41 protein-coding genes are annotated in these 55,498 nt (G+C 59.7%); 18 read left to right on the forward strand and 23 right to left on the reverse strand.

Features of this window, described 5'->3' with window-relative positions; genetic code table 11:
• Window positions 1–33 precede the first annotated feature (33 nt).
• The 6 genes from AC1D2P_RS14460 (at window position 34) to AC1D2P_RS14485 (ending at window position 5,885) form a co-directional block, all read left to right on the forward strand.
• Window positions 34–780, forward strand: coding sequence for an amino acid ABC transporter permease (locus AC1D2P_RS14460; protein ID WP_046026551.1), 747 nt, complete (start codon window positions 34–36; stop codon window positions 778–780).
• Window positions 780–1,451, forward strand: coding sequence for an amino acid ABC transporter permease (locus tag AC1D2P_RS14465; protein WP_046026552.1), 672 nt, complete (start codon window positions 780–782; stop codon window positions 1,449–1,451). The genes AC1D2P_RS14460 and AC1D2P_RS14465 overlap by 1 nt, the downstream gene beginning before the upstream one ends.
• Window positions 1,448–2,182 carry an amino acid ABC transporter ATP-binding protein gene (locus tag AC1D2P_RS14470; protein ID WP_046026553.1) on the forward strand — a complete coding sequence of 245 codons (735 nt, stop codon included), beginning with the start codon at window positions 1,448–1,450 and terminating at the stop codon, window positions 2,180–2,182. Before AC1D2P_RS14465 ends, AC1D2P_RS14470 begins: the two co-directional genes overlap by 4 nt.
• A 138-nt stretch (window positions 2,183–2,320) precedes the next feature.
• Complete coding sequence (aauS, locus tag AC1D2P_RS14475) at window positions 2,321–4,222, forward strand: two-component sensor histidine kinase AauS (RefSeq protein WP_477811479.1); 1,902 nt, start codon at window positions 2,321–2,323, stop codon at window positions 4,220–4,222.
• The gene (aauR, locus tag AC1D2P_RS14480; RefSeq protein WP_077431341.1) at window positions 4,219–5,547 is read left to right on the forward strand and encodes a two-component response regulator AauR; all 1,329 of its coding nucleotides are present in this window, start codon (window positions 4,219–4,221) and stop codon (window positions 5,545–5,547) included. The genes aauS and aauR overlap by 4 nt, the downstream gene beginning before the upstream one ends.
• An 8-nt stretch (window positions 5,548–5,555) precedes the next feature.
• Window positions 5,556–5,885: a GlpM family protein gene (locus AC1D2P_RS14485; RefSeq protein ID WP_223523547.1), complete on the forward strand. Its 330-nt coding sequence runs from the start codon at window positions 5,556–5,558 to the stop codon at window positions 5,883–5,885.
• A 10-nt stretch (window positions 5,886–5,895) separates the two neighbouring features.
• Here AC1D2P_RS14485 and AC1D2P_RS14490 read toward each other — a convergent pair whose 3' ends face one another.
• The 3 genes from AC1D2P_RS14490 to AC1D2P_RS14500 form a co-directional block, all read right to left on the reverse strand.
• A complete protein-coding gene (locus AC1D2P_RS14490; RefSeq protein ID WP_477758009.1) occupies window positions 5,896–6,837 on the reverse strand; it encodes a hypothetical protein in 942 nt (313 codons plus the stop codon).
• A complete protein-coding gene (locus AC1D2P_RS14495; protein ID WP_109785015.1) occupies window positions 6,834–7,529 on the reverse strand; it encodes a hypothetical protein in 696 nt (231 codons plus the stop codon). Before AC1D2P_RS14495 ends, AC1D2P_RS14490 begins: the two co-directional genes overlap by 4 nt.
• 95 nt (window positions 7,530–7,624) lie before the next feature.
• Window positions 7,625–8,290: a DsbA family oxidoreductase gene (locus AC1D2P_RS14500; protein ID WP_477811480.1), complete on the reverse strand. Its 666-nt coding sequence runs from the start codon at window positions 8,288–8,290 to the stop codon at window positions 7,625–7,627.
• A gap of 485 nt (window positions 8,291–8,775) precedes the next feature.
• Between AC1D2P_RS14500 and AC1D2P_RS14505 the strand changes: the two genes are divergently transcribed.
• Window positions 8,776–9,132 carry a DUF6124 family protein gene (locus tag AC1D2P_RS14505; RefSeq protein ID WP_477758008.1) on the forward strand — a complete coding sequence of 119 codons (357 nt, stop codon included), beginning with the start codon at window positions 8,776–8,778 and terminating at the stop codon, window positions 9,130–9,132.
• A 143-nt stretch (window positions 9,133–9,275) separates the two neighbouring features.
• Here the strand turns inward: AC1D2P_RS14505 and AC1D2P_RS14510 are convergent, their stop codons facing one another.
• Window positions 9,276–10,310 carry an alpha/beta fold hydrolase gene (locus AC1D2P_RS14510; protein WP_077431338.1) on the reverse strand — a complete coding sequence of 345 codons (1,035 nt, stop codon included), beginning with the start codon at window positions 10,308–10,310 and terminating at the stop codon, window positions 9,276–9,278.
• Between the two features lie 205 nt (window positions 10,311–10,515).
• Between AC1D2P_RS14510 and AC1D2P_RS14515 the strand changes: the two genes are divergently transcribed.
• Window positions 10,516–15,732 carry a dermonecrotic toxin domain-containing protein gene (locus tag AC1D2P_RS14515; RefSeq protein ID WP_477811481.1) on the forward strand — a complete coding sequence of 1,739 codons (5,217 nt, stop codon included), beginning with the start codon at window positions 10,516–10,518 and terminating at the stop codon, window positions 15,730–15,732.
• Window positions 15,733–15,775: 43 nt separating this feature from the next.
• Here the strand turns inward: AC1D2P_RS14515 and metE are convergent, their stop codons facing one another.
• Window positions 15,776–18,088 carry a 5-methyltetrahydropteroyltriglutamate--homocysteine S-methyltransferase gene (gene metE, locus AC1D2P_RS14520; protein ID WP_477758006.1) on the reverse strand — a complete coding sequence of 771 codons (2,313 nt, stop codon included), beginning with the start codon at window positions 18,086–18,088 and terminating at the stop codon, window positions 15,776–15,778.
• Between the two features lie 108 nt (window positions 18,089–18,196).
• On the opposite strand from metE, the gene metR reads away from it, so the two are divergent.
• Complete coding sequence (gene metR / locus AC1D2P_RS14525; RefSeq protein WP_109785011.1) at window positions 18,197–19,114, forward strand: transcriptional regulator MetR; 918 nt, start codon at window positions 18,197–18,199, stop codon at window positions 19,112–19,114.
• A 123-nt stretch (window positions 19,115–19,237) separates the two neighbouring features.
• Here the strand turns inward: metR and AC1D2P_RS14530 are convergent, their stop codons facing one another.
• From AC1D2P_RS14530 to AC1D2P_RS14550, 5 genes are all read right to left on the reverse strand, one after another.
• Window positions 19,238–19,735: an N-acetyltransferase family protein gene (locus tag AC1D2P_RS14530; RefSeq protein ID WP_477758005.1), complete on the reverse strand. Its 498-nt coding sequence runs from the start codon at window positions 19,733–19,735 to the stop codon at window positions 19,238–19,240.
• Window positions 19,736–19,737: 2 nt separating this feature from the next.
• Complete coding sequence (locus AC1D2P_RS14535) at window positions 19,738–20,376, reverse strand: LysE family translocator (RefSeq protein ID WP_046026567.1); 639 nt, start codon at window positions 20,374–20,376, stop codon at window positions 19,738–19,740.
• Between the two features lie 24 nt (window positions 20,377–20,400).
• Window positions 20,401–20,835: an NUDIX hydrolase gene (locus AC1D2P_RS14540; RefSeq protein WP_077431335.1), complete on the reverse strand. Its 435-nt coding sequence runs from the start codon at window positions 20,833–20,835 to the stop codon at window positions 20,401–20,403.
• Between the two features lie 144 nt (window positions 20,836–20,979).
• The gene (locus tag AC1D2P_RS14545; protein WP_077431334.1) at window positions 20,980–22,305 is read right to left on the reverse strand and encodes an APC family permease; all 1,326 of its coding nucleotides are present in this window, start codon (window positions 22,303–22,305) and stop codon (window positions 20,980–20,982) included.
• Between the two features lie 155 nt (window positions 22,306–22,460).
• Window positions 22,461–23,282, reverse strand: a complete 822-nt coding sequence (locus AC1D2P_RS14550; RefSeq protein WP_109785010.1) for a carbon-nitrogen hydrolase family protein — start codon at window positions 23,280–23,282, stop codon at window positions 22,461–22,463.
• 129 nt (window positions 23,283–23,411) lie between these two features.
• On the opposite strand from AC1D2P_RS14550, the gene AC1D2P_RS14555 reads away from it, so the two are divergent.
• Both AC1D2P_RS14555 and AC1D2P_RS14560 read left to right on the forward strand, forming a co-directional pair.
• On the forward strand, window positions 23,412–24,212 hold the full coding sequence (locus AC1D2P_RS14555) for a helix-turn-helix transcriptional regulator (RefSeq protein WP_027922800.1): 801 nt from the start codon (window positions 23,412–23,414) through the stop codon (window positions 24,210–24,212).
• 149 nt (window positions 24,213–24,361) lie between these two features.
• The gene (locus AC1D2P_RS14560) at window positions 24,362–25,981 is read left to right on the forward strand and encodes an FMN-binding glutamate synthase family protein (RefSeq protein WP_477758004.1); all 1,620 of its coding nucleotides are present in this window, start codon (window positions 24,362–24,364) and stop codon (window positions 25,979–25,981) included.
• A 145-nt stretch (window positions 25,982–26,126) separates the two neighbouring features.
• On the opposite strand, the gene AC1D2P_RS14565 is transcribed toward AC1D2P_RS14560, so the two are convergent.
• Window positions 26,127–26,501 (reverse strand): GtrA family protein, encoded by a 375-nt coding sequence (locus AC1D2P_RS14565; protein WP_477758003.1) that lies wholly within the window; start codon window positions 26,499–26,501, stop codon window positions 26,127–26,129.
• Between the two features lie 128 nt (window positions 26,502–26,629).
• The gene (locus tag AC1D2P_RS14570) at window positions 26,630–28,135 is read right to left on the reverse strand and encodes a glucosyltransferase domain-containing protein (protein WP_477758002.1); all 1,506 of its coding nucleotides are present in this window, start codon (window positions 28,133–28,135) and stop codon (window positions 26,630–26,632) included.
• Window positions 28,136–28,361: 226 nt separating this feature from the next.
• Between AC1D2P_RS14570 and AC1D2P_RS14575 the strand changes: the two genes are divergently transcribed.
• Window positions 28,362–29,486: an OpgC family protein gene (locus AC1D2P_RS14575; protein WP_477758001.1), complete on the forward strand. Its 1,125-nt coding sequence runs from the start codon at window positions 28,362–28,364 to the stop codon at window positions 29,484–29,486.
• 54 nt (window positions 29,487–29,540) lie between these two features.
• Here the strand turns inward: AC1D2P_RS14575 and AC1D2P_RS14580 are convergent, their stop codons facing one another.
• Entirely contained in the window at window positions 29,541–30,962 is a 1,422-nt protein-coding gene (locus tag AC1D2P_RS14580) for an amino acid permease (protein ID WP_109785005.1), read from the reverse strand.
• 631 nt (window positions 30,963–31,593) lie between these two features.
• Here AC1D2P_RS14580 and AC1D2P_RS14585 point away from each other — a divergent pair.
• Entirely contained in the window at window positions 31,594–34,710 is a 3,117-nt protein-coding gene (locus AC1D2P_RS14585; RefSeq protein WP_046026579.1) for a transglycosylase domain-containing protein, read from the forward strand.
• Window positions 34,711–34,863: 153 nt separating this feature from the next.
• A complete protein-coding gene (locus tag AC1D2P_RS14590; RefSeq protein WP_477758000.1) occupies window positions 34,864–39,894 on the forward strand; it encodes an NEL-type E3 ubiquitin ligase domain-containing protein in 5,031 nt (1,676 codons plus the stop codon).
• Between the two features lie 48 nt (window positions 39,895–39,942).
• Here AC1D2P_RS14590 and AC1D2P_RS14595 read toward each other — a convergent pair whose 3' ends face one another.
• The 7 genes from AC1D2P_RS14595 to AC1D2P_RS14625 form a co-directional block, all read right to left on the reverse strand.
• A complete protein-coding gene (locus AC1D2P_RS14595) occupies window positions 39,943–41,160 on the reverse strand; it encodes a hypothetical protein (RefSeq protein ID WP_477757999.1) in 1,218 nt (405 codons plus the stop codon).
• A gap of 39 nt (window positions 41,161–41,199) precedes the next feature.
• Entirely contained in the window at window positions 41,200–42,459 is a 1,260-nt protein-coding gene (locus AC1D2P_RS14600; protein ID WP_046026582.1) for a hypothetical protein, read from the reverse strand.
• Window positions 42,460–42,507: 48 nt separating this feature from the next.
• Window positions 42,508–43,776: a hypothetical protein gene (locus AC1D2P_RS14605; protein ID WP_223524109.1), complete on the reverse strand. Its 1,269-nt coding sequence runs from the start codon at window positions 43,774–43,776 to the stop codon at window positions 42,508–42,510.
• 10 nt (window positions 43,777–43,786) lie between these two features.
• Window positions 43,787–44,284, reverse strand: coding sequence for a CS1 type fimbrial major subunit (locus AC1D2P_RS14610; RefSeq protein WP_371916699.1), 498 nt, complete (start codon window positions 44,282–44,284; stop codon window positions 43,787–43,789).
• A 9-nt stretch (window positions 44,285–44,293) separates the two neighbouring features.
• Window positions 44,294–45,034, reverse strand: coding sequence for a molecular chaperone (locus tag AC1D2P_RS14615; protein WP_477811482.1), 741 nt, complete (start codon window positions 45,032–45,034; stop codon window positions 44,294–44,296).
• Window positions 45,035–45,074: 40 nt separating this feature from the next.
• Complete coding sequence (locus tag AC1D2P_RS14620) at window positions 45,075–47,597, reverse strand: TcfC E-set like domain-containing protein (RefSeq protein ID WP_109784999.1); 2,523 nt, start codon at window positions 47,595–47,597, stop codon at window positions 45,075–45,077.
• Between the two features lie 112 nt (window positions 47,598–47,709).
• A complete protein-coding gene (locus tag AC1D2P_RS14625; RefSeq protein ID WP_046026586.1) occupies window positions 47,710–48,195 on the reverse strand; it encodes a CS1 type fimbrial major subunit in 486 nt (161 codons plus the stop codon).
• A gap of 489 nt (window positions 48,196–48,684) precedes the next feature.
• Between AC1D2P_RS14625 and AC1D2P_RS14630 the strand changes: the two genes are divergently transcribed.
• Window positions 48,685–49,263, forward strand: coding sequence for a PadR family transcriptional regulator (locus tag AC1D2P_RS14630; RefSeq protein WP_046026587.1), 579 nt, complete (start codon window positions 48,685–48,687; stop codon window positions 49,261–49,263).
• On the forward strand, window positions 49,260–50,045 hold the full coding sequence (locus AC1D2P_RS14635) for a siderophore-interacting protein (RefSeq protein WP_477757998.1): 786 nt from the start codon (window positions 49,260–49,262) through the stop codon (window positions 50,043–50,045). The genes AC1D2P_RS14630 and AC1D2P_RS14635 overlap by 4 nt, the downstream gene beginning before the upstream one ends.
• 69 nt (window positions 50,046–50,114) lie before the next feature.
• Here AC1D2P_RS14635 and AC1D2P_RS14640 read toward each other — a convergent pair whose 3' ends face one another.
• The 3 genes from AC1D2P_RS14640 to AC1D2P_RS14650 all read right to left on the reverse strand — a co-directional run bounded on the left by AC1D2P_RS14640 (window position 50,115) and on the right by AC1D2P_RS14650 (window position 51,274).
• Window positions 50,115–50,789, reverse strand: a complete 675-nt coding sequence (locus AC1D2P_RS14640) for a Pr6Pr family membrane protein (protein ID WP_477757997.1) — start codon at window positions 50,787–50,789, stop codon at window positions 50,115–50,117.
• Window positions 50,790–50,791: 2 nt separating this feature from the next.
• Window positions 50,792–51,022: a VF530 family protein gene (locus AC1D2P_RS14645; RefSeq protein WP_046026590.1), complete on the reverse strand. Its 231-nt coding sequence runs from the start codon at window positions 51,020–51,022 to the stop codon at window positions 50,792–50,794.
• A 93-nt stretch (window positions 51,023–51,115) separates the two neighbouring features.
• On the reverse strand, window positions 51,116–51,274 hold the full coding sequence (locus tag AC1D2P_RS14650; protein WP_158283918.1) for a hypothetical protein: 159 nt from the start codon (window positions 51,272–51,274) through the stop codon (window positions 51,116–51,118).
• 39 nt (window positions 51,275–51,313) lie between these two features.
• On the opposite strand from AC1D2P_RS14650, the gene AC1D2P_RS14655 reads away from it, so the two are divergent.
• The gene (locus AC1D2P_RS14655; protein WP_477757996.1) at window positions 51,314–52,696 is read left to right on the forward strand and encodes a carbohydrate porin; all 1,383 of its coding nucleotides are present in this window, start codon (window positions 51,314–51,316) and stop codon (window positions 52,694–52,696) included.
• A gap of 234 nt (window positions 52,697–52,930) precedes the next feature.
• A complete protein-coding gene (locus tag AC1D2P_RS14660; RefSeq protein ID WP_477757995.1) occupies window positions 52,931–55,339 on the forward strand; it encodes a glucose/quinate/shikimate family membrane-bound PQQ-dependent dehydrogenase in 2,409 nt (802 codons plus the stop codon).
• The last annotated feature ends 159 nt before the right edge of the window (window positions 55,340–55,498 follow it).

Consider the following 55,498-nt stretch of genomic DNA (forward strand, 5'->3'; position numbering starts at 1 on the left):
CTTGTACATCGATCGATCTGAGGGGAGACCCTAATGAATTACAACTGGGACTGGGGCGTGTTCTTCAAGTCCACCGGCGTTGGYAGCGAGACTTATCTCGACTGGTACATCGCCGGTTTGGGCTGGACCATTGCCATCGCCATCGTGGCCTGGATCATTGCCCTGACGCTGGGCTCGATCCTGGGCGTCATGCGCACCGTGCCGAATCGCATCGTATCGGGCATCGCGACCTGCTACGTCGAACTCTTCCGTAACGTGCCGCTGCTGGTTCAGCTGTTCATCTGGTACTTCCTGGTGCCCGATCTGCTGCCTGCCGACCTGCAAGAGTGGTACAAGCAGGACCTCAACCCGACCACTTCGGCGTTCCTCAGCGTCGTCGTCTGCCTGGGCCTGTTCACCACCGCTCGCGTTTGCGAACAAGTGCGCACCGGCATCCAGGCCCTGCCAAAAGGCCAGGAATCCGCTGCTCGCGCCATGGGCTTCAAGCTGCCACAGATCTACTGGAACGTGCTGCTGCCCCAGGCCTACCGGATCATCATTCCGCCGCTTACCTCGGAATTCCTCAACGTGTTCAAGAACACGTCCGTGGCCTCGCTGATCGGCCTGATGGAATTGCTCGCGCAAACCAAACAGACCGCCGAGTTCTCCGCGAACCTGTTCGAAGCGTTCACCCTGGCAACGCTGATCTACTTCACCCTGAACATGAGCCTGATGTTGCTGATGCGCATGGTCGAGAAGAAAGTCGCCGTACCGGGCCTGATCTCCGTAGGGGGTAAATGATGGAATTCGACTTCTCGGGCATCATCCCGTCCCTGCCGGGTTTGTGGAACGGCATGGTCATGACCCTCAAGCTGATGGTCATGGGCGTGGTCGGCGGCATTGTCCTCGGCACCATTCTGGCGCTGTGCCGTCTGTCCCACAGCAAACTGCTGTCGAACCTTGCCGGCGCCTACGTTAACTATTTCCGCTCGATCCCGCTGCTGCTGGTCATCACCTGGTTCTACCTGGCGGTGCCGTTCGTATTGCGCTGGATCACCGGCGAAGACACCCCGATCGGCGCATTCGCCTCGTGCATCGTGGCCTTCATGATGTTTGAAGCCGCGTACTTCTGCGAAATCGTCCGGGCCGGTGTGCAATCGATTCCCAAAGGTCAGATGGGCGCCGCCCAGGCCCTGGGCATGTCGTACGGCCAGATGATGCGCTTGATCATCCTGCCGCAAGCGTTCCGCAAGATGACCCCGCTGTTGCTGCAGCAGAGCATCATCCTGTTTCAGGACACCTCGCTGGTCTACGCCGTCGGCCTGGTGGACTTCCTCAATGCTTCGCGCGCCAGTGGCGACATTATTGGCCGCTCCAATGAGTTCCTGATTTTCGCGGGTCTCGTGTACTTCATCATCAGCTTTGCCGCCTCGCAGCTGGTCAAGCGTCTGCAAAAAAGGTTCGCCGTATGATCTCTATCAAAAGCATCAACAAGTGGTATGGGGACTTCCAGGTACTGACTGATTGCAGCACCGAGGTCAAAAAAGGCGAAGTGATCGTAGTGTGCGGGCCATCCGGTTCCGGCAAATCGACCCTGATCAAATGCGTCAACGCCCTGGAGCCGTTCCAGAAAGGCGACATCGTGGTCGATGGCACGTCCATCGCCGACCCGAAGACCAACCTGCCGAAACTGCGTTCGCGCGTGGGCATGGTGTTCCAGCATTTCGAGCTGTTCCCGCACCTGACCATCACCGAAAACCTGACCATCGCGCAGATCAAGGTGTTGGGCCGCAGCAAGGAAGAGGCTACCAAGAAGGGCCTGCAACTGCTTGAGCGCGTAGGCCTGTCGGCTCACGCCCACAAACATCCGGGCCAACTGTCCGGTGGTCAGCAGCAGCGCGTGGCGATTGCCCGTGCACTGGCGATGGACCCGATCGTCATGCTGTTCGATGAACCGACCTCGGCGCTGGACCCGGAAATGGTCAACGAAGTGCTCGACGTGATGGTGCAACTGGCCCACGAAGGCATGACCATGATGTGCGTGACCCACGAAATGGGCTTCGCCCGTAAAGTGGCGGACCGGGTGATCTTCATGGACGCCGGCAAAATCATCGAAGACTGCCAGAAAGAAGAGTTCTTCGGTGACATCAGCGCCCGCGCCGAACGGACACAGCACTTCCTCAACAAGATTCTGCAGCACTAAAAAAAACACCGCTCTCCTGTAGGAGCACGGCTTGCCGGCGATGGCGTCATGGTGGATGTCATCACCGGCAAGCCGTGCTCCTACAGGGGCAGGTGATGATCCGAAGATTTGTGTTGTGGTTGACCCAAGGCATCTGTGATGAAATGCKACCCCACTCTCTATCGCGCCGCGCCGCCATCACTTGCCGTGAAACCCCGTCTGGTTCGCCATTTATTCCTGCCGCCGCTGATCATCGCCCTGATGATCGGATTGGGTTTTGCCGGCTTCTGGATCAGTGAACACTATGGCATTCGCAGCCTCAGCGAGAACGGCCAGCGTCAGCTCGAACTGCACGCCCGCGCCGTCGAGAGTGAAATCAGCAAATACACCTACCTGCCCAGCCTGCTGGAACTCGAAACCAGCGTACCCACGCTGCTGGCCGACCCGACGCCAGAACATCGGCAAACGGTTAATGAATACCTCGAAGGCCTGAACCGGCGCAGCCGCAGTCGGGCTATCTATGTGATGGACACCACTGGCCGCGTCATGGCCACCAGTAACTGGCGCGATGTCGACAGTTACCTGGGCGAAGACCTGTCCTTCCGTGCCTATTTCCAGAATGCCGTGCGCGGTCAGCCGGGGCGCTTCTATGGCATCGGCAGCACCAACGGCGAACCCGGCTATTACCTGGCCCATGGCCTGGAAGAACACGGCAAGATCATCGGCGTCGCGGTGGTCAAGGTCCGTCTCGAAGCCATGGAAGAACGCTGGCAACGGGCGCGCCTCGAAGCCTTCGTCAGCGACGAAAACGGCATCATCATCCTGTCCAGCGATCCAGCACGACGACTGAAGTCGGTGGTGCCGTTGAGCGATGAGACCAAGGAAAAACTCGCCCGCAGTCTCCAGTACTACTGGTTCCCATTGAACGAACTGCAACCGCTGGCCCGTGAAACCCTGGCCGAAGGCGTGGAAAAACTGACCTTCCCCGCCAACAGCGAAGTGGCGTCCGACGAAGAAAACATCAGCTACCTGGCTCAGACCCGGCCCTTGAGCGACACGCCGTGGAACTTCACCCTGCTCACGCCGCTTCAGGATTTGCGCCGCGAAGCGATCAATCAGGGGATTCTGGTGGCGGTGGCCTTCGCCCTCGTGGCGTTCCTGTTGATCGCCTGGAACGAGCGACGCAAAGTGATTGCCACCCGCCTCGCGGCCCGGGAAGCCTTGCAGGAAGCCAACAATCAACTGGAGCGTCGGATTACCGAACGCACTACCGACCTGCGCGCCAGCAACGAACGGCTCAAGGGCCAGATTCGCGAGCGCCGGCACGCCGAAGAGACGCTGCGCCGGGCTCAGGATGAACTGGTGCAGGCCGGTAAACTCGCGGCCATCGGCCAGATGTCGACCAGCATCGCCCACGAATTGAACCAGCCATTGGCCGCGCTGCGGACCTTGTCCGGCAACACCGTGCGCTTTCTGGAGCGCGGTCAGCTGGATATCGCCAGCACCAACCTCAAGACCATCAATGAACTGATCGACCGCATGGGTCGGATCACCGCCAGCCTGCGCTCCTTCGCGCGTCGCGGTGACGACAAAGGTCAGGCAAGCCTTGGCAAAGCCATTGACGCTGCCTTGCAACTGCTCGGCGGTCGGGTGGAAAGCGCGCACCTGCAATTGCACCGCGACTTCAGCGACGTGCAGGTGCAAATCGACCAGACCCGCCTCGAACAGATTCTGGTCAACCTGATCGGTAACGCCCTTGATGCCATGCAGGCTCAGCCGGTGCCGGAACTGTGGCTGGAAGGCGACGTGTTCGACGGCAAGTATCGCCTTCGTGTGCGCGACAACGGCCACGGCATTGATGCCGAAGCGCGCAAGCATCTGTTCGAGCCGTTCTTCACCACCAAACCCGGTGAACAAGGCCTGGGCCTTGGCCTGACCCTGTCCGCCAGCCTGGCCGCAGCCACCGGCGGGCAACTGGGTGTCGAACACCCGGCCAGCGGCGGTACCTCTTTTGTCCTCAGTTTACCGTTGGTAAGCCCTACTTCCGCCGAGCCAATATGAACAACGACCTTAGCGTGCTGATCGTCGAAGACGACCCCCATGTGCTGCTCGGCTGCCAACAGGCGCTGACCCTGGAAGACATTCCCTGCGTGGGCGTGGGCAGCGCCGAGGAAGCACTGGAACGCGTCGGCGACAACTTTGCCGGCATCGTCATCAGTGACATTCGCCTGCCCGGCATCGATGGCCTGGAACTGCTGAACCGGCTCAAGGCCCGTGATCGCAGCCTGCCGGTGGTGTTGATCACCGGCCACGGCGACATTTCCATGGCCGTCGGCGCGATGCAAAAAGGCGCCTATGACTTCATGGAGAAACCCTTCTCTCCCGAACGCCTGGTGGACGTTGCTCGTCGGGCCCTGGAACAACGCAGCCTCGCCCGTGAAGTCACTTCGTTGCGTCGACAACTGGCGGAACGCGACTCCCTCGAAGGCCGGATCATTGGCCGCTCGCCTGCCATGCAGAACCTGCGTGAGCTGATCGCCAACGTCGCCGACACCTCGGCCAACGTGTTGATCGAAGGCGAGACCGGCACCGGTAAAGAACTGGTCGCGCGCTGCCTGCATGACTTCAGTCGCCGCCACACCAAACAATTCGTCGCGCTGAACTGTGGCGGCTTGCCGGAAAACCTGTTCGAAAGCGAAATCTTTGGTCACGAGGCCAACGCTTTCACCGGCGCCGGCAAGCGGCGCATCGGCAAGATCGAACACGCCGATGGCGGCACGCTGTTCCTCGATGAAGTGGAAAGCATGCCGTTGCCGCTGCAAATCAAATTGCTGCGGGTATTGCAGGAACGCACCCTCGAACGCCTCGGTTCGAACCAGAGCGTGGCGGTGGATTGCCGGGTGATCGCGGCGACCAAGTCCGACCTGGTCCAGTCGAGCAAGGCCGGCGAATTCCGCAGCGACCTGTATTACCGCTTGAATGTCGTGACGCTGGAATTGCCGCCGCTGCGCGAACGTCGCGAAGACATCCTGCAATTGTTCGAACATTTTTTGCAGCAGTCGTCCCTGCGTTTCGACCGCATCGCACCGGAGCTGGATAACCAGACCGTGTCGAACCTGATGAGCCACGACTGGCCCGGCAACGTGCGCGAGTTGCGCAACGTCGCCGAACGCTTCGCCCTCGGCCTGCCCGCCTTCAAGAAGTCCGGCGCCAGTGGCAACAATCAAGGGTTGGCCTTTGCCGAAGCGGTCGAGGCCTTCGAACGCAACCTGCTCAGCGACGCCTTGCAGCGCAGCGGCGGCAACCTGACCCAGGCCAGCCTGGAACTGGGAATGGCCAAGACCACCCTGTTCGACAAAGTCAAAAAGTACGGGCTGAGCCACTGATGGATCTGATTCTGAAAGCCGCTTTGGGTGCGGCGGTGGTGCTGATTCTGGCGGCATTGGCCAAGACCAAAAACTATTACATCGCAGGCCTGGTGCCGTTGTTTCCGACCTTTGCGCTGATCGCGCATTTCATCGTCGGCAAGGGGCGCTCAATCGAGGACTTGAAGACCACCATCGTGTTTGGCATGTGGTCGATCATTCCCTACTTTGTTTACCTGGCGACGTTGTACGTGATGGTCGACCGGATGCGCCTGGAGGCTTCGCTGGCGGTGGCGGCAGTGGGCTGGTTGATCGCGGCCACCGTGCTCGTCAGTGTCTGGGTTCGCCTTCACAGCTGACGCAACGGCACTACGGGTGTGGGGAAAGGGGCAAGTCTCTTGGAGACTGCCCGTAAACCTTCTGCAACTGCGCTTGTGTCAACGCATCTTCAAACGGCACCGGCACCGATTTCACGGCCCCGTAGAGATTGCGATAACGCCAGTAGTTCCCGTTGTTGGCCAGTTGATAACCGCGCTCGACCACTCGCTGGCCATCAAGGTTATAACGCAAGGTTTCCTGGGCTGCCGCGGGTGGTGTCGGCTGCATCAGGTCGGTGGCCAGAACGCGCATCGATTCGTCGATACACTCGTCGAGCACAGCCGTGACCTTCACCAAATCGAGGCTGCCGTCGTCGATGCACTGCTTGCCACAGCGTCGAATCGGCTGGCTGACCACTTCGATCCGCATGCGATACAACGCCGAACCGGCAATGTCCTGGACCTGGACCTGATTGACCAGCACGAAACTGCCACGATCCGGGGTCAGCATCAGTTTGGGTTCAATCACCAGGTGCGCAGTGACTTGCCCCTCTCCTTGCTTGAACCCGGCCACTTGCGAAGCCTGTTGATAGCGCTTTTGCAGATGCTCCTGCAACGGAACGCCCGCCATCAAGTCGGCCATCGGTCGCGCCTCGTTGAGCGCGGTCTTTTCCGCATCGCGCTGCAAGCTGCCGCTGCCCATCTGGGTGTTGACCAGGCTGGCCACCAACAAGCCGGCAATCCCGGCACTGTTGCCCGAGCTGGCCACCAGATTCTGACTCGACGACGCGGCTTGCAAGGCTGCCTGGGAGTCAATCACGGTGCTGGCACCGACAAAGGATTGCGGCAACTGCACATCGACCTTAAGCCCGTGGGCCTGGACGTAAGGCAAGGCACTCTGATCCTTGAAACCGGCCTCAGGGGCCGGTTTCTGTGCGCACCCGGTCAGCATCAGCAGGACCAAGGCACCCGCCACTGTGGGCAGACGCATCATTGGGTGAAAGGCGTGATCATTTGCTGACGGCTACTGTCCATAGCCTGATAGAACGCGTTGGACAGGTTGGCGTAGGTCGGCTCGTCCCACTCACCCTGGGCGGCCTGAACAGCAACAAAGGGTTTGAACCACAACAGTTTGTTGTCGGCCAGATCGATCACCATGCCCTGTCCGCCCACCTGCGCCATTGGCACGCTGGTCGGCACGATGCTGTAGTAGCTGCGGGTGGCACCGGTGGCGTAGACATTCACCAACAGCAGACGATCAACGCCGTAGGAAGCCTTGACCGGCGTCATGTCCCGGGTCATGTAACCTTCGCGGAAACTGGTTTCCTTAAAAGCTGCAAGGTCGACCGGCTTGTCGATTCGCTTGGCTTTGTAACCCTTGGCCTGCAGCTTGGCGACAAGGACATCCGGCAAGGTGTTGAGGTCACTCACTTGCCACTTTTCGACGTTGTCACTGAGCTTGCTGTTAACGCCCTTGTTGATGGCGTAATCGAGCAGCCCCTGATTACCGGTCAGCGCCAGCACCGGCGCAGGCACCACAGTGATTGCCACACCAATAGTCGGCTCTTTGGCATCCCAGAATTGCTGGTCCAGCGGAACTGGCGGTTGTACGTGGGCACAACCAGTGAGGGTCAGGCAGGCGAGCAACGTCAGCGCTGCCCAGGTGCGTAGAGCGTGAAGAGTCATGGATCAAGTCCCTATGATTATTAGCAGTGCTGCTTATGTCGGCAGCACCGGTAAAAACCGTAGTGGCATATTGATATATTTTTGATCGGTAGTCGTCAGCTAACGGTGCCGCCCTTGGCCTCGCTCATGATCTGGCGAATCGCCCCGACAAACGTCTCCACCGGCTGCCCGCCAGTCACCGCGTACTGCCCGTTGAACACCACGGTCGGCACCGAACTCACACCACGCGACAGCCACAATTGCTCTTCCTCGCGCACCTCTTTGGCAAATTCATCCGACGCCAGAATCGCTTCGGCCCGCTGGCGATTGAGCCCCACGCCTTCGGCGATCTGCGCCAGTTGAGCGTGATCGGAAGGGTTGCCGCCCTCGGTGAAGTACGCCCGGAACAAGGCTTCTTTGAGATTGAACTGCAAGCCTTCCAGCCCCGCCCAATACAACAGGCGATGGGCATCAAAGGTGTTGTAGATGCGGCTGTCTTTACTGGTGCGAAATTCGAACCCGACCTCGGCGCCACGGGCGCGGATCATTTCGCGGTTCTTCTGCGATTGCTCAGGGGTCGAGCCATATTTTTCGGTGATGTGTTCGGTGATGTTCTGCCCTTCGGGGGACATTTTCGGGTTCAGTTCGAACGGCTGAAAACGGATCTCCGCCTGGACCTCGCCACCCAGAATGTCCAGCGCCCGGGTCAGGCCGTACAAGCCGACGACGCACCAGGGGCAGGACACGTCGCTGACGAAATCGATTTTCAGGGAGTTACTCATCGCACACCTCGCAGGCTGAATCGCGCTGGAAAGTTCGCACGATACACCTGACCGGGCCGCGTTGGCAGTCATCCCCCAATCCCTGTGGGAGCCGGGCTTGCCCGCGATGGCGGTGTGTCAGTCTGGGGTGTTTGSGGGGTGTGTTTAGTTCTGTTTAGGGTTACTTCCTGAAAGCTACAGTGCCTTGCGCCGCCGCCTACAACCACGTCAGAATCCGCCGGCTTGTGCGCCTGGAGGGCCGTCGGTAACTTGGTTCCGTCACTGATTTCCAGTGATCGGGTTTAGTAGCCCGGATTACCCCTCAAGACGGATGCATAAGCGTCATTCAGTCAGGTTTTCACCTGCACTTGATGGTGGCTGTGTGCATGGYACCCTCGGGTGCGCCGGGTTTGAGGGAGTTACCGGTCTACTAACTTGCGCACAGCTACCACCCCTACCGTTTAGTAGCGAGAGAGGTTGTAGCCCTACTAAAGGTAAATCCCTCAATGTTCAAAATTACTCCAAACCCACCGGAAACCGACGACGTTTCCCCCTACGAAGCCCCTGAGTCCAAAAAACTCAACAAGGCCGCCGACCGCGCCCTCGACTACTACCTCAAACCGGTCATCCCCAAAGACACGCCCCGCAAACCCAGCACGATCTACCTCGTCGCCCCCGACACCGACAACGAAACCTTGCTGGTCAACGCCTGTGAGACGTTGGCGTCAGCGAGTGTCATGTTGAGCAACTTCGCCGCAACGGTTGACGGCACCCAGCGCAACACCGTGCTCGGCATCCAGCAGTCCGTCATGCTCGGCGAACTGGCGGTAAACCGGATGCTGGATAACGTCGTCCCCACATAATTCTCAACCCGTAGAAGATCAAATGTGGGAACGGCGGTGCGACGATTCGACTTGCTCGCGAAGGCGGTGTGCCAGTCAAATCAGATGTCGACTGACACGACGCTTTCGCGAGCAAGCCCGCTCCTACAGTTTGATTTGGGGGATTACAAGAGATTCGGCGCAGGCACCGGATCAATCTGCGCCCAATGCGAAGTGTCTTCGCGATGCTCTTGCAAGTACGGCAACACCGCCGCCAGCAACGGCTCTTTAAAGGCTTCCTGGAAGCGATGCGCCAACCCCGGAATCAACTTCAACTGACTCCCGCGAATATGCGCCGCCAAATGCACGCCGTGCATCACCGGCAACAACGGATCAGCCGTGCCATGCACCACCAGCGTCGGCACGCGTAGCTGATTGAGCAGGTCCACGCGACTGCGCTCGGCGAGGATCGCCATGATCTGGCGCTTCACACCTTCCGGGTTGAACGCCCGGTCATAGGACTGCGCCGCCTGCTGCAACAAGGCCTGCCGATCATCTGTCACCGACGGGCTGCCCAACGCCGCGAGCAAGTCAGCTTGTTGCTCCAGCGCCACTTCGCGATTCGGCGCGCCACGACGCGACAACAATTGCACCAGCGCCGCACTCGGCGCCGGCAAGCCTTCGGCACCGGAGCTGGTCATGATCAAGGTCAGGCTTTCCACACGCTGCGGCGCCATCGCCGCCATGTGCTGGGCGATCATCCCGCCCATGCTCGCGCCCAATACGTGAAATTGCTCGACGTGCAGCGCGTCCATCAGGCCAAAGGCATCGTCGGCCATATCGGTCAGGGTGTACGGCGCCGACACCGGCAAGCCGAGTTTGTAGCGCAACGCTTCAAACGTCAGGTTGGCCTCGGCCGGGGTTTGCCGCCACGTGGAGAGGCCAACATCGCGGTTGTCGTAACGAATCACCCGAAAGCCCTGCTGACACAGCGCAACCACCACCTCGTCCGGCCAGTGAATCAATTGCCCACCCAGGCCCATCACCAGCAACAGCGCCGGGTCGGACGCACGGCCAATGCTCTGGTACGCCAGGCTCACCTGCGCCAGATCGACGTGTTCGGTTGGAACGTTGACATCACAACGAGAGGCCGCCAACGACGGCAGGCCAAATAGCAACGCGGCCAGAAAAATGGCTTTAGAAAAAAAAGACGCACTCATGAAAAAACACCAACACGCAGAACCCCAGTAGAGCGCGAGTCTGATGAAGTTTGTTCAAGCGCGCTGCCACAGTTGCGTGACAGTTTCGTGAATATCGCCCAATGGTCAATACGATAACTATGTAGTGCCACGCAGGGCCGTAAATTGCCTTCAATGACGCGCTCAAGAGCGGACACGCCGCTCTCCTGCACAGAGCTATGTCGTCATGAAAGAACGTGTGTTCAGCGCCTTGCCCGATTCCCCGCCGGTCGTGATGGCGGCCCATCCCCCCCTGAAAAACAACCCCGATGAAAGCCTGCTGCTGAGCGCCACGACACGCTGGCGCGAGAGCAGCCGGGCSTTGCAGGCGCTGTTCAGCGCCGCGCCGCACAGAGCACACCGTAACGAACCCTCGCTCAACGAACGCTGGAATGCCTATTGGGGCACCCGAGCCCCCGGTACGCCGTTATCGCGACGCGAGTGGGCCGGGCAGTTGTATCGCAACCATTTCGAGGCCTGTGCTCAAGTAGCCTTTGCCCGCAGAACCCTGAGTGCTGAACAGCTGAAGCCGTTGCAATTGATCATCGATCCGCCTGCCGAAGGGCTTTTTCTGGACAATCAGCCCGTGCGGAGTGAACGGCTGACGTTGATTCTGAGCGACAGCGGCACCCTGAAATTCCCCGCCGCCTGGGTCATCAGCGTCGGGGATGGGCCTGCCATCGCACAGTGGCTGTACCTGCCCGAGCGTCCCGTTCCCATTCAAGTCTTCCCTCAGCGCAGCGACATGGAAGCCTGGTTATCCGGGCAATCGCTCATCCCCCAAGGCCTGCCGGAGGATGACGTGCGCTTTGAATACACCGCCAACGCTCAGCCGCTGATATCAGGCATTACTGAACTGCTGCTCCACCCGCATCACACCAACACCGTGATTTTCGCCCTGCCGCCGGTCGTTGAAGTGACGGTGGTTGACGAAGATGATCCGCCGCTGTTTGGCAGCCTGTTCGCCGACATCCCCTGGTCCCTGCGCCAAGCCGCGTTGAACCGGCAGCGCGATGCCCTCGAAGCGCTGCTGGGCGATGCGTTTGAAAGTGACCGGCAACSACCCTTCGAGGCGGCAATGAAGGCGTTGGAGCAGGCAGAGCAGACCGCTGACACCGCCGCCCGCGCCCTGCTTTACCGGTCACGTACCCTCGACTTTACGACCATCAACCGCGCGTTCAGCGCGCTCTATCAGGCGCACCAGGATGGCTTGCGCGCAGAGGCCGACATTCAACGGGCCCTCAAGCAACTCGACAGCGATGAATTCAGCCTGCTCCAGGCCGTGCTGGACGCACCGCTCGCCGCCAATCGCGATACCGGCATCATCGCCGCCAGCCTGACGCTGTCGATGACCGACCCAACCGGCAACGTCACGACGCAGTTGCTCAATGGACCGTTCGTGATCACCCGAGCGCCGCTCGACGCCGCTTCATCCCACAGCCTTTTGCTGTACTGGCCCGGCAGCGGTGGCGGCTTGCAACGGTTCGCCAATCGCACCGAGCTGGAGCGGCAAGTGTTCAAGATTCAGGACCGGGATCCGGTGTTGGCCTTGCAGCTGAAAAAAATCGACACCGACCCGCTGCATGACAGCCTCGATCAACTCACCCGCCATTCCGAAGACAGCGCAGCGCACATCCGCCAGTCCACGCCCGACGCCGCTCAGGCGCTACTGCGTGCAGACGAACTGGAAAAACTGCGCAAACAAACGCTGGCCACCTTGCAGGTGCCGGTGCACGCCGCACGAAGCCTGGCGTTCTCGCACCAGTTGGAGCAAAGCCGCAGTGGCGCGCTCTTCTCCCTGCTGCCCGAGTGGCTCGCCACCTTGTCAGCGTCCGAGCGTGTTGAACTCAAGGCCCTGTTCGAGGCTTACCTCCTGGCGATGCGCCGCAGTCACCAACAGCTGGAAACCGCCTTGGCGCCGCGTGACGATTTCACCCGTCAGCAGGTGCAGGCCCGCCTGCGCCAGGACTTCGCGCTCGAAGGGCATTTTGAGGTGCAACTTGATCTGCCCGATTCGGTGACATTGCAAAAACAACTGGCAGAAGGAGCCGCCCCGGGAACCCCGCAAAAACTCGTCGCGGTCCCCAGTCAAACCCGCAACACAATGTCCCTCGAAGAACTCGCGCAACTGAACCTCGACAACACCCCCTCGATGCGATTGGAGCCTCTTTCACTGCGACTGGGCTTTATGCGGGTGGACGTTACGGCAACCGATCCCGCCGAACGTCAGGCATTGCTACGCGGCATCACCTTGCCCTGGCTACGCAACGTCTTGCCGGAACTTGATCTGCCCCAAGCCTACGAAACACTGATCCGCGATGCCTTCACCGGCTCGGCCAGCGAGGCCGTGTTTGTGCAGGCGCATCGTCGCGAATGCCTGATCGATCCGTGGCGCCTGATGCTGACGTTGCAGGGGACCTGCGCACGTCTGCAAAAACAGATCAATCAAGTCGAATGGCAGGTGCTGAAGATCGCCATTGAGGCCAACACCCCTGACGCCTGGAACGTGGACGGCCAACGCATCGTGATCCGGCCGGCGTACCTGAGCGCTGGCGGCAAGGACACGCCCAACGAGGGGCCCACAACCTTATCCGGGGTGACGTTCATTGAAGAGCAAGTCAGCCGGATGACCCTGCTGTATCTGCCGGATAGCCCCGATGGGCAGTYCCTGCGTCGCTACGACAACCTGGAAGCGGCTCGCGGGGCCTTGTTCAATCTTTGCCTGCGTCGCGAAATGGTTGACTACCTGGCAGGACGAGCGTTGCAAGGCCGGGGGCCAGCCCATGTCAGCCGCATCAATCAGGCCGTGCTTAAACATTTCGACGCCATGATCGGGGTCGGCGAGCCGTGGCCAAAAACCACGTCACTGGCGGCCCATCTGCTCGATGCCCATATGGGGCGCCTGATCGAAACCCATCGCGCAACGTCCCGTTCCAACGATGACCTGTACCTGGAGCGCTACGCGCTCAGCGGTCCGAGGGCGTTCAATTACATGAGAATGGCCTTGGGCGTGGTGCCCTTTGTCGGCTCGGCCATTGCCCTTTACGACGCCTGGAGCAGTGCCAACCGGGCTGTCGCGTCGCTGCTGCGCGGCGACGTGGGTGATGGTGTGACCGAGATTGAGTCGGTGCTGCTGTCACTGGTCGATGCCGCCATGGATATTCTTCCGGGGGTTGCCGCGAGGCCCCGATCAGCCAAAAGCGCTCGCGCGCTGGCGCGCCTTCGTCAGTTGGAGGCATCAGGCCGCCACGCCGGTGCGTTGCAAGCCAGGTCACAGCGCCAGGCGCGGCATGGCTTCAATCGCTTCGCTGGCTACGATTATGAACAGCCGATTTCCCTTGCCGGACTGCTGCCGGCTACCCACGGGATCTACCGCAACATTTACCGGCATGTGGACGGCGATTTCATCGTTCGCCAAGGGCGCATCTTTCAGGTTGAACGCAGCACCGACTCACGAAACTGGCGACTGACCGGCACCCGCCAGAAAACCTATAAGCAACCGGTTGGCCTGGATGAGGTGGGGTGTTGGGACACTTACTTCGGTGTCTATGGGGTGACGTTCGAGGGGGGCGGGCTGGGCGGCGGCAATCTGCTCGGGCACCTGGCGGACCGGCTCGACCCGATCTGGCCGGCCGCCATTCGCGAACGCCTGCCGCGCTGGTGGGCCGACCAGGCGTTTCGCCGTCAGAACGCGTTGACCGAAGCGGCAGACGATTTCGCCCCGCAACTCGACGCCCGGGTCAAGCACACCAATGCCCTGATTAAAACGTACAACACCAGCACGCTTGAGCAGCGTCCGGCATTGATACCGGCCACCGAAACCGCGTGTATCGGCGACATCGAACTCGCCAGCCGACACTATGAAACGCTGGCTGAGCTATTCCCCCTGACCCATGGCAACAAGCGGCGCGTGCTCAAGGACATGCAGAGCCATGACGCCCTGCTGATCACCGATCGGTACAGGCAACGGGTGTTCCTGGCCAATCATCGGGCCGATCCGTTGATGGACCGGATCGACGAGCTGGTCGCCCAACTGGATGCACTGCCGGGCGATGCGATCAGCGAACGCGTGCGGGTTCTGGAAGACACCCGAAAATTGCGCGTGCAGTTCATCCGCGAACTGGATCACATCGATGCCGGGATGCGCGATCTCAACCTCTGGTACGAACGTATTTCAGTCAGCAACCACAAGGCACAAATTACCGGCGAAGTCATGATGCTGAACGGGCGGCTCAACGAAGCCAACCTGCTCTACTTGAGAACCGGTCACCTGCTGGAAGTCGTCAAACGCTTTGATCATTCACGGGACGTCTCCTGGTTCTACCTGCAAGGCCAGACAGAAAATCTGCGGGTCAAAGTCGACCGGGCCTTGTTCACCCAGTTCAGCCTGACGGAAGTCATCGCCACCAAGGCCCAGCGCAATCAAATCTTGCAGGAATGTCTCGATCTTTATGGTGCCTTTCGCCGCGGGATGAACGCCTGGACCGCCAGTTATCCGCAACACTTTCATCAGGACGCCGTGGTGCCACTGCTGGAGGGCCTCGAAAAAATGGCCGAGCGCGCACGCAAGGGCATCGATCAACAGGCGCCCGCCTCTGTTGCCGGCAAGCGCAGCAAAAAAGTGTTCACCACCGAAGACGATCAATTGCTGATCGGAGTGGAGCGCTGGGAGCCGACAACGCAAAAGCGCCAATACACCCTGACCGGACAGGGCGGATTTGATGAAGTGTGGGAACAAGGTACAAACGGCAAGTTTCGCCTGCTGAACCCGCCCGAGCCAGCAACCCATACGCCTCAACGGGACCTTGGCGCGTTGGTCGAAGATGCTCGCAGCCGCCTGCAATCTCAGGAGGCTTACAAGATCAGGATTCAATCTTATGCGGCGCACGACATGCTGCCAGTGGACCTGGAGCACACGATGACCAGTGAGGCTGGCGAGTTGACCCGGCGCGCGCTGGCTATCCAGGACATTGCCCCGCGACACCCGCTCATCGAGCAACTGCGCAACAAGGCGACCGAGCTCGTTGCCAGCGGACGCCAGATGCGCACCCGCCAATCCTTGAGTACCCAACGACCGACCGATGGAATGCTGGATGACCTGATCAGTCACAACGCCGTGGAGATACGCAAGACAAGCCCGATCAAACACTTGGGCAAACGTTCTGACGGTCGAAGCGATCACCTGCAGGAATATGAAATATGGGACGTGACCGCGCAACCACCCAAACTGTTGTGGTACGCCCACTTCCACTACGCCAAGGCAGCCCCCGCGTTCGCCGAGTTCGAAAAGGCGCACCTGAAACTGCCGGAACACCGGTTTCTGACCCACGCCGACAACGCCGCGCTGCCTTACGCGGACATCGGCAAAAAGTCAGCCGCGCTCAGGCATTTTGATCAGGGCTAAAAAGTAAAACGGGAGCGGCTGGGCCGCTCCCGTTTCACTGTTTTCAAGCCAATTGGCTGCGCAACTGTCGGGCCGCCGCCACCATGTTCACCAGCGCCGCTTCAGTCTCTGGCCACGCCCGGGTCTTCAGACCGCAATCGGGGTTGACCCACAAGCGCTCGGCGGGAATGCGCTTCACGGCTTTGCTCATCAACTTGACCATCTCGGCGGTGTCCGGCACCCGTGGCGAGTGGATGTCGTACACACCCGGCCCGATGTCGTTCGGGTAGTCGAAGGCTTCGAAGGCCTCCAGCAGTTCCATGTCCGAACGCGAGGTTTCGATGGTGATCACGTCGGCGTCCATGTCGGCGATGGCCTTGATCACGTCATTGAATTCGCTGTAGCACATGTGAGTGTGGATCTGCGTTTCATCGCGCACACCCGATGCACTCAAGCGGAACGCTTCGACCGCCCAATCCAGGTAGTCCTGCCATTGCGCGCGGCGCAGGGGCAAGCCTTCACGGAACGCGGCTTCGTCGATCTGCACGATCTTGATGCCGGCGGTTTCCAGGTCCACCACTTCGTCCCGCAGGGCCAGCGCTAACTGCTGCGCCTGGACTTTGCGCGACACGTCTTCACGGGGGAACGACCACATCAACATGGTCACGGGACCGGTGAGCATGCCTTTCATGACCTTGTCGGTCAGGCTCTGTGCGTAGGTGATCCAGTCGACCGTCATCGCGTTCGGGCGGCTCAGGTCGCCGTAGATGATCGCCGGTTTGACGCAGCGCGAGCCGTAGCTCTGAACCCAGCCGAAGCGGGTGAACAGGTAGCCGTCCAGTTGCTCGGCGAAGTACTCGACCATGTCGTTGCGTTCGGCTTCACCGTGCACCAATACATCCAGGCCCAGGCGCTCCTGCACTTGCACCGCGTGGCGGATTTCGCTGTGCATCGCGTCGGTGTAATCGTTGGCCGACAGCCTGCCTTGCTTGAACGCCTGACGGGCCAGACGGATCGCGCTGGTCTGCGGGAACGAGCCRATGGTGGTGGTCGGGAATGTCGGTAGTTTCAGGCGAGCGCGTTGCTGTTCGACGCGTTGGGCAAACGGCGAATGGCGCTGGCTGTCCGCAACGCCAATGGCAGCGATACGCGCCTGCACGGCGGCTTTGTGGATACGCGGCGACTCGGCACGACTGGCCGCAATTGCGCGGCTCTGGGCCAGCGCCGCTTGCACGCTGGGCGATTGCGGGTCGTTGAGGGCATCACGCAGCACGGCGATTTCGCCACACTTCTGCACGGCAAACGCCAGCCAGCTTTTCAGTTCCGGGTCGAGTTTGTCTTCGCGGCGCAGATCCACCGGGCTGTGCAGCAACGAGCACGAACTGCTGACCCACAGGTTGTCGCCAAAACGCTCTTGCGCCGGTTGCAGCTGAGCCAGCGCCTGCTCCAGTTCGCAGCGCCAGACGTTGCGACCGTTGACCAGGCCGACCGAGAGAATCTTGTAGGTCGGCAGGCGATCCAGCACCTGGCCCAGTTGATCCGGCGCACGCACGGCGTCGATGTGCAGGCCTTGCACCGGCAGGCCGACGGCCAGGCCGAGGTTGTCTTCCAGGCCGCTGAAGTAGGTCGCCACGAGTTTTTTCAGCGGCGAATATTGAAGGATGTGGTAAGCGCGTTCGAACGCATTTTTCCAGGCTTGCGGCAGGTCGAGGGTCAGGATCGGCTCGTCGATCTGCACCCATTCCACACCTTGTGCGGCGAGGCGCCCGAGGATTTCGTTGTACACCGGCAGCAGGCGTTCCAGCAGGTCGAGTTTGTCGAAGTCATTGCCTTTGGCCTTGCCCAGCCATAGGTATGTCAACGGGCCGATGATCACCGGTTTGACGGTGTGACCGAGGGCCTTGGCTTCGTCCACTTCGTCGAACAACTGCTCCCAGCTCAGTTTGAATTGTTGGTCAGCGCTGAATTCCGGGACCAGGTAGTGGTAGTTGGTGTCGAACCATTTGGTCAGTTCCTGGGCGTATTGCGCGGTGCTGTGTTCGCCGCCGCAGCAACTGGCCGTGGCGCCACGGGCCATAGCGAACAAGGTGTCGAGGGTCGGCAGGCCGGCGGCATCCTTGGTGCTGTCGAAACGCTCGGGGATCACACCGAAGGTCAGCGAATGGGTCAGCACCTGGTCGTACCAGGCGAAATCGCCCACGGGCAGCAGGTCGATCCCGGCGCCTTTCTGCAATTGCCAGTGCATGGCACGCAATTGGCGGCCAACGCGGTCCAGGGCAGCCTGATCAATGTCGCCCTTCCAGTAGGATTCGAGGGCTTTTTTCAGTTCACGGTCCGCGCCGATGCGTGGGAAACCAAGTGTGTGGGCCAGAGCCATGATGTATTTCTCCCTGTAAAAGATGGCGCTATTGTCGACAGCCAACCCAACATGAGACAAACTCAACCTTTTCGTGTTGATCACAAGTTTTCCTCATGGAGCCATCCGGTGCTTGAAATCCGTCACCTGAAGACCCTGCACGCCTTGCGCGAAGCCGACAGCCTGGTCGATGCCGCCGACCGCCTGCACCTGACGCAGTCGGCCCTGTCCCACCAGTTCAAGGAACTGGAAGAGCGCATGGGCATGCAGTTGTTCGTGCGCAAGACCAAACCGGTGCGCTTCACCAGCGCCGGTTTGCGCCTGCTGCAACTGGCCGACGCCACCCTGCCGTTGCTGCGCGGTGCCGAACGCGATATCGCACGATTGGCCGGTGGCACGGCAGGCCGTTTGCACATGGCGATCGAGTGCCACAGTTGCTTCCAGTGGTTGATGCCGACCATCGACCAGTTCCGCGATGCGTGGCCAGAAGTCGAGTTGGATCTGGCGTCGGGGTTTGCCTTTGCGCCTTTGCCGGCGCTGGCGCGCGGTGACCTGGACCTGGTGGTGACCTCTGACCCACTGGACATCGCCGGGATTACCTACGTGCCGCTGTTCACCTATGAAGCCATGCTCGCGGTGGCCAACCAGCATCGGTTGGCGAGCAAGGCCTACATCGTTCCGGAAGATCTGCTGAGCGAAACCCTGATCACCTACCCGGTGGAGCGTGATCGGCTGGACATCTTCACCCGCTTCCTCGAACCGGCCGACATCGAACCGGCGCAGGTCCGCACCTCGGAACTGTCGGTGATGATGATGCAACTGGTGGCCAGCGGACGCGGCGTGTGCGGCATGCCGCACTGGGCGCTGCACGAATACAGCTCACGGGGTTACGTGAAGGCCAAGCGACTGGGCGAGAAAGGCTTGTTTGCGACGCTGTACGCAGGGATCCGCGCGGACATGCTGGATGCGCCGTACATGCGTGATTTCTTGCTGACGGCCAAGGACACGTCGTTCTCGACGCTGGATGGCGTCAGCGCCGTTCGCTAGGAACACATAGCCCTTGTAGGAGCCGGGCTTGCCCGCGATGGCGATTTTCCAGTCAATGTCTGCGGTGACTGACACACCGCCATCGCGGGCAAGCCCGGCTCCTACAAGGTCTATCGGTGGGGTTTAGAGCTCACGCCACATATGGATCTTGTCGAAGTAGTCCTCACCCACGCGCACGGCCATGGGTTCGAGGCCGAACTGGATGAAGCCGCAACGGCTGTACAAGTTGAACGCGGTGTCGTTGCCGGCGGTGACGGTCAGTTTGATCAGCCTCAAGCCCTGATGCTTGCCCGCCTCGGCCAACGCTGCCTGCACCAGTTGCTGCCCCACCCCGCGCTGGCGGACGGTGCCCGAGACGTACATGCCAAACAGCGTCGCCTTGTGCCGGGCCTTTTCCCGCGCCTCGAACGCCAGCCCGACGATGCCCGCCAGCCGCCCTTCTACAAACGCCCCGAGCACCACATCCAGTTTGCTGGTCAGGCGCCCTTCCCACCCACTCAGCGGCATCGCGGCGCGCTCGCGCACGCTGGAGGTGAACGCCTGCGGATGCCGGTCGTAGGCTTCGAGCATCAGTTCCCGATAGGCCAGGGCATGACTGGCGTCCAGCCGCTCAATCCACATGTTCAAACCGTCCTGCGTTGCTCAAGCATCAGCCGCACCGCCAGCGTCGCCAACACAAAACTCATGAAATAACGCTGCACCGCCAGCCAGGTCGGGTTGTTGACGAACCACGAGGCGATGCCGGCCGCGAACAACGCGATCAGCAGATTGACGCAGAAGCTGACACTGATCTGCGTCAGGCCAAGGATAAGGCTTTGGCTGAACACCGAGCCGTGTTCAGGGTTGATGAACTGTGGAAACACCGACAGGTAAAACACCGCAATCTTGGGGTTCAACGCGCTGGTGAGAAAACCCATGGTGACCAGTTTGCGTGACGAGTCCGGCGGCAACTGCTGCGCCTCGAACGGTGAACGCGCGCCGGGTTTGACCGCCTGCCAGGCCAGCCACACCAGGTACAACGCCCCGGCCCATTTCAAGACTTCGTAGGCCATCGGCACGGCCAGGAACACCGCGGTCAAACCGGCCGCGGCGGCGAACAAGTGGACAAAGAACCCCGCGACCACGCCCAACAATGACGTCACGCCCGCCTTGCGCCCCTGGCAGATTGAACGGGAAATCAGGTAGATCATGTTCGGCCCCGGTGTCAGCACCATCAGCAACGCGGCGGCGGCGAAAATCAGCAAATCTTGAAGCGGGATCATGGGCAGTCCTTCGTCCGTAATTGATCAGGCAGGTTCGGTCAGCGAAGCTCGATAAAACGGCAGGATCAGGTCGCGTGTCAATGGCGCCAGCGTGATATCACCGTCGGTGGTCGGGTCAATCCAGATCACTTCTTCGATTTCGGCTGCGGGGGTGACGTCCTCCTCGATGGCCAGCCGAAAAAGTTCGGCCTCTACGACAAAACCCGGCTCGTTGGCGGCCGGTGCCGAGAATTTCCCGAGGTAGCTGGCGTGCGACGGATCGATGACTAACCCCAGCTCTTCTTCCAGCTCGCGGGCCAAGGCGTGAACCGGCTGCTCATGGGCTTCGATCTTGCCGCCCGGTTGCATAAAGGCCTGGGTGCCGCGCTTGCGCACCAGCAATGTGCGGCCGTCGGGGCCGATCAACAGGGCGGCGGCGATGCGGATGATGCGTGGCGTATCAGCGGATGGACGGGTCATGGATCGGAATTGGCCTTGGGAAAAAGCCGCAAGGTTCACATAAGTGTCGGTGCTTCGTCACGGGGAAAAATATCTGCAACTCACTGCCGAACCTTTGTGGGAGCGAGCTCGCTCCCACAGGGTTCTGTACTGCAAGCCGATTGCTTATGTAGCTTCCTGGAAATCCATCTCCGGTGGCTGGCGACGGAAACCGCCGGTCAGCACCGCCAGGTACACCACGCCAATCGCCAGCCAGCTCAGGCCCAGGTAAATCGCCAGGTGGTCGAGGCTGACCATCAGCCACAAGTCCGCCACCAGACCGATGAACGGGAACACCAGGAACAGCACCAGCTCACGCGGGCCTTTTTTCTCGCCGCCGATCCAGTAGTGAAAAATCACCGACAGGTTGACCAGGCTGAAGGCGAGGAACGCGCCGAAGTTGATGAACGAGGTCGAGGTGGTGACGTCCAGTTTCAGCGCCAGCAAAGCAACGACCGCGCACAACAGGATGCTGTTGACCGGGGTGCCGAATCGTTCGTGCAAGGTGCCAAAGAACGATTTTGGCAGCACACCGTCACGGCCCATGGCGAACAACAGACGCGAGCCACTGGCCTGTGCCGAAAGGCCCGAGGCGAACTGGCCGACGATCAGGCCGATCAGGAAGATCGACACAAACAGGTCGCCGCCGATGTTGCGGGCAATCTCGTAGGCGGCCGAGTCAACGTTGTCGAACTGGAACGAGGGATGCGCGATCTGCACGAAGTACGAGACGCTGACGAAGATCAGCCCGCCGACCAGGGTAATCAGCATGATTGCCCGAGGGATGGTGCGGCGCGGGTCGCGGGTTTCTTCGGTCAGGGTGCTGACCGCGTCGAAGCCCAGGAACGAGTAACAGGCGATGGCTGCGCCGCTCATGATCAGCGGCATTTGCATGTCGCCGTTGAAGAACGGTTTGATCGACCACAACGGTGTGCTTGCATCGCCCCCCACGTAATGGATGCACAGCGCAACAAAGGCGATCAGTACCAGCGCCTGCACCAGCATCAGCAAGGCGTTGACGCCGTTGGCCAGTTTCAGGCCGACGATGTTGATCGCGCTGGTGATGCCGATGAACGCCAACACCCACAGCCATTGCGGCACTGCGGGGAAGGCAGAGTTGAGGTAGGCGGCGCCGATCAGCCAGATCGCCATTGGCAGGAACAGGTAATCGAGCAACACCGCCCAACCGGCGATGAAACCGAGCTTGGGGCTGATGGCTTTGCGTACGTAGCTATAAGCCGAGCCCGCGACAGGGAACGCCGAGGCCATTCGGCCGTAGCTCATGGCGGTGAAGAACATCGCCACCAAGGCCGCCAGGTACGCGGCCGGCACCATGCCTGCGGTGGATTGAGCGAGGATGCCAAAGGTGCCGAGCACAATGATCGGCGTCATGTAGGCAATGCCAAACAGCACCACCGACCCCAATGAAAGGGTGCGTTGCAAACGAGCCATGAGCGACTACTCCGAATTTATTAGATTTATGGCAGAGCCGAGTGATCGTTCCCACGCTCTGCGTGGGAATGCAGCCGGGGACGCTCCGCGTCCCAAAAGCGGACGCAGAGCGTCCGTTGATTCATTCCCACGCAGAGCGTGGGAACGATCGGTGGTCAGTTTTTAGGAATCAGCAGCTCCCGAATCCCGGAAGCGTGCTCAACCATCTCCCCCGGCAGTTTCAACCGCTGATCGTCCAGATACCGGTAGTCCTTGCGTGCCGCGTCCAACCGGTTGAAATCCAGCTCAACCGTAAACCGGCCTTCATCCCGTCCGGCCTCGAACAACAGCGTGCCCAGCGGATCCACCAGCGCACTGCCGCCCGCGAACATCAACCCGTCATCGCCCGCTTCCACCCGGTTGACCATCAGCGCAAACGCCTGGTTTTCCTGGGCGCGGGCCATGATCGCGGTGCGGTGCGTCGAGCCGTAGGGGTCCATGTTGCCGTTGGTGACGATCAGCAGTTCGGCGCCCAGTTGCGCGAGGGCGCGGGCGGTTTCCGGGAATTCGATGTCGTAGCAAATCAGCAGGCCGACCCGCACACCGTTCCACTCGCACGTGGCGTAACGGTCGCCCGGTTCGAACACACCGCGATCCGAGGCCCACAAATGCGTCTTGCGGTATTTCAACGCGATGCCTTCGGGGGTAATCAGCAGTGTGGTGTTGTAGAACCGGCCGTTGTCGTTCTCGGCCATGCCGATCACCACGGCGATGTTGCGTTCGCGGGCAGCGGTCAGCACGGCATTGACGGTCGGGCCGTTCAGCGGTTCAGCGGTGCGGGCCACGGTGTCGGCGGTCGGGAAGCCCATCAGGTGGGTTTCCGGGAAGACAATCAGTTGTGTGTCGGCGGCGCAGGCTGCAATCGCCGCCAAGGCGCGTTCGAGGTTATACGCTGTGCCGTTGTCACGGCCCGCCAACTGGGCGAGTTCGACTTTCATGGGTATTCCTTGTTCTGGAGTACGCCGGGCGGCAGAAAGATTGCCCGGTCGGTGACTGTGCGCCAGTATGCGCAGCAAGCCACCGGCCGGGGAATCACGCCGCTGGGGTAACCCGATAGGGGTAGAGGCATGACACTTTCGCTGGACGACATCGCGTGGCATCGCTCGGTCGGGCAACTGATCGACGCGCTGGACAAGCCTAATTTCTGGACGCAGCTGGTGCGGTTGCTGGATCAGTACGTGACCTTCGACAGCTGGGTGGCCCTGCTTTTCAGCGCCGACCAGCACCCGCAAGTATTCGCCGAATGCCCTGGCGAGGACGGCAGCCCTGACCAGTTGTTTCAGGATTACCTGCGCGGTTTGTACCTGCTCGACCCGTTCTACATCGCCTGCCGCGAGCAATCGCGCACCGGTCTCTATCGCTTGTCGGAAGTGGCGCCGGAGCACTTTGAGCTGACCGAGTATTACCAGCGCTACTTTCGTCTGAATGTGGTCGCCGATGAAATCCAGTTCAATTGCCAGCTCGAAGGCGACCGCACGTTGTGCCTGTCACTGGGCAGCAAGCAGCGCTTCAGCGGCCAGCAGATCGCCTTGCTGTCGCTGATCCAGCCGTGGGTGCTGGGCCTGTTGCGTCAGCGCCTGCCCTACGAAATCAACGAGGTCGTGGCCCTTGCGCCGTCGCCACCGCAACCTGACTGGCGCGTGCAACTGGAAGCGTCGGTGCAGCAGCTCAAAGGCGCGCAACTGACCGCGCGCGAGCTCGACGTCGGGCGTTTGATGCTCAGCGGTTGCTCCAGCAAAGAAATCGCCCGTAAGCTGGAAATCTCCGTCGAAACCGTGAAAGTCCATAAGAAACACATGTACAGCAAGCTGGGAATCAAGTCCCAGTCCGAGCTGTTTTCGATTTTTCTCCAGGCCCAAAACGCCTGACACACCGCAACCCTGTAGGAGCAAAGCTTGCTCGCGATGGCGGTCTTCCGGTCAAAAATTCCGTTGTCTGACACGACGTCATCGCGAGCAAGCTCGGCTCCTACAGGGATCTCTGTGGCCACAACCGAGTCCGAACCCAAGGAAACCGTATGAGCCTGTCACTCCTGAGCCGCTACGCCTTCTTTGCCGCTTGCGTGATCTTTACCCTCGCCAGCCTGCCCTTTCTGCAATACGACTGGCTCTGGCCGATCACCGCCGTCACCGGCGTGCTCAGCCTGATCGGCCTGTTCGATCTGCTGCAAAGCCCTCACGCGGTACGCCGCAACTACCCGATCCTGGGCAACATTCGTTATCTGGTGGAAGGCATTCGCCCGGAAATCCGCCAGTACCTGCTCGAATCCGACAGCGACGCCCTGCCCTTCTCCCGTGCCCAACGTTCGCTGGTCTATTCGCGGGCCAAAAATGAAAGCGCCGACAAACCCTTCGGCACGCTGATTGATGTGTACCAATCGGGCTTCGAATTCATCGGCCACTCGATGCGCCCAGCGCCGTTGAGTGATCCAGGCAGTTTTCGGGTGATGGTCGGCGGCCCGCAGTGCACCCAGCCGTACTCGGCCTCGGTGTTCAACATCTCGGCCATGAGCTTTGGCTCACTCAGCGCCAACGCGATTCGCGCGCTGAACCAGGGCGCCAAACTCGGTAACTTCGCCCATGACACGGGCGAAGGCAGCATCAGCGCGTACCACCGCGAAAACGGCGGCGACCTGACCTGGGAGCTCGGCAGCGGCTACTTCGGCTGCCGCACCGCCGACGGTCGTTTCGACCCGGAACGCTTCGCCGCCCAGGCACAAACGCCGCAAGTGCGCATGATCGAAATCAAGATGAGCCAGGGCGCCAAGCCCGGCCACGGCGGGATTCTGCCCAAGCACAAAGTCACCCAGGAAATCGCCGAAACCCGCGGCATCCTGATGGGCGAAGACTGCATCTCGCCGTCGCGGCACAGTGCGTTTTCCACACCGATTGAACTGATGCATTTCATCCAGCAACTGCGTGAGTTGTCAGGCGGCAAACCGGTGGGTTTCAAGTTCTGCCTCGGCCACCCGTGGGAATTCATGGGCATCGCCAAGGCCATGCTGGAAACCGGCATCCTCCCGGACTTCATCGTCGTCGACGGCAAGGAAGGGGGCACCGGTGCTGCGCCAGTGGAGTTCACCGACCACATCGGCGTGCCGATGCGCGAAGGCCTGCTGTTCGTGCACAACACGCTGGTGGGCCTGAACCTGCGGGACAAAATCAAACTGGGGGCCAGCGGCAAGATCGTCAGCGCCTTTGACATCGCCAGCGTGCTGGCCATCGGCGCCGACTGGGCCAACTCGGCACGCGGCTTCATGTTCGCCATCGGCTGCATCCAGTCGCAAAGCTGCCACACCAACAAATGCCCGACCGGCGTCGCCACCCAGGACACCTTGCGTCAACGCGCCCTCGTCGTTCCGGACAAAGCCCAGCGCGTGTTCAACTTCCACCGCAACACGCTCAAGGCCCTGGCTGAAATGCTCGCGGCGGCGGGCCTCGATCACCCTTCACAACTGTCAGCCAAACACTTGGTGCGGCGCATGTCGGCGACCGAGATCAAATTGTTCTCGCAGTTGCATGTGTTCTTGAAGCCTGGCGAGTTACTCACCGGTGAAGTGAATGGCGAGTTTTACTCGCGGATGTGGCAGATGGCGCGGGCGGACAGTTTTGAGCCGAATGAGGAAGTTGCGGCATAAACATCGGTTGAAAACAGCCACAGGAGGCGCCGGTCGAAGATTTCACACCAGACGGCCGGCGTGGTGATGGCGTGAAGTCTCGCGAATAACGCGACCGCCACCACCACATACAGCGCTGCGACCTCCCCAGAGCAGCGCGAAACCATCATGCTTCGCGCTCGCGGAACAAGATAAATCGCGAAAAGAAAAACCCGCAGAACAGACTCAACAGCGAGAACGATGCGACGGTTACCAAGCCGTGGAGTTTCCAGACATCGGCATAGTGCCCGACCACAAAACTCGCTACGCCCATGCAGCAGACATACGACAGATAACGACGTACCGACGCTCCGGCTTCAAATGTGTACAGCGCGTGCACATAAAAGGAGAACGTTGCCGCGACACAGAACGCCGTAACGTTGCTGGCGGCCTGACTCCATTCGGCGGCGGTGGAGAGGATGTAAAACAGCTGCCAATGAATCAGCGTATTGGCCACGCCAACTACCGCATAGGTGGAGAATTCTTTCCATAAAGCTTTCATGTCCATTCCGTGATCCGCTCTCGGTTTCAGAAGTGCTTCAACCTAATGTCAGGGCAGGTGTGCGTCTACTGTCAGAAATAGCAGGTACCGCGGTATTCCTGATTAACGGTCATGCCCAATGGCTTCATTCACCACTGAAGCGTTTTCACGGGCACCGGCTCTTTCATGACGATAAAGCCGTAATCCCCCAGCAGATAAATGCGATAGAACTGGCTGTCCACCAGCGGCGGATACCCCTGGTAACCGACTCGTGTCGCATTGCGCCGTTCCTTTTCCCTGACCACGTTGGTGATGCCGGTTTTCGGCAGGTTTTCCGCGAGCATGTAAAAGTCGGTGTTAAGCAAATAATGCAAAACCGGCATCTGTTTGAACGACCCGGCAGCGGCCACCAACCAGTGATCCGAATAACTCACCGACAGGTAAATGCGCTTGGCATCGCGCAATGCGGGGCGCGAGGCAATGTCGGCACTCAGGGCATACAACGCGTTGGTCGCGAAGGTTTTTTGCAGGGTCAGCACGCGCCCGTAGGCGAAGGACAGCGAGAGCATCGCCAGCAGCGGGATGAGCAACAGCAATGGCAGTTTTCCATGCCACGACGCCAGCGCCCGATGACTCAGGTAGAACAGCACCACCAGCACGACGCCAAAACCCATCAAGGTTCGGGCGCCTTCATTGAAGTCTCGAAAAAACAATGAAGCACCGGGCACCAGTAACATCAGGACCGGCAGCATCATCAGACACCTCAACCCTATCAGCGCCTTGTGCAGCCCCGTGTCCTGCCGCGCCAGCACACCCTGCCCCACGCACACACCTCCGGCGATGGCGCACAGCAACAGCGCGGCGAACACCCAGGTAAAGCCGCCATGAAACAACAGCACGATTTTTTCCAGCACCCGGCCCGCATTGATTTCAACTTGCAGCAGCGGTGCCGCCGCCCCCTTCAATATCGCGGTGCGGTTTTGACTCATGTAAGCAAAAGCCGTGGCGCCGTAGATCAATCCGGCCAACAGCACCTGCGCGACTTTCCAGCCGAGCAATCGGCACCACGCCGGCCACGATAATCGCTCGGTTGCCCCGCGCAGCAGCTCCAGGCAACAGAGCCCGAGAAACACATTGATGCTGACCTGATAAAGGCCGATGGCCAATGCAATCAGCACGGCCGGAACGATCAATCGCTGGACGCGCGAGGGGCTTTGAAACGTGATCGCGTAGATCACCGCCACCACACTCAGCGCCATGGTCGGACCGTCGTATTGGTACGACAGGTTTTGCAGGAAAAACGGGTTGTACCAAAGCGGCAGAACGACCAGGCAATGAGCAACCGTCGGTACGGGAAAGTAATGGAACGTCAGACGGGTCAGGGCCGCACTCATGGCCAGGGTGGCGATCAAAAGCGGCAACGGGAAGATATTGGGTGCGGCACCGCTGAAGGTCAGCAGGTTGTAGAACCATTGTGCGAAGAGACGGCCCTCCTGCGACCAGCCCATGCCGGCGGCCAGGCCACGCCAGTTGTCATCGATGTAGGGGAAATCCGCGAGGATAAACGGCAGGACATACAGCAGCGTCGCAAGCACAAACAGCAACCAGACCTGACGGCCTCCACGTTCTTTGTCGAGCCAATCGCTGATGCTCATGTCGGCGCCTCAAGGGAATTCCGCCTACAACCACTAAAGCTTTGAACCCGACGATAACCAGAGATCGCACCGCTGCCGGGCTTTTAGACAGGCGGTTGAGACATCTCGTAATACCCACACTTTGCAATTGCCGACGAATGCCTGCACCCTGCGCGCCGCCGATGTGCGGCGCACGACCTAGTGGCGCCGCCCGCCCCCTTCAACACCCGTTCAAGAGCCCGCAGCCATGACGACTGAACGCGATCACCGAATCGACTTTTTCCGTGGCCTGGCACTGATCTTCATTTTCTGGGATCACGTGCCCCACAACCCCCTGGGTCAAATCACCTTGCGCAACGTAGGCTTCAGCGATGCCGCGGAAATCTTTGTATTTCTGGCAGGCTACGCAGCGGTGCTGGCCTACGGCAAGATCCTTGCGCGTGACGGTTACCTGATTGCCTGTGTGAAAATCCTGCGCCGCGCCTGGGTGTTGTATGTGGTGCATATTTTCCTGCTGGCGATGCTGATGGGCATCGTGTTCTTCGCCAACAGCCATGTGGAAACCCGCGATCTGGTCGAGGAAATGGGCCTGCACCACTTCATCACCAACCCTCAACAAGCGTTGACCGATGAGTTGCTGCTGCGCTTCAAACCGAACCTGATGGACCCGTTGCCGCTGTACATCGTGCTACTGGCCGGGTTGCCCCTAGTGCTGCCGTTGCTGGTACGCAAGGCGTCGGCAGTGGTGGCGGTGTCGTTGACTGTTTACCTGTTGGCGCCGTCATTCGGCTGGAACCTGGCCGCGATCAAGGACGGCGTGTGGTATTTCAACCCGGTCACCTGGCAACTGCTGTTTGTGCTCGGTGGTGCGGCGGCGATTCACGGGCAAAGGTCACGACTGCCCGAGACGCGTGCGCTGTCGCGCCAGCCGTTATTTGTCTGTGCAGCCATTTACGTAATGTTTGCCGGGGTGATTACCGTTTCCTGGCGCTGGCCGCATATCCACGACGCGGTGATGCCAACCCTGTTGAGCAACTGGCTGTACCCGATCAGTAAGACCGACCTGTCGCCGGTGCGATTACTGCACTTTCTGGCACTGGCCTATGTCACGGCGAAACTGCTGCCAGACACGGGCTGGACACAAAACTGGCTGGCACAGCAATGCTGTCGCATGGGGCGCTATTCGCTGGAAGTGTTCTGCCTCGGCGTGTTGCTGGCGCCGCTGGCGGATATGGTCAACGCCATGACCGACGACGCGTTTGCCATGCAAATCTTCACCGCGCTGGTCGGGGCGGGGTTGATGGGGTTGTTGGGGGTCTGGCTGGAATTCAATAAGCGCCTGAACCGCTCACTGCACGTCGCGGCAGCCTGAAACGAAAAAGCCCCGGTCAATTGACCGGGGCTTTTGCATTTCAAGCGTTACGCCTTACGACGCCGAACGCACCGCACCTTGCGTTGCCTGGGTCGGTTGCAGCTTGAACACATAGAACAACACCGTCAGCAGCACCAGGAACGCAGGGCCGACATACAGTGCCACGCGGGTGTCCGGGAAGTAGGCCATCAGGCCGACCACCAACACCAGGAACGCCAGCGCCAGGTACGAACTGACCGGGTACAGCCACATCTTGTACGTGAGGCCGGCACACTCGCTGGCGCTCAGGCCTTTGCGGAACTTGAGCTGAGCCAACAGGATCATCACCCAGGTCCAGATCGCGCCGAAGGTGGCAATCGCGGTGACCCAGACGAAGACCTTCTCCGGCGCCACGTAGTTGAGCAACACGCCCAACAGCAACGCGCCCATCGATAACAGCAAGGCGCGGCGAGGTACGCCGTTGCTCGACGTCTTGGCGAAACCGGCCGGGGCCTGGCCATTCTGCGCCAGGCTGTAGAGCATGCGCCCGGTGCTGAAAATGCCGCCATTACAGGACGACAGCGCAGCGGTGATCACCACGAAATTGATGATACCGGCGGCGGTCTTGATGCCCAGGCGCTCGAACGTCATCACAAACGGGCTGCCCTGGGTGCCGATTTCGTTCCATGGGTAGATCGACAGGATCACGAACAGCGCGCCGACGTAGAACAGCAGAATCCGCCAGAACACCGAGCCAATGGCATCCGGGATGGTCTTGCGCGGGTTCTTGGCTTCACCGGCGGTCAGGCCGATCATCTCGACGCCCAGGTAGGCGAACATGACCATTTGCAGCGACATCAATACGCCTTGCACGCCATTGGGCATGAAGCCGCCGTGGGCCCAGAGATTGGAAATCCCCAGCGCGACGCCATCGTTGCCGAACCCGAAAGCGATGATGCCGATACCACCGACCACCATGGCAATGATGGTGACGATCTTGATCAGGGCGAACCAGAACTCGAACTCACCGAAGGCCTTGACCGCGATCAGGTTGATGGTGCCCATGCTGATCAACGCCGACAGCGCCCAGATCCAGCGCGGCACATCGGGGAACCAGACCCCCATGTACACCGCCACCGCCGTGATTTCCGCGACGCAGGTCACCAGCCACAAGAACCAATAGTTCCAGCCGGTAAGGAAGCCCGCCAAGGGGCCGAGATAGTCTTGGGCATAACGGCTGAACGAGCCGGCGACCGGGTTGTGCACGGCCATTTCGCCCAGGGCACGCATGATCACCAGGATCGCCAGACCGCCAATGATGTAGGACAGCATGATGGCGGGACCGGCCATTTCGATGGCCTTGGCCGACCCCAGGAACAGGCCGACGCCGATACAGGCACCGAGTGCCATCAAGCGAATATGCCGTTCGCCGAGTTCGCGTTTAAGCGGGCCGCCTTGAGCGGTCTCGCCGTTGGGCAGGTGATTGCCGACAGGCATAGGGGACATCCTCGTCTTGTTATTGGATTTAGCCACCGAGTGTCGAAGCGCTGACCGATAAGCCATTGCTTGCCTGAAACCGGTCTACTTCGTGAGCAGGACCGTCCTGTAGGACAAAACCTCCAGGATCAGCGGGACGTGCAGTATAAAAAGCATCGATCAGGTTTTTTCACTCTATAAATCACAATATGCAGCCATAAGTCTCGGCAAAATAGCGATTTATGGAGAGGTATTAACTGGCTAAAGGCGATTACACTCGCCCCTGAAACGGCGGCGAGTATTGCACAGCATTGGTGCATCGTCATGCACTTGCCTAAACCTTATTTACTGCTGAACAGCTCTAGATCAAGCCTCTTCAGCCACAACACCACCGCCCCCTGGTAGCAGCTGCCGAAGGCTGCGTTCGACTGCGCAGCAGTCGTAAATCAGACACCGCGGCTTTCCAGACAAATTGAAGTTGCAGGATTGGCGACTGCTGCGCAGTCGAACGCAGCCTTCGGCAGCTGCTACAGGGATTTGTGTGGATACAAAAAAATAGGCGATAACCTTGTCCACAATTTTTTCACCTTTGCCAACCACCGTCTAAGCTTCAGACAAGTCAGATCAATCTGCGTGAATGGATCAATCGGCTATGGGCGCTTTGTGGCAAACCGATACGAGTAAAACTGTGGTCCCGACTGAACGAGTGGATGAAGCGCCTTTACCTGAAAAACCCCGTACCAGTCGTGTCAAACACGGCTGGAAGGCGTTTTGGTTGTTGTTGCTGATCATTCTGATCGTCGTGGGCCTGGCCGCTGCCAAGGAAATGCGCACGTCGAAATTTCAGGCGCGGGAAGTCAGCAAATTCGCTGCGTCCCTGAGTTACACCCTGGAACCAGGCCCTAGCGATGCGATTCGTTACCCTGGCGCCGGGCCTTTTGATTTGCGTCTGGGCTATAGCTCTCTGAATGAGTTCCTGCCCCGGTTGCTCAAGCGCGACTACGTGATCTCGGCGCAGACCCGTTTTTCCAAAAAGTTGATGGACTACAGCGACAAGGGCCTGTTCGTGCCCTATTCGGAAAAAATCCAGGCCGGGCTGTCGATCACCGATTGCCGCGCGTTGCCGCTGTACCAGTTCAAGTATCCGCAGCAGCTTTATTCAAGCTTTGAATCGATCCCGCCGGTGGTGATCAACAGCCTGTTGTTCATCGAGAACCGTTTCCTGCTCGACCCCAAGCAACCCTTGGCCAACCCCGCCGTGGACTGGCCGCGCTTCGGCATGGCGGCGTGGTCGCAGGTAGCCAAATTGATTCACCTGCCGGGTCAATCGGCGGGCGGCAGTACCCTGGCGACACAGCTTGAGAAGTATCGGCATTCACCCGATGGCCTGACGGTGTCAGGTGCGGAAAAGATCCGGCAGATGATTTCCGCCACCGTGCGCGCCTATCAGGCCGGCCCGGAAACCCTCGATGCCCGGAAAAATGTGGTCCGCGACTACCTCAACAGCGTGCCGCTGTCCGCCGTGCCCGGTCACGGTGAAGTGCATGGCATGGCCGAAGGGTTGCGCGTCTGGTACGGCGCCGACTTCGACAAGGCCAACGAAACCCTGGCCAGCCCAGCCACCGATCCAAAAACGATGGCCGCCAAAGGCCTGGCCCTGCGTGAAATGCTCTCGTTGATGATTGCCCAGCGCCGGCCTTCCCACTACCTGACCAAGGGCCGTGATGAACTGGTCGATCTCACTGACAGCCACATCCGCCTGCTGGCACAAAATGGCGTGATCGATGGGCCGTTTGCCGCTGCGGCATTGGCCAGCAAGGTCACTTATCGCGACTGGCAAACCCAGCCGACCATTCAGCCCATTGAAACCAACAAAGGCATCAGCGTGGCGCGCAGTCGCTTGGGCGGCTTGCTCAATCGTCCACTGTACGACCTCGATCGCCTTGATCTGTCTGCCACCAGTACCTTGCAAGGCCAGCTGCAATCCCAGGCCACCGAGTACCTCAAGCACCTGGCCGACCCGGTATTTGCGGCGCAGATCGGCTTGATGGGCGAACGCCTGCTCACCCCCACCAGCACCACCCAGGTGCGCTACAGCTTCACCCTGTTTGAACTGACGCCGGACGGCGCGCGCGTACGCATCCAGACCGACAGCACCGACCAGCCGTTCGACATCAACGAAGGCAGCAAGCTGGAACTGGGTTCCACTGCAAAAATGCGCGTGCTCACCACCTACCTGCAAATCATCTCCGAACTGCACGACAAATATGCCGGGATGACCATTCCAGAGCTGAAAAAAGTCGATGTCCCCGATCAGGACCGACTGAGTCGTTGGGCCGTCGATTACCTGATCGAGAATCAAGATCGCAATCTGCCGGCCATGCTGGGTGCGGCGCTGGATCGCAAATACTCGGCCAGCCCCGGCGAAGCGTTTTTCACCGGTGGCGGGTTGCACGTGTTCCATAACTTTCGCAAGGAAGACAACGGCCGCATCCCTACCCTGCGCGATGCGCTGCGTGAATCGATCAACCTGCCGTTCATTCGGTTAATGCGCGACCTGGTGCGCTACGCCACGTATTCGGGCCCCAACAACAGCGCAGAACTGCTCAAGGACGACCGCGACCCTCGCCGTCAGGAATACCTGGCCGATTTCGCCGACCGCGAAGGCACCTCGTTCCTGCTGAAATTCTGGAAGAAATACAAAAACAAGGACACCCAGGCACGGCTCGACACCTTCCTCGACAGCATGCGCCCGACACCGATCCGTCTGGCGGCGGTCCATCGTTATATGCTGCCGCAAGCCAGTCAGGAAAGCTTCAACACCTTCGTTCGCACGCATCTCAAAGGTGCCAAGCTCACTGAAAAACTCACCGACGAACGCCTGCAACGGCTCTACGAAAGCTATGGCCCCGGCGCCTACGACCTGCCGGACCAGGGCTTCATCGCCAAGGTCCACCCGCTGGACATGTGGTTGATGGGCTACCTGCTGAACAACCCCGACGCCAAGTGGGGCCAGATCGTCAAGGCCAGTCAGTTCGAACGGCAGGAAGTCTATAGCTGGCTGTTCAAAAGCAAGCACAAGGGCGCCCGCGACAGCCGCATCCGCACCATGCTCGAGATCGAAGCCTTCCTGGACATTCACCAGCGCTGGCAGAAAGTCGGCTACCCCTTCGATCACCTGGTGCCGTCACTGGCCACCGCCATCGGTAGCTCTGGCGACCGTCCGGCGGCGCTGGGCGAGTTGATCGGGACCATCCTCAACGATGGCGTGCGCATGCCGACACTGCGCATCGACACGCTGCATTTCGCGGCCAACACCCCGTATGAAACCAAGTTGATCAACGACCCGGTCGTGGGCAAACGGGTGATGCCATCCGAAGTCGCCACGGCCATGCGCGAAGCCTTGTCGCAAGTGGTGGATGCCGGTACGGCAAAACGTGTGTCCGGCAGTTTCACATTACCCAATGGCAAACCCCTGGCCATGGGCGGCAAGACCGGGACGGGTGACAACCGCATTGCGGCCATTGGTTCCGGCGGCCGGGTGCTGAGCTCCAAATCCCTCAATCGCACGGCGACCTTCGTGTTCTACATCGGCGACAACCATTTCGGCACCCTCACCGCTTTCGTGCCGGGTCGCTCGGCCGAAACGTTCACGTTCACTTCAGCACTGCCGGTGCAAGTGCTCAAGGGCATGGCGCCGATTCTGATGCCCTACCTGCAACCGGGAAGTAACACCGGGTGTCTGCCTGTCGAGGTGGCACGGCGTTGATTGACGAGGGTGGTAATTAAATATTTTCGACATCGATAAAATTAATGATGCGCAAGTACGCACACTGACTTAACAGCAGTAATTCAGACTTTTACTTTTAACGTTGGAGGGTAGGCTGGAGCCTTCTTTCAACGTTTAAGGTTTATTAAAACAATGACTGACCCACAAGAACGCACTGCCAATAACAAAGGCCGCCATTATGACTTTATAACAAGTCGAATCCCTGCCCCGCTCAAAGAAGTTTCATCCCAGAGGATCAAGGCGCTAAGCGCTGCCCGCACAGGCCGCGGGCACTGGACAACCGCCGCTTCACCGTCCAGTCATTCTTTATTGAAAGCGGCCAGTCTGAAACTTTGGGCATCACAAAACAAAGTGGACTTAATGCTTGATGAGTTACAGGATATTTATACATTTGCCGAACCCTTATTAAGCGCCGCCTTAAAAGCGCAGTACGGGATCGACGACAATCCAAGAACAACTTACTTACATCTTTATTTACCCAAAGAGCGCCCTTGGTACGCCATCAACCTATCGGGGGGCGTTGTCGTTCGCAATGTTTCGCTACTGGACGCAGCCTTGCATAACTTCGCCCGACACGAAACCTGCGAAGCGGACTCCGATTTCATCACCCAGCCCGACGAGCGAGGGCTGTTCGATATCAAGCCGATCAAACGCAAAATGTCCATTGCCCAATTCCAGACCCTGTGCCGCGAACTGGACATTGGCGCGCGGTACACCAAGCACCTTGAAAGCACTTTGTTGCCGGACGATGCGCTCGCCAAGACGTACCTGAAACACAAAGTGCTCGACAACCAGAAAGCCGCGTTCATCGCCGCGACACACCTGGCGGTGATGACTGGCGACATCGTCGCCGATACCCGTGATCTAGTGCTTGCGATGCTCGATGGCCAGCGCAATCTCACCCTCAAAGGCAAGATTGTGCAATTCGCCGAGATGGCCCTCATGGACACGCCATTGACCGGCATCGTGCTGATATCGCCTGATCTGGAACAGGCGAGCGATGTCTCAAGGATCATTGCGTACGTTCCCCATGACCCCGAGCATCCGCTCAAGGAATACGCCTCGGTCACCGACTTCATGAATGAACTGACTCGCCAGTTGCGTGACAACGCCTTCATCGAGTCGTCGCAAATGACCTATCGCCAGTACTTCAGCCAGTTTGTCGATCAGCCACAGCGAGGGCATTTTTTTGCCGGCCTCCAGGCCCGTCTGTTCGAGACGCAGATCCATAAAAAAGGGCCGTTCGATCAGCGTCCGACGTGGCGAGAGGAGCCCATATCCACTCCCAATCTGCGTATTGACGTCACACCGATCACCGGTGATTTCTGGCCCCGTCTCTACCAGCGAAAACTTAACAAGATCCTCAATGACGCCCGGCACATTGCTGTCTCTACCGCCGACGCAGACAGCAACGCGCGCTGGGCCTGGTGGGACAACTTCAAGAAAGTCGTTTCGGACATTTTCAACGTGGCCCTGATGATCGTCACGCCGTTCGTGCCGGGCCTGGGTGAACTGATGATGGTGTATACGACGTACCAGCTCACAAGCGAGGTCATCACGTCCATTGTGGACCTTGCCGAAGGGCAGTTTACCGAAGCCGCCGAGCATATCGTCGGGGTGGTCACGGACGTCATCCAGCTCGCGGCTTTTGCCGCCGGCGCACAGATTGGCCAGCTTGTACGATTGAAACTGTCGCCCTTGGTCGAAGGCATGAAACCGGTGCAATTGCCCGATGGCCGACAGTATCTGTGGCACCCCGACCTCACACCGTACGAACAACCGAACCTCAAGTTGCCTGCCGATTCAATCCCCGACGAACAAGGTCTGCACGCCCTCGACGGTCAACGCATCCTGGCGCTGGAGAACAAGCACTACGCCGTGCAGCAGGACCCACGCACGGGCACCTGGCGCGTCAAGCATCCGAGCCGCACCGACGCTTATCAACCCGCGCTGAAACACAACGGCGTCGGCGCCTGGAGCCATGAAGCCGAGAATCCGCGCGAGTGGGAAGGCTCGACCTTGATGCGTCGTCTGGGGCACAGCGTGGCGGACCTGAGCGATGCGCAACTCGAGCAAATCCGCAGCATCAGTGGTACCCAGGACAACGCCCTGCGCCGGATGCATGTCGACAATGCCCCGCCCCCGCCATTGCTGAGCGATAGCCTGCAACGCTTCAGAATTGGCCGGGACGTGGCCCACGCCATTGCAAAGATCCGGACCGGCCAACCGCTTTCCGCCACGTCCTATTGGTTCGAGCCGCTGCCAACGTACCTGGAGGGCTGGCCTGTGGACAAGGCATTGAAGGTGTACCAGGACGCCGACTTGAGCGGCAGCTTTCGCCAGTATGGCAACCCCGACGCCGGCCCTGGGCAAACCCTTTCCACCAGCGTGGCTCACGTGCTGAGCGGCAAGTTTGCGCACAGCCTTCTTGCGTTTCTTGACGAAGCGGAACTCAACAACCTGTTCGGCCACCCACTGCCCGCCGCTGAGCGCCTGCAAACCCTGCGCAACCTGTTGGCCGATGAAGCCCGCAAACTGGAGGTGGAGATTTTCAACCTGCAGTACCAGGCCAGCCAAACCGTCGACAACCCTCGTCTTCGCCTGCTGACGCGCCACTTTCCAGACCTGCCCGTCAGCGCTGCCGACAAGCTGCTGGCCGGCGCCAGCCGCATCGATGTGCAACGAATGGACACCGAGCGAAGTTTGCCATTGACGCTGAAAAGCGAGGCCCGCGAGGCGGCCTTCGAAGCACGCGCCAGCCATGCTTACGCCGGGTTGTTCGATGACGCACAGCTGACAGCCGATACCGAACGCCTGGTGCTGAACGCGCTCAGGATCCACGCCGACACCTTTGGTGATTTGCGCATCGACATCCGCGACGGCACCTCTGACGGACCACTGCGCTGCCGTGTGGGCAGTGACGAGGCGAAGACGGTTCGGCTGCTGATTCGAGACGAGTTCGCACGCTACGCTGTCAGCGGCGGCTCCAGCCCCGTGCCGCACGAAAACTTCTATGACGCAGTGCTTCGGGCATTGCCGGCACAGGCACGAGCCCGATTGGGTTACCGCACGGGCCAGGGGCGGATGTTCAAACAATGGGTAAAAGCCAAAACCGAGGCGCCCGGCGAACGACGCACCGCGTTGCTCGAACCGCCGATCTTGCCCAGCGCCGCCCCGCAGACCCAGTTGCTGCTGCGCGGCCCCGCCCTGTCCCGGGCCGGCACGACCCCGTTGGAACGGGTGCAGGATTTGTACCCTCATTTTAGCGAGCGGGAGACCACCCGCTTCGTCAGGTCACTGGGGCCGATTGACGAGGCACTGGCGACGCTTGATCGCCTGGAACGCGACCTGGACAATCTGCGCGTGCTGCTGAATCAATGGCGCTATCAGCAACCGGAAGGCTGGGGACCCGGCGCAAATTCTTTCAGGGACAAGGGTGGTCTGCACATTAGCGAACGCCTCATCAAATGTTTCGAAAGGAAGTCGACCGTCTTCGGTGAGCGCAGCACCACCCTTGATGCAGGCTACGCACTGGATCTGTCGACAGAGTTCAGTCAATACAACCTTGAGCTGTGGTGGAAAAAACGGCCCGACCTCAAGTACTACCTCGATCAGGTCAGCAGCCTGAACCTGGATCACACGGGGTTTTCTGCCTCCGCCGATGGACTGCTGCGAGACTTTCCACGGGTTTCACAACTGAGCGCCAGAGGCTGCAGGCTGACCCGGCTGCCGGATGGCGTCGGCAAAATGCACCTGTTGCGCTCGCTGCGTCTGACCGACAACCAGATCAGGCTGACACCCACCGCAGTCGAACAATTGAGCAACCTCACCCGCCTGGAAACCCTGCGCCTTGATGACAACCCGCAACTGGGCCTGCTGCCGGACGTGGGGCGCATGCCGAAACTGGGCATCCTGAGTTTGAGCCACACGGGGGTGAAGGCCTGGCCCGAGGGCTTGTTTAATAAAAAACGGCCGCGAGGTTTTTTCCTCGACTTGAGGGACAACCCGCTGGCGCAGATACCGGACGTCGTACCCGGTTCCGACGACGCACTGCTGGTGGCGCGTACCCGGCTCAACGTACGGGATCTGTCGGAGGCGAACCGTATTGCCTATCACGACTACCGACGGTCCGTGGGGCGCAACCCCTACCAGACTTACTCACCCGCTGCCGAGCGCGCCATCGATCAATGGCCGATGTCCGACGACAGCCGTTGGTGGAACAAGACTGGCGGGCTGGGCACCTTCAGAGAAGAAGCCTGGCACGCGCTAATGGGCGAGCCGAACGCCGAAGGCTTCTTCGAGATTATCCAGCGCCAGACGCTGTCCGGCGACTATCGGGCCGGTGGGGAGATGCGCCAACAACTCAGCAACCGAGTCTGGCGCATGATCGAGGCCATGGATCTGGACAGCGAACTTCGCCAGGAACTGTTCGAGATCGCGACCGCGCCCACCACCTGCGCCGATGCAGGGGCTCAGGTGTTCAACAACATGGGGATCAAGGTGCTTGCCAGCGAAGCGAACGCCCTGTCGACATCGACCATGATGCTGGAAAACCGCTTGGTGACCTTGGCCAAAGGTGCCGCTCGCCTGGAACACGTGGACGACGTGGCCCGCGCCGATTTTCGTAGCCGTGCCGGCACCCCGGATGAAGTCGAGGTCTTCCTCGCCTATGAAACCGGGCTCGCCCAACGCCTGGGTTTGCCGTGGCAATCCCGGACCATGCTTTACCGGCCCACGGCCGGCGTCGACGAGGCCATGCTCGAACAGGCTTTTGACACGGTCATTTCACTGGAGCAAGGAGACGGGCTGGTGAACGCGATGATCGAGCAACCGTTCTGGGACAAATACCTGAGGGCGACTTATTCAGACGCTTACAGCCGAAACACTCGTTTTTATGCGACCAAGTCCGACCTGCTGGAACAACTGCGCACGGCTCAACGGAACTGGGCACGCTCCATTGGCCACCCCGATGCGCAGCGCAGAGTGCTCAGAAAAACATTGCTCGACCTCGCGCAGCAAATTCCCGTGGCACAAAGCGAGCTGTTGAACGAAGGCGTCATGCCCGATTCCACCTATGACCGGTTGCTCAATGATATCGGTTATCGGGAGAAGGAATTGAGCCGGCGCCTGACTCGCGAGGCGTTGAACAAGGCCGGGCTGTAAACGAGCAGGACCCTGAGTGTCCTGAGGTCCTTGGGCCTCAGGATTCAATCACCCCACCTCTGAATCCCAAATGACCGTGACCTGGCCCCAATAGTTACGGGCAGTTCTCGGATTGAGCATTTCCTGCACGTCCTCCGAGCCCACTTCAAAGTGAAGGGTGCCGGGCTTGCGATCCAGATAAAAGCCAGGCTGGAAAAGATCGGTGCCACTGCCGTTGAGCAACAGTGGACGACGATTGACCGGCTGTCCCGTCCCGTCGGTCAGGCCGTTGGGCAAGCTCACGCCGACATCGAGCGCCACCGTGTGCCCCGATGCCGGTTCCCGCAACGCGCAGGTATTGCCGCTGACGTACTGGCATTCCAGGTTCATCTTGAAACGGCTGGATGCCGACAGGTTAAACGTCTGGTCACGGAACAGCCGCACAGGCTTACGCCCCTGAGTCAGCCAGGCCTGCCAGCCCCCCTGCGGAACCAGTTCGACGCGATTGCCGCCCGGTGGAATCTCGACTTTCAACGTGTGTTCGACCAGCAGCGTGAAATTGAGGGTGATCAGATCATCGTCAGGCAACATGAGATCACCCATGTCGAAATCCCGGTATGGCCCGACGGTGTAACTCGATATGCCCCGGTAGATACCCGCCGTCATCTTGAGCGGGTTGGGCGTGATTAGCTCATAGGAAAACCCGGTGTTCTCATAAGCAAACGAAAGGGTCTCGGCAATTGTCTTCTGTGCCTGCTTGGCGCACACACCTGCATCGGCCGGTACTCTCCAGAAGAACGCGTAATACAGGGCGTTACCATAGCCAACGCCACCATATTGGCAGGGGGCAGGCGCGTAAACCCACGCACTTTGCCAAACAGCTTCGGGAAGCGGGGCGTTGTTCGTGTAGGCCGCACCGATACCGTTGACCCGCATTCTGACCGTCTCGGCTTCTCCGGTCTCTTCATGGAGAACCGTGATGTCCTTCCAATATGAAGGCACACGAAACATCGGGCCCTGGCGTTCATCATGCAACGCCTGGATAGGTGCGACCGACCTGAAGCGAATGGGCAGGGCGATGCTGAACACGCCGTTGTCACAATACTCCGGGTGATCCCCGCAATACCCTCCTTGAGGTGTTTTGTTTTCGAAAGAATTTTGCATGGGGTTTGCCGGATCTGGCCGGAATACCGCCGTCATATCCACGGTTGCCGCGCTTGCCGACGCAGCGAACGCGCCTGCCAGAGCCAGCGTACTCAAGCGGCTCGCCGTCGTTGCCCTATTCATGTTTCATACACTCCCTGTCACCGCGTATAACGCGAGTATCTAAACATCCGAATCCCAGATCACCGCCACACTGCCTGAGTACTGCCGCGCCTGACCCGGATGAATCATTTCGCCAACTTCCGCGGCGGGGATTTCGAAGTGCAGCGTTCCCGGTTTGCGGTCCACATAAAACCCCGGTTGGAATAACGCCGTACCGCTGCCATCGATCCGTAGCGGCCGGCGATCCACTGCTTGCCCGGCTGCGTCCGTCAACCCATGGGGCAGGCTGACACTGACGTTCAGCGGCACGGCGTGTCCGGAAACCGGCTCCACCACTCCACACGTGCGGCCATCGTGGCTGTACTGGCATTCCATCTTCATTTTGAAGCGCGAACTGGCGGAAATATTGAACGTCTGGTCCCGGAACAGCCGAGTCGGTTTGCGCCCTTTCGTCAACCAGGACTGCCAGCCGCCCTCGGGAACCAGTTCGACGCGGTTCCCCCCAGGCGGTACATCGACTTTCAGGGTATGGCTGACCTCAAGGGAAAAGTTAAGGGTCAACACGGAGTCACTGGGAATCATGACATCGCCCATGTCGAAATCCTGGCCCGGGCCAACCGTGTAGGAAATAACGCCGGTGTAATCGCCCGACGCCATTTTCAGCGGATCGGGCGTACGCAATTCGTACCCGAAAACGATGTACTGATAACGAAAGGACAAAGGAATGTCGAACTTCGCCTTTTTGCTACAAACACCCGCCCCGACGGGGACGACCCAGAAGCTGTTATAGCCAAAGTTGCCGACGGTGCCCCACCCCACTCCTACGCAGGGTGCAGGCGCATACAACCAGCGCCCGCCTTCCCATAAATCGTCCCAGGTCCCGCCACCCGTCAATTCGGAAATGGACCTCGGTAGCAACGATTCATGACCAATCGCGGCAATCCGCACCTGCAGCGTTGTGACGTCCCCCGAACTGTGTGTCACGGACACATCGCGCCAGTCGGACGGCACCCGGGCCATGCCGCCCTGGCGAGGGTCCGTATGATTGGCGAGGATTGGCGCATTGGCCGTAAATGGAATGCGGGCGATAAGGCTGAACAGTTTCAAGGGCGCGCAGGCCTGTGGAACTTGAGCGCAAAATCCCTCGGAAGGTGTTTGATTAGTGAATTGATTTTTTTGCGGGTTCGCCGAATCCGGCTGGAATGTCGCGCGGATATCGTGTACTTCCGCCACTGCCGGGACAGAAAAAACGACAACCAGTAACCCTGTCCATACGCCACGTTTTATCGTCCGGTGTCCTTGCCGGGCTGAATCATCCATCGTCTCTTCTCCACAAATCACTTGCACCAGCATCGGGTGATGGCGCGTCTAAATGTCCGAATCCCAGATCACGGTCACACTGCCTGAGTACTGCCGTGCCTGACCCGGATGAATCATTTCGCCCACTTGCGTGGCGGGGATTTCGAAGTGCAGTGTTCCGGGTTTGCGGTCTACGTAAAATCCCGGCTGGAACAACGTTGTACCGCTGCCGTCGAGCCTCAGAGGGCGACGATCCACCGCTTGCCCATCGGCGTCCGTCAACCCATGGGGCAGGCTGACACTGACGTTCAGCGGCACGGAATGTCCGGAAACCGGTTCCAGCACTGCACACGTGCGGCCCTCGTGGCTGTACTGGCATTCCATCTGCATCTTGAAGCGCGAACTGGCGGAAATATTGAACGTCTGGTCGCGAAACAGCCGCGTCGGTTTGCGCCCTTGCGTCAACCAGGACTGCCACCCCCCCTGGGGCACCAGTTCCACGCGATTGCCGCCCGGCGGCACGTCAACCTTGAGGGTGTGCTGGACGTCCAGCGTGAAGTTCAATGTCAGGGTTGAACTGCTGGGCATCATGATGTCACCCATATCGAAATCCATTCCGGGACCGACGGTATACGTCCAGTCGCCGGTATACAGGCCGGACGACATGCCCAAAGGATTAGGCGTACGCAGTTCATAGCCGATCTGCATCTTGTCGTAACTCAAGTTCGAAATACGATAATTGGCGGTTGCCGCGCATTCACTCGCAAGCGGTGTCATCCAGAAAAAAGTTCGATTGGCCGGTGCGGTGTACATACCTCCCGTCGGCTGGCAGGGAGCGGGTGGATACCATGTCCAGTCGCCCCATAAGCGTGTGTGCCACCCCTGAACGCTGGTGGGCTCGCCTTCACCCACAAGGTTTTCAGCGGTATCCGGAAGGATGTAGCGGCCACCAATCGACGCTATGCGCACTTCCAGTTCGGAATACTCATTAGTCACGGCGTTCCTGACACGCAGCACTTGCCACTGACCTGGCACTCGAAAAAATGCACCTTTACGCGAATCTGAGTGCCGCGCTTCGATGGGCGCGACGGACACAAAATCAATGGGCGCCAGTAGAGAAAACAGCCCCTTCTCTTTGCAAAATTCCGGTTGAAGCTGGCAATGTCCGGTAACAGGCGTTTGATTGATGAACTTGTTATCCATGGGTCTCGAAGGATCAGGCCGAAACACCGCGCTGATATCCATGGACGCACTCATCACCGGCTCGATCCCCCATCCAAGCGTCGCAATTGCCCAAACAATAAGGCTCGGAACTCTTACGGTGTTTTTCGTTTTCATTTTCTATCACTCAGCCACCGGGCATGACCGCATTGAAAATCATGTTGACGTTGCCAAAATAATTGCCGGGCTTGTAAACCCCGTCGGCCGGCGGCACCGGGACGATTTCCAGCACCACCCGTTTGCCCGCAATGGCGTCGGCCATGGACACCACCTCGCTGTTTTCCGCGTCGTTCAACAATGTGCCGTTGAACAGCACGCGTAAGCCGATGTCATGGGCTTCGGTGCCATTGGATAGATAGGGTCGGCCTTCGAGCCGGGCCTCGATCGAGCCTGCTTCGTTCTTCACGTCGAAAAACTTGCGCAAACCACCCAGTGTCGATGCCGTCAGGTTCCATGGCAGTTGCTGCTCACGATGAATCCAGCCAGGGTCAGACGGAATCACATAGAACGCCAACGTTGGAATGCTCACGAACACATCGAAATGGTGGGACTCCCTGGCGGCAAACGCCGTGCTCGAAACCCATGCACCGATGAGCACGGGGAGTATTTTTTTCAACATAGTCATCACCCGGGCTCAACCCTTTACGTCCAGTTTTTTGCTGCTTTCACCTTCAACCAAGGTGAAGCGGTACTCGCGACCAGCCTGTTTTTCAAACTGAAACGTCCGGCCGGCGAGGATGTGATGCTTGGTCGTCGGCTGGCAGTCCTGTTCGTTTTTTACCGAGCAGTCCTTGAACTCGTCGATCACCACCACCGTGTTGCCGTTGTTGCGAATGCGGTAAAGAGCCGCCGCGTTTTCAATCACGCTTTCATAGCGCGTGTGCTTGGGCCGCACGAAAAACACCGCGCCGTAACCGGCCAGGACGTTGACCCCGGCCGAGAGGGTTTTCTTGTAGGCATCGCGTTCTTCACTGGAAACGGCGAACTCATCTTCTTTCTCCGGCACCACCGGTACGAAACGCACGCGGAAATAACGCTCCTTGTCCCGTTCGCCCATGTACAGCAATCGCGTGCCCTGCATGCCATTGGCCGGCACGATCAGCCGCGCCGGGCTGGCCATCAGGCCGTCGCGGGCACTGCCGTCGGCCTGGGTCTTGAGCGGTACTTCCTGTGATTTGCCCTGGGCGTCATAGAGGATTTCAAGAATGTTGACCTTGACGAACGCAGTGCTGTCGCCGCCGTTGAAAACCCGCTTCAGGTAGGTACTTTTATCGCCGTCCAGATAGTCGTAGACGGTGCCGATATTGATGCTCGGCGTAGCGYGTGCCGTTTGGGTGAACAAACAAAAACCAAATAGTGCCAACAGACGTTTCATCGTCCCTTACCTCGTTGATTAATCGCGTTGTGCCGGACCATCAGCCCGCCGTCCGGGCCATGAAAGTCGCATCCGCCAATGTGTCCGGTGTGCACCGCAGGTCCCCGATCATCAGCACGTTGTTTTCCGTGCGAGCGCTGCTCGGGTCGAGGCGGAACTGGCACAGCAACTGATTGCCGTGGCGCACTTCCAGGGTCGGTGAGCCGGCGTTCATTTCCATGGAGAAGAAGCCGTCGACTTCACTCACGCCGCGACTGGCGTGGTTGATGATGTGGTGCCCCTTGAGCGGGTTGCCCTGGGGGTCGATCAAGCGTCCGAGTACGGTGAGGGTGCTCATCACGCGGACCTGGCGATATTCCACGCCGCCCTTGTTCAGGTGATAGCTGGAGCGCGCCGGCTGGATGGTCGCGGCGGGCACATGATTGCCCTCGAAGTCGAAACTGACCGAACTGCTTTTGTAGGCCGTGATGGGGACAAAGTTGCGACCCGGTTTGAGTACCGCACTGCCGCCGCTCAAATCGTCGGCGCGCAGGGTGATGCCCGCGATGTCCGATTCGACATCGATGATCATCCCGGCACCGTTGCGGTGGTACTGGCTGGTCACGACCATTTTTTCGCCGCCGACGGCCACGGTGCTGTCCAGGTTCAGGCCGCCGGTGAAGTCGTTGTTGAAAGACGAACGCTGGACAAACCCGTCGCCGTTGACCAGGTCCGAATGCATCGTCCCCATCGCATTCAAACCGATGCCATAGGTGTCGGTGATGGCGGTCGCCGACACGCTCTGCAAGAGGTGCCCCTGCAGGTCTTTGCGGTAAGTGATCGAGGCGTTGTTATCCCGCCCGCCCTCACGCGCGGTGCGTGAGCCGATGCTGCCGGAGAGCTGTTCGCCAGGACCGCCCAAAGCAATGTTGACGCTCAGGTCGACGCCACGATTGCGGTCGTCCCCCGAACTCACGCTGCCTGGCCGGTCGAACAGTGACAATCGCCAGTTGGCATCGCTGCCGAACAGTCGGGTGCGCTGGGTCCATCCCAGATCCACCCCCGTGCCTTCGGTATTGCCCTCGCTGTGGGACACCCGCGCGTTGACCGAGGTTTTGCTGGTCAATCGATGGTTGAGCGACAACGAAGAGTTGCTGGTCTGGCCAACGAACACGTTGCGTTGTCGCACTCGCGTTCCGTCCGGCAAGGTGTCGTAGAGCCGCGTCGTGTCGAGCCAACTGCGGTTGTGGCTGGCGACGACGCTGCCACTGCCGTAGGAATACAGCCCCTGCACGTCGAGGCCGGTGCCGTAGTCTTCGGTTTGATAAATGTTGGCGTAGAGGCTGGCATTGTTGACGATGGCCCAGTCGACCGACGTGCCGTACTGCAAGCTGTCACGCACCTGGCGCCCGTTCAGGCCGACGATCACCCGCGGATGCAACAAGTAGTTGACCGCCGCGCCGGCGGTCATGTCGCCATCGTCCTGCTCGTCCCAGTTACTGAGCACCTTGGACTCGCGCCCCGCGAACAGGTTGTAGCGCCAGCGCTCGTCATGGTTACGCCAGTTGTTGGGCTTGTAGACCAGCTCTTGGGTGCTGGAGGTGATTTGACCGTCTTCGATCAGACGCACTTCCACTTCGTAGATCCCGCCCGGTAACGGTCGGGTATCGAGGGTCTGCAAGCCGGCCGGCATCGCCTGGGTATTGATCAGCAAACCGTCGCGATAGATTTCCACCGACCCCTGGCGGTTGGCGGTGACGTAGATCGGATACACCGCCGGTTTCGGATTGTTGATGGCCAGGCTGTCGGAGCTGCCGTACATGACCCCCACCGCCGTATCGGGGCTGGTACCAAAGGTGCGCGGTTGCCGACTCAGCCCTTCGGACGAAGGGGTGAAAAGGCCCAGTCGCAGAAAATTGCCTTCCAGTTCTCGCTGGGTGTACAGCTCATTCACCGCGTGAAACAACTCGTCATCCATCCCGCCGAGTCGGGACAGCTGAACATTCACAGCCTGAGTCCAGTTGCCCAGGCTGCTGCTGGCTTCAAGACCATAGCGCCCGCCCAGGTCCTGGTTCTGCCCGCCGTTGAGGTTCAACTGATTGCGCACGATCAGGCCGGTGCTGCCGCCTTCGGGCAACGTGTAGTAGCGCTGCGCCGTCTCGTCGCGTTCGGCGTTTTGCGTCAGGATCGAAACCAGTGAGTTTTCCAGGCTGTAATGCACCGCCAGCAGTTGCTCCGGGCACGACCCCTGGCAGCCTCCCAGTGCGACACCTTGCTTGAGATAATTTGCCCAGGTCTCGCGCTCGCTGGGCTTGATAGTGCTATCGCTGACATCGGTGAAGTCAACTAAGGTGATGCGATCGTCGCGGGATAACACCACCATCGCCTCACCCAGAAACTGTTGGTCAAGTTCCACGCGCACCGCCAGTGGCACATCAAAGAAGTGCTCTTCGAACTCAGACGGCAAACCTTTGGCCTGCGCCAGCAGACTTCGAGGTGTAGACGCGCTATCTGCAGGCGCAGCCAAAGCGGTTGCACAAAAAAACAGGGCAAGCGCCGTCGCGATGTGAGTCATCGGGAACATGAGCGAAATACTCTAGAGATAGTTACGTTAAAACCCGATCGACGGATACTGACTACCCATCGACCGGTGAGCGTTACTTAATAAGGACAACCCTTAAGTCATCTCAGTATTACTAGATGCGCGGGATGGCATCGAAGATCACCACCGGAGTGGCAGTGTAGAAACCCGTTTGAGTGGCGGTGGGTTTAGCGGCGTCAATCACCAGATCAGCCCGCATGCCACCGTTGGACTCGGTATCGCCAACGACTTCCTGGGAAGCGCCGGTCAGGGTAACGCCGTTGAATTTATAGGTCAGTGCGATGTTGTTGCTACCGTTGAACAGGGGTTGCGGACCTCCTTCCACATAGGCGCCGACCGAACCATTGGTGTGCCGAATATCGTACGTCGCACGCAATGGGCTCAAAGTACCGGTCACCAGGTTGTAGGTCATTTTCTCATCTTTACCAAAGTCAGGATTGACCGGTTGGGCGTGGAAAACCTGGGTTGGAATGGTGGCGCTGATGTTGATGGAGGTGCGCGCTTCTTCCGCAGCGAACGCCAGCGAAGAACCAAGTGCCAAGAGTGTCATCGGGACGGCGATTGCAAACTTATTGAGCATTATTGAGTACCTGTCTTTTCAAAGGATTGGGCCGAGAGCAGTCCTAACAAGCCAGCGTCATGTACGAGTTCATCACGAGGCTTAACTTTCGACGCCGGAACATGATCGACCAATCTCTTGGGAAAGTAAGTACGTAACTTCCGAAGAACATGTAGTAACAAGAGCATTCGAACAGAAGGAAAAAAGTCGTAAAAACAGCAATTACGCTGTTCGACTCTCAGACTGATACTACACACAGTTTTAACTAAAAAAACACACAGACAAGAATGATTAAATATCTGTAAGAACGGCACTACTTATTATTTTTTAACAGCCATTGGTAAGAAATGAACTGTTATTAATTAGTCTAACTACTCTAAAGAAGCAACCGTCACAGCCCTCTTGCGCTTGCAGCGCCCTGCCTCAGTCTTCGACCGCTCGTCCTGGTGCCTTGCATTTCTCATAAGATATATCTTAAGTTGTATCTAAACACGACAGAGAAGACACAAAATGAGAGACCATCATTCCCATCGAGAGCACAACGACAGCCGCGACGGCTTCGAAAAACGCCCAGGTCCTGGCCGAGAACGCGGCGGCCGTGGCCCCCGTGTGTTTGCCCCCGGCGACCTGAAATTGCTGCTGTTGGCACTGATCGCCGAACAGCCCTGCCACGGCTATGACCTGATCCGCCAGATCGAAAGCATGTTCGACGGCGCCTACAGCCCCAGCCCCGGTGTGATCTACCCGACCCTGACTTTTCTTGAAGAAAGCGAAATGATTCTGGGCGACGCCGAGGGCGGCAAAAAACGCTACAGCATCACCGACGCCGGACGTTTGTCGTTGACCGAGCAAGCCATTGCACTGGATGGCGTGCGGATGCGCATCGAAGTCAGCAAACGCTCGCTGCGCGGGCATGACCGCCCGGCCGAGATCCACGAAGCCGTGCACAACTTGCGTCATGCCTTGCAGATGCACCACGGCCGCTGGAGCCCGGAAGAAATCCTGCGGGTACGCGACCTGCTCAATAACACCGCCAAAGCCATTGTCGACGGCCCTGCCGTTCCACCTGTCCGGGAGAAAGCCGAATGACTGAAGTGATCGTGCAATCCATCCACCGCGTCATGCATGAGATCAAACGCCGTCGTCTGGAGGTGTTGCGCGTGGTCGACCTGACGCCACGTATGCGCCGGATTACCCTGGGCGGGCCGGAACTGGCCGGTTTCGTCAGCCTCGGCACCGACGACCACGTCAAACTGTTGTTCCCGCAAAACGCGGCGGAACACGCGGCGCTGGAAACCCTGGTGCTCGGCGCGGGCAAAAACAACGGGCCGATGCCGCCGATGCGCGATTACACACCGCGTCGCTATGACCTTGACACCCTGGAACTGGATATCGATTTCGTGCTGCACGGCGACGGCCCTGCCTCGACCTGGGCCGAGCAGGCCAAACCCGGTCAGTTCCTGCACATCGGCGGGCCACGCGGCTCGATGATCGTGCCGGACATGTTCGACAGCTACCTGCTGATCGGTGACGAAACCGCCCTGCCCGCCATCGCCCGTCGCCTCGAAGGCCTGGCAGCCAATCGTCGGGCGCTGGTGATTGTGGAAGTGGAGAACGGCGCCGAGCAGCAACGTCTGGAAAGCGCCGCGCAGGTCCATGTGATCTGGGTGCTGCGCGAAGGCGGCAAGGACAATCTGCTGACCACCGTGAAGCAAGCGCAAGTGCCCGGCGGCAATCTGTATGCGTGGGTGGCGACCGAGACCAAGGTGTCGCGGCAGATTCGGCGGGTGCTGCTTGATGAGCATGGGCTGAACGAGCAATTCATCAAAGCCGTGGGTTACTGGCGGCTGGATGACAGCGACGAAGAGTGACCGGCTCTAAGCCCTCTTCGTCGGAGCGCCGCCCGGAGCCGGCTCGCTCCGACGAAGGCGATAGCCCAATCACTGAACATCCAGACTCTTCGCACGACGTCCAAGCCACCGATCCAATCCGATCACCAGCAACGCAATCAACACAAACCCTGCCAACAACCCACCCGCATTCAAAAACACCTGTGGATAACCCAACTTGTCGACGTCTACAAACGGATAGGGATAAACCGCCAACACGTGACCGCGCCACAACACCGATACGAAGTACACCAACGGATAGATCAACCACAACGCGATGTGCCTCAGACGTAACGTGCCCTTGGGCACGCATAACCACCAATAGCCCAGAAACAGCAGCGGCATGATGTCGTGCATCAGCTCGTCGGCCAGAAACTGCCAGCCTTCGGGATGCCACAGATGGCGCAGCAGCAGGCTGTACGCCAGGCCGACCACGGCGATACTCACCACAATCGCACTGCTCACCCACGGCTGCAAAAACCAGCGTCGCGCCGCTGACTCGCGGGATGTCCATTCACAGGTCAATACGGTCGCCACCAGCGTGTTGGTCAGCACCGTGAAGTAACTGAAAAAGCTCACCAGCCCACCGATCAAACTGGCTTCAAGGCTCCAGCGTGAGTAGAGAATCAGGTACAGCTGAATGCTCAGCCCCAGCCACCCCAGTACCGCCGCCACGGCGACAAAACGACGCCTCGTGGCAGAACCCGGCGTCGGTTGGTTAACCATTGTCAGACTGGTCGCTTGGTGCGCATCAATTTCACATACAAGCGCTCGACCTTCTCTCGCGCCCACGGGGTTTTGCGCAAGAACGTCAGGCTCGACTTGATGCTCGGGTCGCTCTTGAAACAGCGGATATCAATGCGCTCAGCCAGCCCCGACCATTCGTAATGTTCAACCAGGACGTTGAGGATTTGCTCCAGCGTCACGCCGTGCAGCGGGTTGTTGTTCTGTTCGGTCATGCCGGGCCTTCAAGCGGTGAAAGGATGGGAAGCCGCGCACCTTAGCCGAGGGTGTGGTCGGGTGGAAGCGCTCTGTGCGCTATCGCTTGTCCCTTAAATGTAGGTGACCTTGAAAAGATCGCCGCCCGGCACTGTTACCGAATCTGAAATGCTGCATGTCAGGAAAAGCCCTTTCTCTATTTGTAACAGAACATTATCCTTGCGGCCGCCAAGCTGAAACGCTTCCGCTACCTGCTTTACGCCTGCTGCCATCCGTAACTTTCCTAGAAAAAGATCAAGAATTCTCTCTTTATGCCTGATTTCCACACTTCGCGAGACAGCGCTGTCTCACTGCCTGTTGCCCACCGAAAAGCCCTGCGCCTGATCGGCGGATTCACCGCACTGGGCCTCGCCACCTGCACCCAGGCAGCGCCCGCCTTCGATAGCGACTCCCCCTGGATGCTGGGTGACTGGAACGGCACGCGCACCGAACTTTCGGAAAAAGGCTACGACTTCAAAGTCGATTACACCGGTGAAATGGGCAGTAACCTGCACGGTGGCTACGACCATGACCGCACCGCGCGCTACAGCGACCAGTTTGGCCTCGGCACGCACCTGGATTTGCAGAAAATCCTGGGCTGGAACGATGCCGAATTTCAGCTGACCATCACCGAACGTAGCGGCAATAACATCAGCAACGACCGCATCAACGACCCTCGCGTGGGGGGATTCACCTCGGCTCAGGAAGTCTGGGGCCGTGGGCAAACCTGGCGCCTGACGCAGATGTGGTATCAGCAGAAGTTCTTCGACCAAAAACTCGACATCAAGGCCGGCCGCTTTGGTGAAGGCGAAGACTTCAACAGCTTCCCGTGCAACTTCCAGAACCTGGCGTTCTGTGGCTCGCAGGTCGGTAACTGGGCCGGCAGCATCTGGTACAACTGGCCCGTCAGCCAATGGGCGATGCGGGTCAAATATCACCTGACGCCGCAGTTGTACGCGCAGATTGGCGCCTATGAGCAAAACCCGTCGAACCTCGATCGCGACAACGGCTTCAAGCTCAGTGGCAGCGGCACCCAGGGCGCAATCGTGCCCGTGGAACTGGTGTGGTCGCCAACGCTCAACGGCCTGCCGGGCGAATACCGCGCCGGTTATTACTACAGCAGCGCCAGCGCCACCGACGTCTACAAAGACAGCAACGGCCAGCCCGCCGCCCTGAGCGGCGAGGCTTACCGCAGCGCATCGAGCAAGCACGGCGTATGGCTGGGTATTCAGCAGCAAATCACCAGCGTCGCCAGCGATCACAGCCGTGGTTTGAACGTGTTCGCCAACGGCACGATGCACGACAAGAAGACCAATGCCATCGACAACTATGTGCAGGCGGGCGTCGTCTACAAAGGCCTGTTCGATGCGCGCGCCAAGGACGACATCGGCTTCGCGCTGGCCCGCGTCCACGTCAACCCGGCCTATCGCAAAAACGCTGAAGCCACCAATCAGGCGCATGCCGTCTTCGACTATGACGACCCGGCCTTCTTGCCGCCGCAGGACACCGAATACAGCGCCGAACTCTATTACGGCGTGCATGTGACGAACTGGCTGACCGTGCGCCCGAACCTGCAATACATCCGCCATCCCGGTGGTGTGGATAACGTCGATGACGCGCTGATTGGCGGGATCAAGATCCAGTCGTCGTTCTAAACAACACCCCAAAACCTTGTAGGAGCAGAGCTTGCTCGCGATGACGGAGTGTCAGTTGACATTGATGCGGTCTGACACACCGCCATCGCGAGCAAGCTCTGCTCCTACAAGGGTTGCAACACCTGAACAAGCGCTAACCAGGTTTCACTTATATAACTGAACCATGCCCACGCCAGATCGTCATCTACAGTGAACTTGCGCGGGACTACTTGAAACGTCACGGAGAACCACACTATGAGCACTGATGGTGCTTTGAGTCGAAGCCGTCTGTTGCCGAGCCTGCTCGGCATCCTGCTTCTGCTAATGGGCCTGGCCATGCTGGCCGGGGGGATCAAGCTGAGCATGCTCGGCGGCTCGCTGTATTACCTGCTGGCCGGTATCGGCCTGACGCTGACCGGCGTGTTGCTGATCCTCGCCCGCCGCGCTGCGCTGGGCCTGTACGCACTGGTGCTGTTCGCCAGCACCGTTTGGGCACTGTGGGAAGTCGGCCTCGACTGGTGGCAACTGGTGCCGCGCCTGGCGATGTTGTTTGCATTGGGCCTGGTCATGTTGCTGCCATGGTTCCGTCGTCCGTTGCTGCGCGAAGGTGCTGCACCGATGGGCACCGGCGCCCTGAGTGTCGCTGTGGTCGTGGCGGGCGTGGCCGCATTGGCCAGCCAATTCACCAACCCGGGTGAAATCAAGGGTCAACTGGACCGCGACAGCGTGCCCGGCATGACCAACACCGCCCCGGCCATGCCCGACGGTGACTGGAATTCCTACGGCCGCAGCGCTCACGGTGATCGTTACTCGCCCCTGGCACAGATCACCCCGGCAAACGCTCACAAATTGGTCCCGGCGTGGACTTACCGCACCGGCGACCTGCCGGGCCCGAACGATCCGGGTGAGACCACCGCTGAAAACACCCCGCTGAAAGTCAACGGCATGCTCTACGTGTGCACGCCGCACAGCCAGGTGATCGCGCTGGACCCGGACACCGGCAAGGAAATCTGGCGTTTCGATCCGAAGCTCTCCACGCAAAACGCGGCGAACTTCAAGGGTTGGGCCCACATGACCTGCCGTGGCGTGTCGTATCACGATGACGCGGTCTACGCCTCCGAGCAGAGCCCGACCGGCAGCGCCAGCGCAGCCGTGGTCAACGCCTGCCCGCGCCGGATCTTCCTGCCCACCGCCGACACCCGCCTGATCGCCCTGAACGCCGACACCGGCAAGATGTGCGAAGACTTCGGCGACAAGGGCCAGGTTGACCTGCGCGCCAACATCGGCGGCTTCACCGCCGGCGGTTACTACTCCACCTCGCCTCCAGCGGTCACTAAAGACCTGGTAGTGATTGGCGGCCACGTCACCGACAACGTCTCCACCGACGAGCCAAGCGGCGTGATCCGCGCGTTCGACGTACACACTGGCAAACTGGTGTGGAACTGGGACAGCGGCAAGCCGGACGATACGACGCCGATTGCCGAAGGCCAGACCTACACCCGCAACTCACCGAACATGTGGTCCATGTTCGCGGTCGATGAAAAACTCGGCATGCTCTACCTGCCGATGGGCAACCAGACCCCGGACCAGTTCGGTGGCGCTCGCACCCCTGAATCGGAACTGCACGCCGCCGGCCTGACCGCCCTGGACATCGCCACCGGCAAAGTGCGCTGGCACTTCCAGTTCACCCACCATGACCTGTGGGACATGGACGTTGGCGGCCAGCCAACCCTGATGGACCTGAAAACCGCAGACGGCGTGAAGCCAGCGGTGCTTGCGTCCACCAAGCAAGGCAGCATCTACGTGCTGGACCGCAGCACCGGCAAGGCCATCGTGCCGATCAACGAAGTACCGGTGCCGCAAGGCGCTGTCGCCGGTGATCACACCTCGCCGACCCAACCCAAGTCCGACCTCAACTTCATGCCGCCGCCGTTGAAAGAACGCGACATGTGGGGTGTGACACCGTTCGACCAACTGGTCTGCCGGATCACCTTCAAATCCCTGCGCTACGACGGCCCGTTCACCCCACCATCGCTGCAAGGCTCGATCGTTTATCCGGGTAACTTCGGCGTGTTCGACTGGGGCGGTATCTCAGTGGATCCGGTGCGTCAGATCCTGTTCGTGAACCCGGACTGGATGGCCTTTAAATCCAAGCTGATCCCGGCTGCGGAAATCGCCGCCCAAGGCCCGCGCAAAAGCGAAACCGAAGGCGTACAACCAAACAAAGGCGCGCCTTACGGCGTAGTCCTTGAACCCCTCCTGTCGCCAATGGGCCTGCCGTGCCAGGCACCGGCGTGGGGCTACGTGGCAGCGGTCGATTTGACCACCCATGAAAAAATCTGGATGCACAAGAACGGCACCGTGCGCGACAGCTCGCCGGTTCCGATCCCCTTGAGCATGGGCGTACCCAGCCTGGGCGGCACCTTCACCACCGCCGGTGGCGTCGCGTTCCTCAGCGGCACCCTCGACCAATACCTGCGCGCCTACGACGTGAAAAACGGCAAGCAACTGTGGGAAGGCCGCCTGCCGGCCGGCGCGCAAACCACCCCGATGACCTACACCGGCAAGGACGGCAAGCAATACGTGCTGGTCGTTGCCGGCGGTCACGGTTCGCTGGGCACCAAGCAAGGTGACTATGTGATGGCGTACAAACTGTCGGAATAAGTTTTAGCGGCGGTTAAAACGAAGGCGACTCCTGTGAGGGGGTCGCCTTTTTTTGTGGCCGCGGTCTACACCACAACACAAATCAAATGTGGGAGCGGGCTTGCTCGCGAAAGCGGTGTGTCAGTCGACAAAAATGTTGAATGTTAAACAGCCTTCGCG

This window comes from Pseudomonas sp. P1_F1_2, from assembly GCF_056405815.1.

What these genes read in the sequence shown, in the direction of transcription:
- AC1D2P_RS14465 (WP_046026552.1), top strand. Translation starts at nt 780, where the DNA reads ATGGAATTCGACTTCTCGGGCATCATCCCGTCCCTGCCGGGTTTGTGG.
- AC1D2P_RS14470 (WP_046026553.1), top strand. Translation starts at nt 1,448, where the DNA reads ATGATCTCTATCAAAAGCATCAACAAGTGGTATGGGGACTTCCAGGTA.
- aauR (WP_077431341.1), top strand. Translation starts at nt 4,219, where the DNA reads ATGAACAACGACCTTAGCGTGCTGATCGTCGAAGACGACCCCCATGTG.
- AC1D2P_RS14490 (WP_477758009.1), bottom strand. Translation starts at nt 6,837, where the DNA reads ATGATGCGTCTGCCCACAGTGGCGGGTGCCTTGGTCCTGCTGATGCTG.
- AC1D2P_RS14495 (WP_109785015.1), bottom strand. Translation starts at nt 7,529, where the DNA reads ATGACTCTTCACGCTCTACGCACCTGGGCAGCGCTGACGTTGCTCGCC.
- AC1D2P_RS14500 (WP_477811480.1), bottom strand. Translation starts at nt 8,290, where the DNA reads ATGAGTAACTCCCTGAAAATCGATTTCGTCAGCGACGTGTCCTGCCCC.
- AC1D2P_RS14505 (WP_477758008.1), top strand. Translation starts at nt 8,776, where the DNA reads ATGTTCAAAATTACTCCAAACCCACCGGAAACCGACGACGTTTCCCCC.
- AC1D2P_RS14510 (WP_077431338.1), bottom strand. Translation starts at nt 10,310, where the DNA reads ATGAGTGCGTCTTTTTTTTCTAAAGCCATTTTTCTGGCCGCGTTGCTA.
- AC1D2P_RS14530 (WP_477758005.1), bottom strand. Translation starts at nt 19,735, where the DNA reads ATGTGGATTGAGCGGCTGGACGCCAGTCATGCCCTGGCCTATCGGGAA.
- AC1D2P_RS14535 (WP_046026567.1), bottom strand. Translation starts at nt 20,376, where the DNA reads ATGATCCCGCTTCAAGATTTGCTGATTTTCGCCGCCGCCGCGTTGCTG.
- AC1D2P_RS14540 (WP_077431335.1), bottom strand. Translation starts at nt 20,835, where the DNA reads ATGACCCGTCCATCCGCTGATACGCCACGCATCATCCGCATCGCCGCC.
- AC1D2P_RS14545 (WP_077431334.1), bottom strand. Translation starts at nt 22,305, where the DNA reads ATGGCTCGTTTGCAACGCACCCTTTCATTGGGGTCGGTGGTGCTGTTT.
- AC1D2P_RS14550 (WP_109785010.1), bottom strand. Translation starts at nt 23,282, where the DNA reads ATGAAAGTCGAACTCGCCCAGTTGGCGGGCCGTGACAACGGCACAGCG.
- AC1D2P_RS14555 (WP_027922800.1), top strand. Translation starts at nt 23,412, where the DNA reads ATGACACTTTCGCTGGACGACATCGCGTGGCATCGCTCGGTCGGGCAA.
- AC1D2P_RS14560 (WP_477758004.1), top strand. Translation starts at nt 24,362, where the DNA reads ATGAGCCTGTCACTCCTGAGCCGCTACGCCTTCTTTGCCGCTTGCGTG.
- AC1D2P_RS14565 (WP_477758003.1), bottom strand. Translation starts at nt 26,501, where the DNA reads ATGAAAGCTTTATGGAAAGAATTCTCCACCTATGCGGTAGTTGGCGTG.
- AC1D2P_RS14570 (WP_477758002.1), bottom strand. Translation starts at nt 28,135, where the DNA reads ATGAGCATCAGCGATTGGCTCGACAAAGAACGTGGAGGCCGTCAGGTC.
- AC1D2P_RS14575 (WP_477758001.1), top strand. Translation starts at nt 28,362, where the DNA reads ATGACGACTGAACGCGATCACCGAATCGACTTTTTCCGTGGCCTGGCA.
- AC1D2P_RS14580 (WP_109785005.1), bottom strand. Translation starts at nt 30,962, where the DNA reads ATGCCTGTCGGCAATCACCTGCCCAACGGCGAGACCGCTCAAGGCGGC.
- AC1D2P_RS14585 (WP_046026579.1), top strand. Translation starts at nt 31,594, where the DNA reads ATGGGCGCTTTGTGGCAAACCGATACGAGTAAAACTGTGGTCCCGACT.
- AC1D2P_RS14590 (WP_477758000.1), top strand. Translation starts at nt 34,864, where the DNA reads ATGACTGACCCACAAGAACGCACTGCCAATAACAAAGGCCGCCATTAT.
- AC1D2P_RS14595 (WP_477757999.1), bottom strand. Translation starts at nt 41,160, where the DNA reads ATGAATAGGGCAACGACGGCGAGCCGCTTGAGTACGCTGGCTCTGGCA.
- AC1D2P_RS14600 (WP_046026582.1), bottom strand. Translation starts at nt 42,459, where the DNA reads ATGGATGATTCAGCCCGGCAAGGACACCGGACGATAAAACGTGGCGTA.
- AC1D2P_RS14605 (WP_223524109.1), bottom strand. Translation starts at nt 43,776, where the DNA reads ATGAAAACGAAAAACACCGTAAGAGTTCCGAGCCTTATTGTTTGGGCA.
- AC1D2P_RS14610 (WP_371916699.1), bottom strand. Translation starts at nt 44,284, where the DNA reads ATGACTATGTTGAAAAAAATACTCCCCGTGCTCATCGGTGCATGGGTT.
- AC1D2P_RS14620 (WP_109784999.1), bottom strand. Translation starts at nt 47,597, where the DNA reads ATGTTCCCGATGACTCACATCGCGACGGCGCTTGCCCTGTTTTTTTGT.
- AC1D2P_RS14625 (WP_046026586.1), bottom strand. Translation starts at nt 48,195, where the DNA reads ATGCTCAATAAGTTTGCAATCGCCGTCCCGATGACACTCTTGGCACTT.
- AC1D2P_RS14630 (WP_046026587.1), top strand. Translation starts at nt 48,685, where the DNA reads ATGAGAGACCATCATTCCCATCGAGAGCACAACGACAGCCGCGACGGC.
- AC1D2P_RS14635 (WP_477757998.1), top strand. Translation starts at nt 49,260, where the DNA reads ATGACTGAAGTGATCGTGCAATCCATCCACCGCGTCATGCATGAGATC.
- AC1D2P_RS14640 (WP_477757997.1), bottom strand. Translation starts at nt 50,789, where the DNA reads ATGGTTAACCAACCGACGCCGGGTTCTGCCACGAGGCGTCGTTTTGTC.
- AC1D2P_RS14645 (WP_046026590.1), bottom strand. Translation starts at nt 51,022, where the DNA reads ATGACCGAACAGAACAACAACCCGCTGCACGGCGTGACGCTGGAGCAA.
- AC1D2P_RS14650 (WP_158283918.1), bottom strand. Translation starts at nt 51,274, where the DNA reads ATGGCAGCAGGCGTAAAGCAGGTAGCGGAAGCGTTTCAGCTTGGCGGC.
- AC1D2P_RS14655 (WP_477757996.1), top strand. Translation starts at nt 51,314, where the DNA reads ATGCCTGATTTCCACACTTCGCGAGACAGCGCTGTCTCACTGCCTGTT.
- AC1D2P_RS14660 (WP_477757995.1), top strand. Translation starts at nt 52,931, where the DNA reads ATGAGCACTGATGGTGCTTTGAGTCGAAGCCGTCTGTTGCCGAGCCTG.